Annotated in this window: 51 protein-coding genes and 8 pseudogenes (1 of these 59 running past the window's edge); 29 read left to right on the forward strand and 30 right to left on the reverse strand. The window is 67.1% G+C overall.

Translation table 11 applies throughout. The features are described from left to right. Positions 1–444: the start of an SGNH/GDSL hydrolase family protein gene (locus ACFYQQ_RS28370; RefSeq protein ID WP_355787391.1), read on the reverse strand. It extends 600 nt beyond the left edge of the window; 444 of the gene's 1044 nt are visible here — the first part of the coding sequence; it begins with the start codon at positions 442–444; its stop codon lies beyond the left edge, outside the window. A gap of 457 nt (positions 445–901) precedes the next feature. On the opposite strand from ACFYQQ_RS28370, the gene ACFYQQ_RS28375 reads away from it, so the two are divergent. Both ACFYQQ_RS28375 and ACFYQQ_RS28380 read left to right on the forward strand, forming a co-directional pair. After that, positions 902–1369: a hypothetical protein gene (locus ACFYQQ_RS28375; protein WP_355787388.1), complete on the forward strand. Its 468-nt coding sequence runs from the start codon at positions 902–904 to the stop codon at positions 1367–1369. Then, positions 1354–1686, forward strand: coding sequence for a hypothetical protein (locus ACFYQQ_RS28380; protein WP_355787385.1), 333 nt, complete (start codon positions 1354–1356; stop codon positions 1684–1686). Before ACFYQQ_RS28375 ends, ACFYQQ_RS28380 begins: the two co-directional genes overlap by 16 nt. Positions 1687–1995: 309 nt before the next feature. Here the strand turns inward: ACFYQQ_RS28380 and ACFYQQ_RS28385 are convergent, their stop codons facing one another. After that, entirely contained in the window at positions 1996–2475 is a 480-nt protein-coding gene (locus tag ACFYQQ_RS28385) for an STAS domain-containing protein (RefSeq protein ID WP_388905514.1), read from the reverse strand. Between ACFYQQ_RS28385 and ACFYQQ_RS28390 the strand changes: the two are divergent. After that, positions 2383–2719, forward strand: a pseudogene (locus tag ACFYQQ_RS28390) (transposase); the annotation flags it as partial. The gene ACFYQQ_RS28385 and the pseudogene ACFYQQ_RS28390 overlap by 93 nt on opposite strands. Positions 2720–2816: 97 nt before the next feature. On the opposite strand, the gene ACFYQQ_RS28395 reads toward ACFYQQ_RS28390, so the two are convergent. The 4 genes from ACFYQQ_RS28395 to ctaD all read right to left on the reverse strand — a co-directional run bounded on the left by ACFYQQ_RS28395 (position 2817) and on the right by ctaD (position 5808). After that, the gene (locus ACFYQQ_RS28395) at positions 2817–3125 is read right to left on the reverse strand and encodes a hypothetical protein (RefSeq protein ID WP_355779082.1); all 309 of its coding nucleotides are present in this window, start codon (positions 3123–3125) and stop codon (positions 2817–2819) included. After that, positions 3122–3637, reverse strand: a complete 516-nt coding sequence (locus tag ACFYQQ_RS28400; RefSeq protein ID WP_355779079.1) for a hypothetical protein — start codon at positions 3635–3637, stop codon at positions 3122–3124. The genes ACFYQQ_RS28395 and ACFYQQ_RS28400 overlap by 4 nt, the downstream gene beginning before the upstream one ends. A gap of 107 nt (positions 3638–3744) precedes the next feature. Continuing rightward, a complete protein-coding gene (locus tag ACFYQQ_RS28405) occupies positions 3745–4104 on the reverse strand; it encodes a hypothetical protein (protein ID WP_355779076.1) in 360 nt (119 codons plus the stop codon). A gap of 6 nt (positions 4105–4110) precedes the next feature. Next, positions 4111–5808, reverse strand: coding sequence for a cytochrome c oxidase subunit I (gene ctaD / locus ACFYQQ_RS28410; RefSeq protein WP_355779073.1), 1698 nt, complete (start codon positions 5806–5808; stop codon positions 4111–4113). Positions 5809–6076: 268 nt separating this feature from the next. Here ctaD and ACFYQQ_RS28415 point away from each other — a divergent pair, with 268 nt between their 5' ends. Further along, complete coding sequence (locus ACFYQQ_RS28415) at positions 6077–6400, forward strand: hypothetical protein (RefSeq protein WP_355779070.1); 324 nt, start codon at positions 6077–6079, stop codon at positions 6398–6400. A gap of 441 nt (positions 6401–6841) precedes the next feature. Here ACFYQQ_RS28415 and ACFYQQ_RS28420 read toward each other — a convergent pair whose 3' ends face one another. Together ACFYQQ_RS28420 and ACFYQQ_RS28425 are read right to left on the reverse strand one after the other, a co-directional pair. After that, positions 6842–7681, reverse strand: a complete 840-nt coding sequence (locus ACFYQQ_RS28420; protein ID WP_355779067.1) for an IS5 family transposase — start codon at positions 7679–7681, stop codon at positions 6842–6844. Between the two features lie 262 nt (positions 7682–7943). Next, positions 7944–8783 carry an IS5 family transposase gene (locus ACFYQQ_RS28425; RefSeq protein WP_355779067.1) on the reverse strand — a complete coding sequence of 280 codons (840 nt, stop codon included), beginning with the start codon at positions 8781–8783 and terminating at the stop codon, positions 7944–7946. A gap of 355 nt (positions 8784–9138) precedes the next feature. Here ACFYQQ_RS28425 and ACFYQQ_RS28430 point away from each other — a divergent pair, with 355 nt between their 5' ends. The 3 genes and pseudogenes from ACFYQQ_RS28430 (at position 9139) to ACFYQQ_RS28440 (ending at position 9850) form a co-directional block, all read left to right on the forward strand. Continuing rightward, on the forward strand, positions 9139–9351 hold the full coding sequence (locus ACFYQQ_RS28430) for a transposase (RefSeq protein WP_355779064.1): 213 nt from the start codon (positions 9139–9141) through the stop codon (positions 9349–9351). Then, positions 9348–9440 (forward strand): annotated as a pseudogene (locus ACFYQQ_RS28435) (IS5/IS1182 family transposase); the annotation flags it as partial. The gene ACFYQQ_RS28430 and the pseudogene ACFYQQ_RS28435, both read left to right, overlap by 4 nt. 98 nt (positions 9441–9538) lie before the next feature. Beyond that, positions 9539–9850, forward strand: coding sequence for a transposase (locus tag ACFYQQ_RS28440; protein WP_355779061.1), 312 nt, complete (start codon positions 9539–9541; stop codon positions 9848–9850). A 19-nt stretch (positions 9851–9869) separates the two neighbouring features. Here ACFYQQ_RS28440 and ACFYQQ_RS28445 read toward each other — a convergent pair whose 3' ends face one another. Beyond that, positions 9870–10031 (reverse strand): hypothetical protein, encoded by a 162-nt coding sequence (locus tag ACFYQQ_RS28445; RefSeq protein WP_356240109.1) that lies wholly within the window; start codon positions 10029–10031, stop codon positions 9870–9872. 828 nt (positions 10032–10859) lie between these two features. On the opposite strand from ACFYQQ_RS28445, the gene ACFYQQ_RS28450 reads away from it, so the two are divergent. After that, positions 10860–11198 (forward strand): STAS domain-containing protein, encoded by a 339-nt coding sequence (locus ACFYQQ_RS28450; protein ID WP_355779056.1) that lies wholly within the window; start codon positions 10860–10862, stop codon positions 11196–11198. 324 nt (positions 11199–11522) lie between these two features. Here ACFYQQ_RS28450 and ACFYQQ_RS28455 read toward each other — a convergent pair whose 3' ends face one another. Then, the gene (locus ACFYQQ_RS28455; protein ID WP_355779053.1) at positions 11523–11702 is read right to left on the reverse strand and encodes a hypothetical protein; all 180 of its coding nucleotides are present in this window, start codon (positions 11700–11702) and stop codon (positions 11523–11525) included. Between the two features lie 362 nt (positions 11703–12064). On the opposite strand from ACFYQQ_RS28455, the gene ACFYQQ_RS28460 reads away from it, so the two are divergent. Beyond that, on the forward strand, positions 12065–13300 hold the full coding sequence (locus tag ACFYQQ_RS28460) for a SpoIIE family protein phosphatase (RefSeq protein WP_355779050.1): 1236 nt from the start codon (positions 12065–12067) through the stop codon (positions 13298–13300). 429 nt (positions 13301–13729) lie between these two features. Here the strand turns inward: ACFYQQ_RS28460 and ACFYQQ_RS28465 are convergent, their stop codons facing one another. After that, positions 13730–14104 (reverse strand): PIN domain-containing protein, encoded by a 375-nt coding sequence (locus ACFYQQ_RS28465; protein ID WP_355779047.1) that lies wholly within the window; start codon positions 14102–14104, stop codon positions 13730–13732. After that, positions 14101–14352: a hypothetical protein gene (locus tag ACFYQQ_RS28470; protein ID WP_355779044.1), complete on the reverse strand. Its 252-nt coding sequence runs from the start codon at positions 14350–14352 to the stop codon at positions 14101–14103. The genes ACFYQQ_RS28465 and ACFYQQ_RS28470 overlap by 4 nt, the downstream gene beginning before the upstream one ends. 97 nt (positions 14353–14449) lie before the next feature. Here ACFYQQ_RS28470 and ACFYQQ_RS28475 point away from each other — a divergent pair, with 97 nt between their 5' ends. Then, positions 14450–14836, forward strand: a complete 387-nt coding sequence (locus tag ACFYQQ_RS28475) for a hypothetical protein (RefSeq protein WP_355779098.1) — start codon at positions 14450–14452, stop codon at positions 14834–14836. Positions 14837–14905: 69 nt separating this feature from the next. Here ACFYQQ_RS28475 and ACFYQQ_RS28480 read toward each other — a convergent pair. Beyond that, a pseudogene (locus ACFYQQ_RS28480) lies at positions 14906–15049 on the reverse strand (XRE family transcriptional regulator); the annotation flags it as partial. Between the two features lie 72 nt (positions 15050–15121). Beyond that, a pseudogene (locus ACFYQQ_RS28485) lies at positions 15122–15251 on the reverse strand (IS701 family transposase); the annotation flags it as partial. Positions 15252–15602: 351 nt separating this feature from the next. Between ACFYQQ_RS28485 and ACFYQQ_RS28490 the strand changes: the two are divergent. Beyond that, positions 15603–16037, forward strand: a pseudogene (locus tag ACFYQQ_RS28490) (hypothetical protein); the annotation flags it as partial. A gap of 31 nt (positions 16038–16068) precedes the next feature. Here ACFYQQ_RS28490 and ACFYQQ_RS28495 read toward each other — a convergent pair. Further along, the gene (locus tag ACFYQQ_RS28495) at positions 16069–17025 is read right to left on the reverse strand and encodes a helix-turn-helix domain-containing protein (protein WP_355779042.1); all 957 of its coding nucleotides are present in this window, start codon (positions 17023–17025) and stop codon (positions 16069–16071) included. Between the two features lie 251 nt (positions 17026–17276). Here ACFYQQ_RS28495 and ACFYQQ_RS28500 point away from each other — a divergent pair, with 251 nt between their 5' ends. From ACFYQQ_RS28500 to ACFYQQ_RS28520, 5 genes are all read left to right on the forward strand, one after another. Further along, positions 17277–21020 carry a S8 family serine peptidase gene (locus ACFYQQ_RS28500; RefSeq protein ID WP_355779040.1) on the forward strand — a complete coding sequence of 1248 codons (3744 nt, stop codon included), beginning with the start codon at positions 17277–17279 and terminating at the stop codon, positions 21018–21020. A gap of 169 nt (positions 21021–21189) precedes the next feature. Further along, the gene (locus ACFYQQ_RS28505) at positions 21190–21327 is read left to right on the forward strand and encodes a hypothetical protein (protein ID WP_355779038.1); all 138 of its coding nucleotides are present in this window, start codon (positions 21190–21192) and stop codon (positions 21325–21327) included. A 611-nt stretch (positions 21328–21938) separates the two neighbouring features. Further along, positions 21939–23072: a tyrosine-type recombinase/integrase gene (locus ACFYQQ_RS28510; protein ID WP_388905730.1), complete on the forward strand. Its 1134-nt coding sequence runs from the start codon at positions 21939–21941 to the stop codon at positions 23070–23072. After that, positions 23069–23404: a helix-turn-helix transcriptional regulator gene (locus tag ACFYQQ_RS28515; protein WP_355779035.1), complete on the forward strand. Its 336-nt coding sequence runs from the start codon at positions 23069–23071 to the stop codon at positions 23402–23404. Before ACFYQQ_RS28510 ends, ACFYQQ_RS28515 begins: the two co-directional genes overlap by 4 nt. A gap of 182 nt (positions 23405–23586) precedes the next feature. After that, positions 23587–25710, forward strand: coding sequence for a hypothetical protein (locus ACFYQQ_RS28520; protein WP_356240113.1), 2124 nt, complete (start codon positions 23587–23589; stop codon positions 25708–25710). Between the two features lie 300 nt (positions 25711–26010). Here ACFYQQ_RS28520 and ACFYQQ_RS28525 read toward each other — a convergent pair whose 3' ends face one another. Further along, positions 26011–27204: an acyltransferase gene (locus tag ACFYQQ_RS28525; RefSeq protein WP_355779029.1), complete on the reverse strand. Its 1194-nt coding sequence runs from the start codon at positions 27202–27204 to the stop codon at positions 26011–26013. 408 nt (positions 27205–27612) lie between these two features. On the opposite strand from ACFYQQ_RS28525, the gene ACFYQQ_RS28530 reads away from it, so the two are divergent. The 3 genes from ACFYQQ_RS28530 (at position 27613) to ACFYQQ_RS28540 (ending at position 34957) form a co-directional block, all read left to right on the forward strand. Further along, on the forward strand, positions 27613–31320 hold the full coding sequence (locus tag ACFYQQ_RS28530) for a helix-turn-helix domain-containing protein (RefSeq protein WP_388905529.1): 3708 nt from the start codon (positions 27613–27615) through the stop codon (positions 31318–31320). A gap of 1093 nt (positions 31321–32413) precedes the next feature. Beyond that, the gene (locus tag ACFYQQ_RS28535; RefSeq protein WP_355780619.1) at positions 32414–32776 is read left to right on the forward strand and encodes a hypothetical protein; all 363 of its coding nucleotides are present in this window, start codon (positions 32414–32416) and stop codon (positions 32774–32776) included. A 1146-nt stretch (positions 32777–33922) separates the two neighbouring features. Beyond that, a complete protein-coding gene (locus tag ACFYQQ_RS28540) occupies positions 33923–34957 on the forward strand; it encodes a hypothetical protein (RefSeq protein ID WP_355780616.1) in 1035 nt (344 codons plus the stop codon). Here the strand turns inward: ACFYQQ_RS28540 and ACFYQQ_RS28545 are convergent, their stop codons facing one another. The 4 genes and pseudogenes from ACFYQQ_RS28545 to ACFYQQ_RS28560 form a co-directional block, all read right to left on the reverse strand. Continuing rightward, a complete protein-coding gene (locus ACFYQQ_RS28545; protein WP_355780615.1) occupies positions 34958–35245 on the reverse strand; it encodes a hypothetical protein in 288 nt (95 codons plus the stop codon). It lies immediately after the preceding gene. 616 nt (positions 35246–35861) lie between these two features. Next, the gene (locus tag ACFYQQ_RS28550; RefSeq protein ID WP_355780612.1) at positions 35862–36365 is read right to left on the reverse strand and encodes a hypothetical protein; all 504 of its coding nucleotides are present in this window, start codon (positions 36363–36365) and stop codon (positions 35862–35864) included. Next, positions 36365–37435, reverse strand: coding sequence for a cupin domain-containing protein (locus ACFYQQ_RS28555; RefSeq protein ID WP_388905534.1), 1071 nt, complete (start codon positions 37433–37435; stop codon positions 36365–36367). The genes ACFYQQ_RS28550 and ACFYQQ_RS28555 overlap by 1 nt, the downstream gene beginning before the upstream one ends. A 589-nt stretch (positions 37436–38024) precedes the next feature. Beyond that, positions 38025–38381, reverse strand: a pseudogene (locus ACFYQQ_RS28560) (transcriptional regulator); the annotation flags it as partial. Positions 38382–38825: 444 nt separating this feature from the next. On the opposite strand from ACFYQQ_RS28560, the gene ACFYQQ_RS28565 reads away from it, so the two are divergent. Then, positions 38826–39422: a hypothetical protein gene (locus ACFYQQ_RS28565; RefSeq protein ID WP_355780607.1), complete on the forward strand. Its 597-nt coding sequence runs from the start codon at positions 38826–38828 to the stop codon at positions 39420–39422. Between the two features lie 105 nt (positions 39423–39527). Next, positions 39528–40202: a class F sortase gene (locus ACFYQQ_RS28570; protein ID WP_356240131.1), complete on the forward strand. Its 675-nt coding sequence runs from the start codon at positions 39528–39530 to the stop codon at positions 40200–40202. 293 nt (positions 40203–40495) lie between these two features. On the opposite strand, the gene ACFYQQ_RS28575 is transcribed toward ACFYQQ_RS28570, so the two are convergent. After that, the gene (locus tag ACFYQQ_RS28575; protein ID WP_355780602.1) at positions 40496–40840 is read right to left on the reverse strand and encodes an ANTAR domain-containing protein; all 345 of its coding nucleotides are present in this window, start codon (positions 40838–40840) and stop codon (positions 40496–40498) included. Positions 40841–41086: 246 nt separating this feature from the next. Next, positions 41087–41215 (reverse strand): annotated as a pseudogene (locus ACFYQQ_RS28580) (phosphatase); the annotation flags it as partial. 179 nt (positions 41216–41394) lie between these two features. On the opposite strand from ACFYQQ_RS28580, the gene ACFYQQ_RS28585 reads away from it, so the two are divergent. Continuing rightward, the gene (locus tag ACFYQQ_RS28585) at positions 41395–41589 is read left to right on the forward strand and encodes a hypothetical protein (RefSeq protein ID WP_355780599.1); all 195 of its coding nucleotides are present in this window, start codon (positions 41395–41397) and stop codon (positions 41587–41589) included. A gap of 180 nt (positions 41590–41769) precedes the next feature. Continuing rightward, positions 41770–42063: a hypothetical protein gene (locus ACFYQQ_RS28590; protein ID WP_355780597.1), complete on the forward strand. Its 294-nt coding sequence runs from the start codon at positions 41770–41772 to the stop codon at positions 42061–42063. Between the two features lie 283 nt (positions 42064–42346). On the opposite strand, the gene ACFYQQ_RS28595 is transcribed toward ACFYQQ_RS28590, so the two are convergent. Next, entirely contained in the window at positions 42347–43210 is an 864-nt protein-coding gene (locus ACFYQQ_RS28595) for a universal stress protein (protein WP_388905539.1), read from the reverse strand. Positions 43211–43923: 713 nt separating this feature from the next. Between ACFYQQ_RS28595 and ACFYQQ_RS28600 the strand changes: the two genes are divergently transcribed. From ACFYQQ_RS28600 to ACFYQQ_RS28610, 3 genes are all read left to right on the forward strand, one after another. Beyond that, positions 43924–44316 (forward strand): VOC family protein, encoded by a 393-nt coding sequence (locus tag ACFYQQ_RS28600; RefSeq protein ID WP_355780591.1) that lies wholly within the window; start codon positions 43924–43926, stop codon positions 44314–44316. Positions 44317–44349: 33 nt separating this feature from the next. After that, positions 44350–44478 carry a hypothetical protein gene (locus tag ACFYQQ_RS28605; RefSeq protein WP_355780588.1) on the forward strand — a complete coding sequence of 43 codons (129 nt, stop codon included), beginning with the start codon at positions 44350–44352 and terminating at the stop codon, positions 44476–44478. A 183-nt stretch (positions 44479–44661) separates the two neighbouring features. Continuing rightward, the gene (locus ACFYQQ_RS28610; RefSeq protein WP_388905543.1) at positions 44662–45345 is read left to right on the forward strand and encodes an adenosylcobinamide amidohydrolase; all 684 of its coding nucleotides are present in this window, start codon (positions 44662–44664) and stop codon (positions 45343–45345) included. Positions 45346–46097: 752 nt separating this feature from the next. On the opposite strand, the gene ACFYQQ_RS28615 is transcribed toward ACFYQQ_RS28610, so the two are convergent. Further along, on the reverse strand, positions 46098–46316 hold the full coding sequence (locus ACFYQQ_RS28615; protein WP_355795461.1) for a helix-turn-helix transcriptional regulator: 219 nt from the start codon (positions 46314–46316) through the stop codon (positions 46098–46100). 9 nt (positions 46317–46325) lie between these two features. After that, positions 46326–46733 (reverse strand): hypothetical protein, encoded by a 408-nt coding sequence (locus ACFYQQ_RS28620; RefSeq protein WP_356240142.1) that lies wholly within the window; start codon positions 46731–46733, stop codon positions 46326–46328. Between the two features lie 346 nt (positions 46734–47079). Between ACFYQQ_RS28620 and ACFYQQ_RS28625 the strand changes: the two genes are divergently transcribed. Continuing rightward, the gene (locus ACFYQQ_RS28625) at positions 47080–48054 is read left to right on the forward strand and encodes a lipase (protein WP_356240145.1); all 975 of its coding nucleotides are present in this window, start codon (positions 47080–47082) and stop codon (positions 48052–48054) included. Positions 48055–48412: 358 nt separating this feature from the next. Here the strand turns inward: ACFYQQ_RS28625 and ACFYQQ_RS28630 are convergent, their stop codons facing one another. Beyond that, positions 48413–48598 carry a hypothetical protein gene (locus ACFYQQ_RS28630; RefSeq protein ID WP_355791461.1) on the reverse strand — a complete coding sequence of 62 codons (186 nt, stop codon included), beginning with the start codon at positions 48596–48598 and terminating at the stop codon, positions 48413–48415. A gap of 301 nt (positions 48599–48899) precedes the next feature. On the opposite strand from ACFYQQ_RS28630, the gene ACFYQQ_RS28635 reads away from it, so the two are divergent. Then, positions 48900–49907 (forward strand): terpene cyclase, encoded by a 1008-nt coding sequence (locus ACFYQQ_RS28635; protein ID WP_355791459.1) that lies wholly within the window; start codon positions 48900–48902, stop codon positions 49905–49907. A gap of 300 nt (positions 49908–50207) precedes the next feature. On the opposite strand, the gene ACFYQQ_RS28640 is transcribed toward ACFYQQ_RS28635, so the two are convergent. After that, positions 50208–50873: a DUF2637 domain-containing protein gene (locus tag ACFYQQ_RS28640; protein ID WP_355791456.1), complete on the reverse strand. Its 666-nt coding sequence runs from the start codon at positions 50871–50873 to the stop codon at positions 50208–50210. A 929-nt stretch (positions 50874–51802) separates the two neighbouring features. On the opposite strand from ACFYQQ_RS28640, the pseudogene ACFYQQ_RS28645 reads away from it, so the two are divergent. Further along, positions 51803–52021: pseudogene (locus tag ACFYQQ_RS28645) on the forward strand (PepSY domain-containing protein); the annotation flags it as partial. 308 nt (positions 52022–52329) lie between these two features. Here the strand turns inward: ACFYQQ_RS28645 and uppS are convergent. From uppS to ACFYQQ_RS28660, 3 genes are all read right to left on the reverse strand, one after another. Continuing rightward, positions 52330–54000 carry a polyprenyl diphosphate synthase gene (uppS, locus tag ACFYQQ_RS28650; protein WP_388905549.1) on the reverse strand — a complete coding sequence of 557 codons (1671 nt, stop codon included), beginning with the start codon at positions 53998–54000 and terminating at the stop codon, positions 52330–52332. 190 nt (positions 54001–54190) lie between these two features. Beyond that, positions 54191–55057 (reverse strand): ABC transporter permease, encoded by an 867-nt coding sequence (locus tag ACFYQQ_RS28655; protein ID WP_355779182.1) that lies wholly within the window; start codon positions 55055–55057, stop codon positions 54191–54193. After that, complete coding sequence (locus ACFYQQ_RS28660; RefSeq protein ID WP_355779179.1) at positions 55054–55662, reverse strand: ABC transporter ATP-binding protein; 609 nt, start codon at positions 55660–55662, stop codon at positions 55054–55056. The genes ACFYQQ_RS28655 and ACFYQQ_RS28660 overlap by 4 nt, the downstream gene beginning before the upstream one ends. Between the last annotated feature and the right edge of the window lie 1147 nt (positions 55663–56809).

Raw genomic sequence — 56809 nt, forward strand, 5'->3', positions numbered from 1 at the left:
GCCGCCGACGCCGATGGTGAGGACGTCCGTCTGGTCGTTGAGCTTCGCCCGCTGGATCTGCGTGTCCACCGCAGGCCAGCCGGCGGCGGGGGGCTGGACCGGGCTGATCGGCGTCTGCTTGGCGTCGGCGATGTCGGCGATGGTGGCGTTGCCGCAGCTGACGTTGGTTAGGTGGACGTACTTGCCTGGCGGGAACTCGTCGAGTTCCCGTTCGACAACGCCGGGGTAGGCGTCGCTGGTGCGGTCACATCCGTCCCGCGACGCATCACCCAGAGCGGGCTGCGGATCACCGACGAAGCCGCCGGCGGTGTATGAGTCGCCGAGAGCGGCCCACTCGTACTGATCGGCCGCACCGGCGGGCAGCGAGGGCACGAGCGCGGACACCGCCAACGCGAGCCCGACGGCCAGGGCTTTCGTGCGCAGGCGGGAGACCGGGTGTCGCATGAATCCTCCAGGGCTAGCGACCAACGGGAGTTGTCGAGGTGAAGGCCGCCATCGGCGTGTACGTGTCGAACGCACCCCTAGCCCCACCTCGCTCTGAGTAGTCGTTTGACTACGCTCCGAAAATAGGGGAGGGCACAGGGCCTCCTGCCTCGCGTGCTGGGTAAACCACCCGCCCGTATTGCGCTGAGGCCCGGCCTCCACGGTGAATGCGCGGGGCGGCCACCTCGGCCTTCATAGGGCCTCTTGGCGGTGCGCGGCCGGCACCTCGGTACTCGAAGACCGCCGTCACCACGGGCACTGCCAGCAGCAAGTCCGGCACGTCGACCACCACCGCCGCTTCTCGCCCGGCGGCTCAATCTCACACGAGCGGCCGTGGAGACGAGCAGCCGGCACCCAGTCTCGTTTTGTCCGATAGGTGCCTGTTGGGTATCCGGCTCGCGATGATGCGATCACTTCCATGAAGAAGATCGCGACACTGGCTGCCGCAACGGTGGGCGCCGCTTCCTTGATGTCGGGAACTGCCGGTGCAGTTCCGATGCCCGAGGTACCGCATCCGTGGGACAAGCGGGTCAAGTGCCAGACCAACGATCCGGAAGGCAGGCACATCGTCACCCGCTACGGGAACTCGGACCTGGGCTGGTACCACTTCACCCGCCGCCACAACATCAAAAAGTTCTCCTCTCTGGCAGCGGCCCTTCACGGACGTGTGGACCGCAACGACCATCACGGTCACCCGGAATACGACGGGGTAGTCATCGAGACAGGCCCAAGACCGCGGCAGGTGAAGTACAACGTCGTCGCGCAGTACACGCGCAAGACGACGGATGGCCACTACGATGCCGGGCGAGGTCAGAAGATCGGCGTCATTACGGCCTACTGCCACAACCAACCGAGGAACACGTGTCCCGCATGGGCTCGCATGTGAATTCAGCCGAACCCGAACCTGGCACGGAGGAGACGGCCACCGGCCATCTCTTCGATCTCGTGCGATTCTTCATCACCACGCACGTGCCCTGGAAGCCGCTGCTCATCGGCGCGATCATCACCGGCGGCGACCGCATGCGCCTCTATTTCCGTTCGCCCGAGTGGGACCGCACATACGGCGTGGACGTCCTGGTCAGCAATACAGGCCCTGGCCTGCTCGCCTCCCTGGTATCTCCGGCGTTTCTGGCCAACGAGCGCCTGCATCAGCCCTCCGCCGACCCACACTGCGACGTGATCGTGGACCTCACCGACTACTGAGGCACAAGTAGAGGTGCAGCTGGGTCAGTTCAGGCCCGGTGCTCAGGCCATCAGCGAGGCGAAGCCGACCTTGGCATACCCCGTCGGCGTCAATTGGCTGACGCAGGCGCCGTCTTCACAGCATTCGCGGCCAGCGCCCGCGCAGTTGCTGCGCTGGTGAGTAGACAGCTGGAAACACAGCGCAGGCGTACGCGCCCTTACTCTTCTCGCTGCTCTCGTACGCACTATGAGGGCCCGGAGCCGCTCCAGGCTCCGGGCCCTCACGCTGTCCGCTGCCCGCGGGGCCTGCCGGCGCCTGCGGTCCTCGGTTCAGGCCGACAATGCGACGTTGATTGTGGGGTAAAGAGGCAGGACGTCGTCCAGGCCGACGATGTGCAAGACCTCGTGGACATCTGCGGGCACGCCTGCCAGCCGGATCCAGCCGCCGCCCACCGGCGCGGCACGCTTCATGCCCACCAGCACGTTGGCGCTGCTGGAATCCATGAAGGTCACACCACTGAAGTCCACTACTGTCCGATGGCCCGAAGCGGCGTTGCAGTCGGCGAAGGCCTCGCGGAGACGGCAGACGGTATTGAAGTCGATCTCCCCGGCCAGCTCGATCACGCAGTCCCGTCGGCGGCAGTGTGGCAGTAAATGTCCAGGCGGGAGGCATTCACGCCATCCCCTCTTCCTGTCAGGCGGCAGCAGCGCACCGGCTGGCACCCGCACGCCGACGTAATCCGCAGTCTGCCCGGCATGGGCGCCATGCTCGGAGTTACCTTCATCGCCACCACCGGCGGTGACATGCATGCCTTCGGCACGGCAGACTGCCTGGCCGCGTTCGCCAGCCTGTCACCGGTGCCACGCGACTCCGGTCGCGTCAGCGGCAACATGCGTTGGCCTCCCCGCTTCCACCGCGCGGCCTCCTGCGGGCCTTCTACCTGTCTTCCATGGCCAGCCTCCGGTCGGGTCCCGACTCACGGGCGTACTACGAACGAAAGCGCGCCGAGGGAAAGGACACAAGCAGGCCGTACTGTCCCTCGCCCGTCGAAGGGCCTGAACCATGATCCGCCACGGACGTGTTATCAAGCAGCACCACCAGTGACGAGAGCTGCTTACATCTTCATTGGGAAGTCATTTAAGGTCCGAATTCAGGGGCGCGGGTTGGTGCGGTGCCAGCGGGGGCGTGCGTCGGTGCCACGGCGGCCGGCGACGGAGGCACAGCGTGGGCACTGGCGCTGTACGCGATCTGCGGCGCCACCGGACTCCGGGAAGGTGTCCACCCAGGCGACATGCGCAAAGCGAAAGAGCTGGGAACGGCTCAGAGAAAGCCCACAGACGGTCTGGTTCATGCCTTGCTCCCAGGCATGAACCTCTCCGGCGGGCAGCCGGCGCCGGCCCACTTCCTCATCGGTCCACTGCCCGGAGGCGGCGACCGCGTACTGCTTGACGCGACTCATGACCGGCCGGCCACAGGACCGACTCCGGTGTGCCGTCCAGGCTTGATGGCAGCATGACGCTGACCCGGTCCCGGGCCGGACCGGGCGGCAAGGGCATCGGCGACGGCGCCGGTGGCGAACCCGTAGACGGTTTTGTGCAGGACATCAATGAGAAGTTCTGCGCGTGGCCAGGTCTGCGGCGGTGCCCCGACACCGGTGGCGTTCTCCAGGATCTGGTCAGTGGTCAGGCGCACGACCGTGAACTTGCCCGAGGACAGCGCTCCGCGCAGACCTGCGTGGGCCATGACCGATCGCAGGATGCCCATTGCTGCGGCTTGGCCGACGTGCATGGCCCAGTTCGAAGCCACTGGTGCTGCCTTTTCGGGCAAGCCGGTCAACCGTTTCATGGTCCGGCCCGGAACATAGGAGTCGGGGCGCCCGGTCAGACGCTGCTCCGCCTTCTCTGCGAGTGTCATTGCTGCCGCGCCGACCGCTCCCGCGATCAGTCCCTGCCACACCGCTTGCTTCACCATGCGGCGCCGGGTACCCGGCGCCGGCCGGTCATCACCAGGCCACCTGGTGAAAGGCACGCCACGCGCCCCAGGGTCCGGGCATGCCGTTTCTTTGAGCTGCTTGTAGATCAGTACATCCATGTGGTGAGGCCGGATGTCCATAGCAGCGCCGCACATAGGGCTGCGGCGCTCAGCTTCAACGTTCTCGCCTGCAGGAGTGCGTATCGGGCCTCGTAATCGTCCCGCAGCTGGCGGGTACGTCGCACGATGGTGCTGAGCGTCTGCTCGGTTAGCCGGGTGCGTTCGGCCAGATACTGACGGGCGACGTCCTCTGCCTGGGCGGTGGTGAGCCAGGGCATGCGCTCGGTGAAGTACTGGGCGTCACGCTGGGCGACGTCGTACTCGGCCTGCAGCAGCAGGAAGCCTTCAATCTCGTTGACGCCCGCCGCCGCGGACTGCGGCAACGGCTCCGGCGCGTGCTCAGTCATCAGCAGTCAGCTCTGCGCGTCAGGGTCGATGGCGTCACGCTGTCCGGTGTACTCCTTCTGGTCCAGTGACGCCATGGGGGGATGGTGCAGGTCGAATGCCGGAGAGTCGGAGCGAATCTTGGGCAGGGTGACGAAGTTGTGGCGGGGCGGCGGGCAGGAGGTGGCCCATTCCAGCGAACGGCCGTAGCCCCACGGGTCGTCGACGTCGATCCGCTTGCCGTACTTGGCGGTCTTCCACACGTTGTACAGGAACGGCAGGGTGGACAGGCCCAGCAGGAAGGAGCCGATGGACGAGATCGTGTTCAGGGTGGTGAAACCGTCGGCGGCCAGGTAGTCGGCGTACCGGCGGGGCATGCCCTCCGCGCCGAGCCAGTGCTGCACCAGGAACGTCGTGTGGAACCCGACGAACAGCGTCCAGAAGTGGATCTTCCCCAGGCGTTCGTCGAGCATGGTTCCGGTCATCTTCGGCCACCAGAAGTGGAATCCGGCGAACATGGCGAAGACGATCGTCCCGAACAGCACGTAGTGGAAATGCGCGACGACGAAATAACTGTCGGTGACGTGCCAGTCGATGGGGGGCGAGCCAAGCAGGACACCTGTCAGCCCGCCGAACAGGAACGTGACCAAAAAGCCCGTCGCCCACAGCATGGGCGTCTCGAAACTGAGCGAGCCCTTCCAGATCGTGCCGATCCAGTTGAAGAACTTCACTCCCGTGGGCACCGCGATCAGGTACGTCATGAAGGAGAAGAACGGCAGCAGCACCGCTCCCGTGGCGAACATGTGGTGTGCCCACACGACCACTGACAGACCCGTGATCGCCATGGTCGCGCCGACGAGACCCACGTAGCCGAAGATCGGCTTGCGGGAGAATACGGGGAAGATCTCGGTGACGACGCCGAAGAACGGCAGGGCCAGGATGTAGACCTCGGGGTGGCCGAAGAACCAGAACAGGTGCTGCCACAGGATCGCTCCGCCGTTCTCGGGGTTGAAGACCTGCGCCCCGAAACGGCGATCAGCCTCCAGTACGAGCAGCGCGGCCGCGAGTACGGGGAACGCCAGTAGGACGAGGACGGAGGTCAAGAGCACGTTCCAGGTGAAGATCGGCATCCTGAACATCGTCATACCGGGCGCGCGCATGCAGATGATCGTGGTGATGAAGTTGACCGCGCCCAGGATCGTGCCGAACCCCGAGAACGCCAACCCCATGATCCACATGTCACCGCCGACATAGGGAGTGCGCTCCCCTCCGCTGAGCGGGGTGTAGGCCGTCCACCCGAAGTCGGCCGTGCCCTGGGTAGTCAGCAGACTCCCGAGGACAATGAGCCCGCCGAACAGGAACAACCAGTACGCCAGCATGTTCAGCCGCGGGAAGGCCACATCGGGCGCACCGATCTGCAACGGCATGATCGCGTTGGCGAAACCGGCGAAGGTCGGAGTCGCGAACAGCAGCAGCATCATCGTGCCGTGCAGCGTGAACGTCTGGTTGTACTGCTCAGAGGAAAGGATCTGCAGGCCCGGCCGGGCCAGTTCGGCCCGCAGCAGCAGCGCCAGCACGCCCGCGAACAGGAAGAACGCGAACGATGTGATCAGGTACAGATGCCCGATCTTCTTGTGATCCGTGGTGGTCAGCCACGACACGACCACCTGACCTCTGCCCCGCCCCGCCACAGGCACCGGGGCCGTCGATTCCGTCACTGCGGCCATTGCATCCCCTAGTTGGACAATAGAGAACTATCTACTCGCAACCGACCACAATGTCGCACCAGGTAGACCGGCGCACGCATGCCACGCGACAACAGCAAGCTGCGTATCCCCACCCGCCCTCTCCCCCTCCCCCAACAACCGCTGATCAGCCCCTCCTGGTTCTTCACCGCAACACCGTTACGGCGATGTGTGTCGAAAGCGATGCTGAAGTGACAGCTGTGACCAAGCAGCCCGCATGATTCTTCCAAGACTGGGAAGGCGCGCAGCCGTGCCGCCCTCCCTCGAATTCGCCGCGCAGATCCGCCGTGCCCTGGAAACTGCCGGCTTCACCGTCGTCAACGACGCCGAGTCAGGACGCCCCGGCTTGCGGGTACAGGAAGACGCAGCAGGCGTCATGGTGAGCTGGACCGCCTCGCACGGGTTCGAGGCACTGGCCGACCAGTCCCGCAGCTCCGCCAACGAACCCGCGGCGGGCGACAGCATGCGCGACGTCATTGAAGCCGCATTGATTGGGCTGCTCACCCAGCTTGGCCACACCGTCGAACCGGCACCCGAAAATAACGGCCTCAGAGTCCGACCCGCCCCGCACTGACTGGGCGGCCCAGTGGTTGAGGGCAGAGGCCGCGGCCGTGCAGTGCGACTACAGCCGTGGCCTCCAACGCGCTGTTGCGGTCAACCCGAGGCTGCCCCTTGGCCCGATCCCCCGCCGGCTCCCAAGGTGCGGCGAGGCCCTGAGGGGACTACGGCGTGCTTTCCCAGGACACCGCGGGCTCGCATCTCTTCGATGTTGGTGAGACGGGCTCCGGGCAGAGACGTATGCAGATCGGCCTGAGCGGCGCGAATCGCGGACGCTTCAGGACCGGCGCCAAGCGGTCGACGGGCAGTCACATGATCATCGTACGGTCCGTGAGCATGACAGGGGTGGAGGCCGTGCCCCACCGGGTTCCGGTCCCCAAGGCCGAAGTCGCTGTGACAGCCGTCAGTAGCCCGTGCCTTAGAGGGCGTTTGAAGTGGGCAGATTGCCATTTACGTCCTAGTACGTTCCTCGCCACGTGGGTGTCGTCTCGTCCGTTATGCGCCTGGCGAGGTTGTCGATCGAGGCGATGTGGATCATGGCCTCGGAGCTGGCGGTGAGGGTCTCGTAGTCGCGGGCGAGGCGGCGGTGCATCATGATCCAACCGATACTCCGCTCCACCACCCAGCGCCTTTTCACGACCTGAAAGCCACGGGTCTCCGGATTCCGGTTGACGACTTCGACGTCGATTCCGAGGGTGGCGCCGTGTTCGACGACGGCGTTCTTGAAGCCGGTATCGACCCAGCTCTTGGTGATGGTCGGGTACGTCTCCTTCGCCTGGTCGAGGAGGCGGATTCCCAGGGCATTCTCTGACAGGCCGGCGGCGGTGACGGTCACGGCGAGGAGGAGGCCGATCGTGTCGGTGAGGATGCCGCGCTTCCGGCCGACGATCTTCTTCGCGGCGTCCGTTCCCTGGCTGGTCACGGGCACGTTGGTGGAAGTCTTCACGCTCTGGGTGTCAATCACGGATGCGGTCGGCTCGGGCTTGCGCCCCTCCTTCACGCGCGCCAGTCCGGTCAGGTCATAGTTGAGCTGGGCGAAGATTCCCTCGTCGCGCCAGGCGGCGTAGTAGGCGTAGACGGTGCCGTGGTTCGGGAAGTCGTGCGGGAGGTATTTCCAGGGGATTCCGGTGCGGTTCACGTAGAGGATCGCGTTGAAGACGTCCCGTAAATCGACCTTGGCCGGCTGTCCGGTTGGTCTGCGGTCGAGTCGGGCCTTTCTCCAGGCCGTCAACGTCGGCTCGATCAGGGCCCATCGGGCGTCGGACAGGTCGCTGGGGTACGGCTTGCGCTCGCTCACGGCGTAGCGTGATCATGGGCAAGGCGGAGGGCTCGGTTCCGCTGTTCACTGGGCGATTCCGCGGCAACTTCAAACCAGACGGACTTCCAGGTACAGAAGCGAACGAGACGGATGGCCGAGCATCCGCCCTGGAGAGCGTCATTCGCTGCCTATGGGATGAAGACCCTCAAAGCAGGGCAGGGGCGAGAGCCGCATATAGGGTTTGACCTGCATAAACGCCCTCTTAGAGGGCGTTTGAAGTGGGCAGATTGCCATTTACGTCCTAGTACGTTCCTCGCCACGTGGGTGTCGTCTCGTCCGTTATGCGCCTGGCGAGGTTGTCGATCGAGGCGATGTGGATCATGGCCTCGGAGCTGGCGGTGAGGGTCTCGTAGTCGCGGGCGAGGCGGCGGTGCATCATGATCCAACCGATACTCCGCTCCACCACCCAGCGCCTTTTCACGACCTGAAAGCCACGGGTCTCCGGATTCCGGTTGACGACTTCGACGTCGATTCCGAGGGTGGCGCCGTGTTCGACGACGGCGTTCTTGAAGCCGGTATCGACCCAGCTCTTGGTGATGGTCGGGTACGTCTCCTTCGCCTGGTCGAGGAGGCGGATTCCCAGGGCATTCTCTGACAGGCCGGCGGCGGTGACGGTCACGGCGAGGAGGAGGCCGATCGTGTCGGTGAGGATGCCGCGCTTCCGGCCGACGATCTTCTTCGCGGCGTCCGTTCCCTGGCTGGTCACGGGCACGTTGGTGGAAGTCTTCACGCTCTGGGTGTCAATCACGGATGCGGTCGGCTCGGGCTTGCGCCCCTCCTTCACGCGCGCCAGTCCGGTCAGGTCATAGTTGAGCTGGGCGAAGATTCCCTCGTCGCGCCAGGCGGCGTAGTAGGCGTAGACGGTGCCGTGGTTCGGGAAGTCGTGCGGGAGGTATTTCCAGGGGATTCCGGTGCGGTTCACGTAGAGGATCGCGTTGAAGACGTCCCGTAAATCGACCTTGGCCGGCTGTCCGGTTGGTCTGCGGTCGAGTCGGGCCTTTCTCCAGGCCGTCAACGTCGGCTCGATCAGGGCCCATCGGGCGTCGGACAGGTCGCTGGGGTACGGCTTGCGCTCGCTCACGGCGTAGCGTGATCATGGGCAAGGCGGAGGGCTCGGTTCCGCTGTTCACTGGGCGATTCCGCGGCAACTTCAAACCAGACGGACTTCCAGGTACAGAAGCGAACGAGACGGATGGCCGAGCATCCGCCCTGGAGAGCGTCATTCGCTGCCTATGGGATGAAGACCCTCAAAGCAGGGCAGGGGCGAGAGCCGCATATAGGGTTTGACCTGCATAAACGCCCTCTTAGAGAGCATCTGATCTAGGTAGTTGGTGTTCTGGGATGGTTTTGTGACTGGCGTCGTTTGCGGTCGTTGGATCAGGCGTGATTGCTCGTCGTCCGTACCGCAGTGACGTGTCCGACGCCCGCTAGAGATCGTGAACGCGATCCTCTACGTGAACCGCACCGGCATCCCGTGGGAGTACCTGCCGCACGACTTCCCGCCACACAAGACCGTCTATGACTACTACGCGAAGTGGGAAGCCGACGGCACCACCCAGCAGGTCCACGACCTGTTACGCGACAAGACCCGCCGATTCCATGGCCGCCTTGCGGAGCCGACCGCGGCCAGGTGGACGCGCAGAGCGTGAGGACCTCGGCAAATGTCGCCGAGACCAGCCAGGGCATTGAGGCCGGCAAGAAGATCAAAGGTCGCAAACGGCACCTGATCACCGACACGCTGGGTCTTGTATTGGTTGTCCTGGTTACCGCCGCGAATGGCCACGACACCACCGGCGGCAGCTCCTGCTCGGCGACCTGGCCGGGGCGCATCCCAGCGTGTCAAAGGTCTGGGCCGACGGCGGTTACCAGAACAACGTCCTCAACCGTGGCGCCGGTCTGGGCATCGATGTCGAGGTGGTGCAGCGACCGCGGGCGAAGGGGTTCAAACCGCTGCCGAAACGGTGGGTGATCGAGCGGACCTTCGGCTGGCTGGTGCAGCACCGCCGCCTAACCCGAGACTACGAGGCCCTCCCGCAGAGATCGAGAGCGATGATCCACTGGGCCATGGCTAACAAAATGTCCCGCGAACTGACCGGAGAATCCACACCAACCTGGCGAATCGAAACGGACATCCCACTGTCAGCGTGAAGTCTGATCAGATGCTCTCTTAGCTGTCGGTGTCGCACCCAGGCCGAGGAGAGCTGGAGTGCTCGGCCCGGCCGGTGAGCGGGCCCAGGATCGGCAGGCGGGTGAGGGCGTCGTCGAGCAGCTTCCGCAGCGCGAGACGGGCTTGCTCGTTGTTGTAGGGCGATGGGGGCTCTGCTGCCACGGTGTTCATGCCAGCGCCGAGGGGTACGGCCGGTCCTTCCTGCGTCGTCATGCCGGGGCAACGAGTCGCAGCGCGAAGTCCGCGTGCGCCGAACGAGTACCACTCCACGGCCCCCTGGTCACAGCGCCCTCAGATGATCAGGCCTCATCCTTACGGCGGCGTCTCGGCAAGGTGGTGGGAGCTTGAGCGGCCCGACGGCTTCCTTGTGCGGAGCGCTCTGATGCCTCGCCTCGCCCCCCGTGAATGAGGCTCCAGGCGGCCGGTCCGGCGGAGAGCAGCCGTGTGCCGGGTTAGGCCAGGCCGCGTTCGTACCTGCGCGAGAGCCTGCCCGAGTCCGAATCAGGTGGCGGGCCACGTAGCGACGAAGATGCCCCACCGGTCGGCCCGTTCGATGCCCGCCGGCTCGACCTCAAGCGAGGTCACCCACGACGCGACGGACAAACCGATCGTTAGACACGCAGTCGAGTTCGCGTGCTGACTGCGCAGACCCTTGTCATACAGAAACTTGATGTCAAGGCTCTCCCGTAACGTGGACGGTATCCCCTCCACCGTCACCCAGGAACACGGACCCGCATGCGCTGCAGCTGTCTGCCCAGGAAGGAGCACTCCAAGCACCCCACCTCGTCCACCGGCTCGTATTCGCCGGCAAGGGCCCCCAGAGCGGTAGACACATGCACGGCTGAAGCAGCCAAGCCCGTGCCCACGCGATGCAGGACGTAGCAGCCCGCAAGGCTCACCAGTTAGGGTTCTCGGCCGTAGCCCGGTCTCGACAGCGCTCTGGACGGGACCGGGCTACTGCGGTCGGCGTTTATGGAGTCGGGAGCGTTCATGCCAGTGGGTCTGTCCGTCCAGCGTGACCTGCATGACGGCGTTGCCGTGGTGAGCGTTCGCGGTGAAATCGATCAGAGCAGCATCGAGCCGCTGCGTGAGGCTCTGGTGGGCGGCTCTGCGCCCGCCCGGCGCACGGTCATCGACCTGGGAGAGGTCAGTTTCATGGATTCCACCGGCCTCAACCTCCTGCTCGATGTCCACCTCGCCGCGAGTAATGACGGGGGCTGGGTTCGCCTGGCCAACGTGTCCGAGCGGGTCTCACGCATTCTGGAGATCGTCGGCGTCAACCAAGTGATCCCCGTCTACGCCACCCTTCGGCTCGCCTTGACCGCCTGACACTTCGTTCCAGGACCGCGCTTCGGTGGCCGCCCTCGCCCAAGCATCCTCGAGAACGATGAGCCGGGCGTGCCGGGGCTGCGCGTCGTCAATGACGGGCCCAAAGTCCTGGTGAGCTGGACGGCCTACACGGCCTCGAAGCCCCCGCTGACCAGTCACGCAGTTACGACACCGAACCCGCCGCGGACCACGGCGACAGCATGCGAGCGATCGCAGAAGCAGCCGTCACCGGCCTGTTCCTCCAGCTCGGCCACTCCGTCGAACCGCCCCCGGCCACAACGGTCTGAGCGTCCGGCCCGGATCACGGTAACGACCCGGCTCAGGTCAGGGCTGATGGCCGGCGACGTCACCGCCCGGATCGTCCGCCAGCATCACCGCGGCAACGGGGGCCACCGCGAGGCCGGGATCGGCAGCGCGAACCGCTTCCCAGCCCGCTGCGGTGATGTCCTGGCCCTCGCAGTCAGCAGTATCCGCATGGTTCGTCGCGCAGCGAAGCCACAGCACCGCGGCTCCATCTGGTCCCGCCAGCGGCGCTTCGCCCAGGCAACGCCCATTCGTCAGGCTCAGCGGCTCTCGCTAATTGCGCTGTGTAACTTCATCCGCCGGAAGGACGCCGCTCAGCCGTGTCCATCCCGCCCTTGCCGCAGGAGCGGCGATGACGGAGTCCCGCGCCTTTTCGGCTGCCCTGACCCTCTCATCGGGTGCTGCCACGGCCTTCCTGGGACAATTGAGCGTGGGGAGTCAACGTCCGACTTCTCCTCGCTCCGTATTGATCGTCGGCGCCTCACCATCCCGCCCTCCTGGTAGGTCCCCTGACTGGATCTGTGCCGGTGCCGTCGAGCAGCGGAAGGGACTGAGCAGAGCCTGTGGAACCGAGCATTGACTACACGGCGTTGTTCATCGCCATGCCCAGTCCGTATCTGGTGCTGGATCCAGATCTGGTCATCGTCGACGTCAACGAGGCATACCTGCAGGCCACCGGCCGGAGCCGCCAAGAACTGGTCGGCCTGTACGTGTTCGATGCCTTCCCGGACAACCCAGCCGATGCGAGCGCGGACGGGGTGCGGAACCTGAACGCCTCCCTACACCGCGTCATGCAGTCGAGGCAGCCGGACACCATGGCGGTGCAGAAGTACGACATCCCTCTCCCGTCCCGGGCCGGGACGTTCGAGGAGCGGTGGTGGTCACCGATCAACACGCCCGTCCTCGGCGCGGACGGGCAGGTGGCATGGATCATCCACCGCGTGGAGGACGTTACCGAGTTCGTCCGCTCCCGCCCGCCCGGCCCCGCAAAGGGACCTCTGGGCCGGCGAGAGGCGATCGAGGCCGAGCTGTATGCGCGTGCGCGAGAGTTGCAGAGACTGAACGAAGAACTCCGGCAGGCCCATGCCCGCGAACGCCAGGTCGCCCTCACCCTGCAGGAAGCCATGCTGCACTCGCCCGACCTGGAACGGCATTCGGACATCGCGGTGCGCTACGTGCCTGCGGTCGGCTCGCTGAACGTGTGCGGTGACTGGTACGACGTGGTTGACCTGCCCGACGGCGCCTTCGCGGTCGCCGTCGGAGACGTTGTGGGCCACGGCCTGGAAGCCGCCACCGTCATGGGCATGCTCCGCAGCGCGCTGAGTGCCGCCGTCAGAGCCCTGCCTGCACCGGCCAGGTCGCTGGAGGTGCTCGGTCTGTACTCCCGGTCCGTCGAAGGGGCACTCGCCACCACCGCCGTGCAAGCCGTCATCGACACCAGCCGCCGGCAGATCGCGTACAGCAGCGCCGGCCACCCGCCGCCGGTCCTGCTTCACCCCGACGGCACCTGCGAGCTGCTGGACCAGGCCACCGACCCGCCTCTCGGCGCGCGCCCCCACCACGTCCAGCGCCCGCAAGCCGCGGTGCCCTATACCCCGGGCGACCAGCTCGTGCTGTACACGGACGGGCTCATCGAGCGCCGCGACCAGGACATCGACGCCGGCCTGCGACAGCTCACCGACGCCCTCGCCGGCTATGCCAGCATGAGCCCCGACCGCCTTGCGGACGCTGTCCTGGCCCGCCTCGGCGTCGCCGGCGGAGCCCGCGACGACGTCGCCCTCATCGCGGTCCGCCTGTGACGGAGATCAGTCCATCGCGTCCTGGCGCAAGCGTGACCGAAGCAGGAAAGCCGCCGGGGATCGTGCCATACGGGCGAAGCGTTGAACCGTCTTAAGCCCTGAAGGTGGCGCGGCTGGTTGCTCCTGCTGCGGGCCAGCGAGTGGACCGGCCCGCCCTGCGTGTCCCGCTGATCGCCCGCACGACCGGTTCAGCTTTGACGCGGACTCGGTGCACTATGCCGTCGAGCTACGGGGCCCGGGGCCTGACCGCTCGATATCAACGAGGTCGTCGCCTGGATCTGGGACAGCGAGCTCGCCACGTTCCTGGTGAGGTTGCCGGCCAGGTGCGCGGCGCAGAGCGGCCGTTTGCCCGGCTCTTCACCCTCTGGCGTGGCCAAGTCATCGCCCGCCAGGTGCACCTGCATGCCGCACGCTGACCGAGGGCACGGGTCACGTGGGGTTCAGCGGAGTGATGCCGGTACCCGCGTAAAGCTCGGGTTCGAGCGACAGAACCGTGAGTTGCTCCCCCGCTTTCATCGCGTGCCAGGCGATCGCAGCGGCGTGAGCCACCGGCCAGTCCACACCTTTCCAGTCCATTGCATCGACAGCATGAGCCGTGGTGAACGCGACGTTCTCGGCGAACCGCAGGGACGCCGCGTGCCTACCGGCGCCCGGGACCTTCCGTTCAGCTGCAACTACGGAAAGCGACGGGATGATGACACGGCCAGCACCTCGCGAGGCCTCGATGTAGAGGCCTGTGAAGAAGGAGTCTGCACGGTACAAAGCGGCCAGAGCTGTGTGGTCCAAAACGGCCGTCAGGTTCATGCGGCGCCGCCCTGATGCGCACGGATCTTCGCCCAGGCGTCCCGGCCGACCTGCTGAACCTGCTCCGTGTACTCCACGCCGAGCTCCCGGGCAGCCTCAACAGCACGCTGCTCCCGCTCGGCTTCCGTGAGCTCACGGGAGGCGAGCTCTGCGAGCAACTCGGTGATGGTGGTACCGCGCTCCTCGGCAAGGACACGCAGCCGGTCGCGTACTTCCTCGCTGGTCTTGATGCTCGTCGGCTTACTCATGCCACCGATTCTACCGCCGGTAGAACCGCCGTGCAGCGCCTTCAAGAAGCTACAGCGCCCCGGCTGAGTGCGTTGTCAGTCCATGTATGCCAGAGCGGTGAGTACCGGACGTGAGGGCAGGCCCACCCCGCCTCTCCCCCCACGCATCAACCGCTCCAACGCGGGCCAGGTCCTGCTCCTGAAGGGCTGCTCGGCCGGTCTCACCGGCAGTGGCGCGCTCACCTACTCGCAGGACTCCAGCGGCGTCCCCGGCTCCACGGAGACCGACGACAAGCTGGGCTCCGCAGTGACGCTGACCGACCTCTCCGGCTACGGCCGCGCCGACCTCACCATCGGCGCCGAAGGCGAGGACGTCGGCAACGGCACCCTGCTCCACCTGCCCAGTGGCAGCACCGGACTCTCCCTCTCCGACGCCCTTTACCTCGGCACGAGCCAGCTGAGTATCCCGGCAGCGGCCCGCCTCGGGCAGGTAGTCACTCCATAGGCGGCGCGCCAGAAGCGGCAAGGGCCCGAACCCACAAGGCGGTTCGGGCCCTTGCCGCTCGGACATCTGCAGGTCGATCTCGAGGCGTTCGACGTCGGTGAACCGGACTCTTTCCAGGCTTCCGGCGCGGCGACCGCCGTCCTGGAAGTAGACCTCCTTGAGCGCTTCGGCCGCGATTTCCTGGGGGCGGGCGTCGTCGGCGCCCTGCTCCTGATGGCCGGCGATCGGCAAGGAGATCCTGGTAATGGATTGGTGAAGCAGCGATGGCGGCGGCATCATCTGTTCGCTGTACTGCCGCTGCACGCCCGCCGAGGCCCAGTCCTTCGAAGTTGATCTCGTCCACGATCAGCACCGCGTCGTCGGCGCCGAGGTGTTTGACGGCGTAGTCGCGGACGGCGTCGGCGTCCCAGCGTGCGGCTGCGGCGGCCTTCTCCGAGAAACGGCAGCCGCCCGCTGCCCGGAGGCCGAACTTGCGTGTGCTCCGAATTCGCCGACCGAGGTGCGCTACGCCACGAGGTCTTCGACACCTGTCCCGGGGCCCTGGGGGCGGGCCCGTGTGCAGCGCAACCTCCTCCCAATCGTGCTTCACGCCGCTGGCCCCGACTCTGGTCCCGCTCGGCGGGACCAGCTCGACAGATGCGCCTGCTCTGCCCGCCCCAGCGCGTGTGGGGAACCAGCACGCGACGCCCGCACCCACGGCATCAGCAGACCCGATCAGATCGCCTCCTACCTCGCCTACGCGCCGACAGGAACCGACGCCGGCCAGCTCGTGCGTGTTGCCGGGCGTCGGTGGGCGATTGAGGAGTGCTTCCAGGCTGCCAAGAACGAGTGCGGCCTGGACCACTACGAGGTACGCCGCTACGCCGGCTGGATGAGGCACATCACTCTGGCCATGCGCGCGCATGCCTTTCTCACGGCCATGGCGGCACAAGCAGCGGCAAGGGGGACGCAGAAACGGTTCCACCCTGGTCCCGCTCACCGTGGCATAAGTCCGCCGGCTGCTGGCAACAGGGCCCGCACACCGGCCCCGCCCGGCCCTTCGCATCCATGCGCTGAGTTGGCCGCAATGGCGGCGAAGGCGTCAGACCGTGGCCTGGTTACTGTCACTAGCGGCGACGATGTCCTTCGCTGGAGGGGCGGTCCGGCAAGACTGCCCCTGCCCTGGAGGCAGCCAACTACACTCCCCCGAGCACGCCTCTGACTAGGCCAGATAGCAAAACGCTGCTGGAGTACTAGATCCAGCCCCTCTTGGCGGCCTCGGCCCCCACCTGGAAGCGCGTGTTGAGGCCGAGCCTGGACGCGATCGCCGCGATGCGACGCGTCACGGTGCGCGGGCTTGTCCCCAACTGCCGTGCGATCGCTTGGTCCTTGTAACCCGCCTGCATCATTTTCAGCAGCAGGAGGTCCTGCGCGCTCGGCCCGTCGGGTGCCGCCGGAGCGGTCGCGACGAGGGAATGCCCACGCTGCCAGTAGGTGTCGAACAACTCGAGGAGTGCGTCGAGCAGGCCCGACTGGTAGACGACAGCGATCTTGTCGTAGCGGCCCGGGACCAGCGCGACCAGCGCGACGCGCCTGTCCATGATGCGCAGTCTGAACGGCAGGGCCGGCAGGATGCGGGCCTGCTCGCCGATCTGGGCAAGGTGGGTGATCAGCTCAAAACGCTCCGGCTGAGCCAGCGCCTCCGGGGTGTAGACCGACCGTATGTCGACGCCGCGGCCCAGCAGGTCCATCGTCAGTTCCTCCTCCAACTCGGTGCTGTAGGAACCGAGATAAGGGGGGCGATCCAGCACCCAGAAGTGGGTGCGGACCGACTGCAGCAGTTCGGCGACGCGCAGGGTGATCTCCGCTTCGCCGGTGATCACCTCCACCAGCCCGGTCGGATCCTCCTGCAGCCGACGGGTGCGGTATTCGTCCGCCAGATCGTCGACGGTGCCCCACACCGAGGTGAACGCCGCCTCGGTCTCGGCTCGGCGTCTGGCAAGCAGTGCCCTGAGCGCGGTGTGCGGGCTGACCGGCCGGTACTGGCCGGGCCCTTCCCTTCTCAGCATGCCCAGTTCCACCAACCGGGAGACCGCGCGTCTGGTCCGGCTCGCCGTGGTGCCCAAACTCTCGGCGATCTCGGCAACCGTCCGGTCCGACTTGGTCAGATAGATCCGGTAGACCCGTTCGTCGAACTCGCTGATCCCCAAGGTGCTTAGCACCGGATGCCCTCCCAGCGATCACCGCCGCAGTCGGGACGGTCGTGACGCGAATCGCCAACCGGCGATGTTCGACACGAGTTTGATCTAGACATTCCTCATTCACAAGCTTTCACTCTGAACGTTCACGCCACCTGTCGAAGGGCTCCGAGCGTCCTCGATGCCGACGAGCGATTAGGGGGCGCCACTTTGACGGCAGAGGACGACCTTGGTCTGTCCGACGCAGAGCCGGGAGAGACCTTGTGAAAACACACCACCGCAGACGCTGGAGCGTCCCGGTTGCCGCCGGTGCCCTGGCACTCGCGCTGGCCAGCCCCCACGACGCGACGGCCTCGGCGCCCTCGGTGGCCCGATCCAACGGCGCCGACTCCCCGACCGTCGCATCCACGTCCGACCGGGTGCCCGCCGGCGACCACTCCGTCACACTGATCACCGGTGACGTGGTCACCACCCGTCAGAGCTCCGGCACGCATGGCAGGACCGGAGGCATCGTCAGCGTGCGCGGTGCCGACGGACGCCCGGTACAGACCCACATCCTGACGTCGGATGACGACCTCTACGTGTTCCCAGAGTCCGTGCTGCCCTTCGTGGCCAAGGGCACCCTGGACCGGCAGCTGTTCAACATCACGGACATGATCGCCGACGGGTACGACGACGCGCACCTTGACCGGCTGCCACTCATCGTCTCCTACACTCACTCCGCCGACTCGCGTCGCAAGGCCGCCGCTCGGCCCGACGGGGCGACCCGGGTCCGTACCCTCGATGGCATCAACGGCGCCGCTCTCACCGCGGACCGCTCCGAAGACTTCTGGAAGTCCGTGGCCGGGCAGACGCCGAGCGACGCGGCACGCAAGCAGGCCGCCGCACCGGCCTTCGCCGGCGGGATCGCGCACATCTGGCTGGACGGCCTCGTCCACGCCGACCTCGCCGACAGCACCACGCAGATCGGTGCCCCCCAGGCGTGGGCGGACGGCAACACCGGTAAAGGCGTGGACGTGGCCGTCCTCGACACCGGCATCGACGCAGGGCACCCCGACCTCGCGGACCGCGTCGCGAACCGGCAGAGCTTCGTACCGGACGAGAACACGGATGACCACTTCGGTCACGGCACACACGTCGCGTCCATCATCGCCGGTACCGGCGCTGCCTCCGGCGGCAAGGAGAAGGGCGTCGCCCCCGACGCCCGCCTCGACATCGGCAAGGTGCTGGACAACAGCGGATCCGGACAGACCTCCTGGGTCCTGGCCGGCATGGAATGGGCCGCGGTCGACCAGCACGCCAAGGTCATCAACATGAGCCTCGGCGACGGTCAGGCGTCCGACGGTACCGACCCTCTCAGCCAGGCCGTGGACACGCTGAGCGCCCGGACCGGCGCGCTGTTCGTCGTCGCTGCCGGCAACGCGGGAGCACCCGACACCATCAGCGCACCGGGCGCCGCGAACCAGGCCCTGACCGTGGGAGCCGTCGACTCTCACGATTCGCTGGCCGAGTTCTCCAGCCAGGGCCCACGCGTCGACGGCGCCCTGAAGCCCGAGATCACCGCCCCCGGCGTCGACATCCTCGCAGCCAACTCCCAGTTCGACGGCAACGGCGAGGGTGCCTACCAGACCATGAGCGGCACCTCCATGGCCACACCCCATGTGGCGGGCACCGCCGCACTGCTGGCCGCCGCCCATCCGGAGCTCACCGGCAGCCAGTTGAAGGATCTGCTGACCAGCAGCTCCCACCAGACCCCGCAGTACGACGCCTTCCAGGCGGGCAGCGGCCGCCTGGATGTCGCCGCCGCCGCGCACGCCGGAGTCTTCGCCACGGCCACCGCGTACGCCGCGCAGATCCCGCAGAACCCCAGCGGCGGCGTGCAGCGCCCGGTGACTTACACCAACACCACGGACAAGCCCGTCACACTCGCGCTGAGCGTCGAGGCGGCACACGCCCCCGCCGGAGTGTTCCGACTCTCCGCCTCCCAGGTGGTCGTGCCCGCCAACGGCAGCGCAGCTGCCACCGTGACGATCGACGGCTCGGGCGTCACCAACGACGGCCGGTACACCGGTCAGATCCTCGCGCGGACCACGGCCGGGAAACTCGCCGCGCACACCGCGGTCTCCCTCGGTGACGTCGAGCACCGACTGACCATGAAGTTCAAGGACGCCCAGGGCAGGCCGATGTCCGGCGTGGTCGAACTCCTCAGGTCCGGTGACGACGTCCCGCAGTTCATCGTGATCGACGACTCCGGTACGGGGCAGATATTCCTGCCGAACGACGTCTACTCGGTGCTGTCCTTCAAAACGGTCCAGGGCGTCCACGGTCCCCACTCGTGGGGCATGGCGTTGCTGGGCGACCCCGAAGTGCGCCTGGACCGCGACACCACCGTCTCGCTCGACGCGTCCAAGATCGACCGCATCGACATCACGACCCCGCAGCCGACCGAGACGACCTACCAGCGCCTGGACTACACCCGCCTGATGGGCAATCAGATCTGGCGCGACTACATGGAGGCCCAGACCAACTACGACAGTCTCTGGGCCCAGCCGACCACCCACAAGGTCACCCACGGCGACTTCTACCTGACGGCCCGCTGGCGCAAGGAGCAGCCCGCACTGTCCGTCTCCACCAAGACCACCGACTTCACCGATGTGCTGCGCCAGGACGGCGTCACCCCCCTGCCCAAGGGCAGCGCCAAGCTGCCCTTGGTCTTCGCCGGCCAGGGCGCGAGCACCGACTACGCCGACCTCGACGCCCGCGGCAAGGCCGTCGTCGTACGCCGCAACGACGACGTGTCGGACATGGAGCAGGCGACTGCCGCGATCGGCGCGGGCGCCAAGCTCATGCTGGTCGTCAACAACGTGGACGGCCGCGGCTTCCGCTCCTACAACGCGCCGTTCAGCTCGACGCCCGTCCGCCTCGACGTGGGCCTGCTCAGCACCGACGAGGGCGAGAAGCTCGTCCGGCAGGCCCAGACCCGAGGCGCCTCGGTCACGGCCGGCTCGGCGCCTGTAAGCCCATACGTCTACGACCTCGACCAAACCTGGCACAACGAGATCCCCAGCCGCATGGTGGTGCAGGGCAACTCCAAGAACCTCGCCCGGATCGACGAGACCTTCGACAGCCCGGCCCCGGGAAGTACGGGCGGCGAGTTCCGGTACGACTGGCCCGTCTACAACGACTGGGCCATCGGCGGAATGATGCCGGAACCCGTGCGGGGCAAGCGCACCGACTGGGTCTCCACCGGTCCCCTGAACAGCTGGAGCCAGAGCGCCTACGCGGACGGTCTGGTCTTCGAAGCCGGCCCCAAGACCTCCTACCGCGCGGGCAGCACCCAGTCCGAGGAGTGGTTCAAGCCGATCGAACGGCCCTACCTGAACGACGTGTACAGCATGCCCACGCGCAAGGGCGACCACCTGTACATCGACGTCCCGGCCTGGGGCAGTCACGATCACGTCGGCATGAACCAGATGGATGGCGAAGCCATGCAGCGACAGACCCTCTACCAGGGCACGACGCAGCTGGGGTCGGGAACCTTCACGAACGTCTCGGGCGATGCACCCGGTGCCGGAAAGCTGCCTTACCGGCTGGTCGTCACCAGCAAGCGCGACGTGGCGTTCACCCCGTACTCCTCCAGCACGCGCACCGAGTGGGACTTCACCTCGAAGGCGACGGCGGACGGCTCCGACGCGGTGCTGCCGCTGGTGCAGATCGACTACGAGGTCGGCACCGACTCGGCCGGGCGCGCAGGGCGTCACGACACGCTGTCCGCCGTCGCCGCTCAGCTACCTGAAGCCGTTGGCGCCGGCAGGATCGGAGCGGTCGCTCTGGAGATGTCCTACGACGGCGGCACCACATGGCACCGGGCCACGCGTAACCACGACGGGCGGTACCGCCTGAACGCGCCGAAGAAGGCGTCCTACGTGTCGCTCAGGGCGAGCGCCAAGGACTCGGCGGGCAACGCGGTGCGTCAAACGGTGATCCGGGCGTTCGGCCTGCGCTGACGTTCAGCCGCAGATCGTGCGCGTGAACAGTGGTCCGTCCGGGGGCGCACAACCCCGGCCGGATCACTGTCGGACCACCAGGCGCAGCGCGAGGCGTGGCTGGCGGCGATGAGCCCGGCCGAACGCGCCGCTTGGCCAGGCGGAGGCCGGCGCGGCGTACTGGGCCGAGATGGCAGACAAGGCCCGCGAACCGTACGACCCGCGCGAGGACAAGTACCAGAAGATGTGGTGGGACGCGCTGGAGGAGGAGCGCTGGGCGGACGAGCCCGACGGCTACGAGCACTCCGGTGCCACCGCCGGTGGGTAGGACACTGCGCGAGCGACCGACCGGGCTATCGCTAGCTGGGACGGCACACGGCCGACCTCCCGTCGAGGTCAGTGTCATCCCCTGCTACCCCACCCTCCAGGACGCGCTCCACCCCTGACCCCACATCGCTACTCCTGGTGCGTACCGCGTGATGCGTCCTGCGCAGCCACCACGCCAGCGGGTTAGATGGACGTCATGGTCTGGACGCTTCCTGAGCCGATGCTCACCACACCCGTACCGGGCTCAGACCTCCCACCCGGACACGCCGCAGAGCCCAAGTGGGACGGCGACAGAGCGCAACTCGCCCGCTGCGCCAACGGACGCGTACTACTGCGCTCGCGCCGCGGCACCGGCAGCAGCTCAACAGACGGCTGATACGCCGCGGCGCCGGGCCGCTCAGCCCGCCGATGAGTGGCCGACGCACTTCGTAACTGGAGTACGCACGGGTTCGTAGATGATCTCTGCGTGCGATCTGTTGCATGTCAGCAGGTCCGAGACCTGTGTTCGACGTATCCCTGAATCGGTGGAGTTTCCGCAGAAACTCGCAGAATCTGCGAGCGTGGTTCGTAATCTGCGTGTTCGTGGATGAATCCGGAACTCGTCGCAGCGTGGTGGAGCCAAGGTCGGCGGAGGAGCTTGGTGCCGCCGGGCTGGCTGAGGTCTTCCAGTTGCACCGTCGCCGCGGCGAGCGGGGCGGCCTGTCGGAGCGTGACTACTTCTTCGACACCCTCGCCGAGTACCAGTGGGCACGCGACGCGGCGGGCCTGATGCCGGAAACGGTCGACAAGCTCGTAAAGCCTGTGATCGAGATCTGTGAGTACCTGGATCTGGCGCCGTGGCGCCTGCAGCCGCGAGACCTCGACCGCTACTTCGCCGGACCGGGCAAGCGGGCCCGCTCCACCGTTCGCACCAAGATCAACCTTATTGACGGGTACTTCGCGTTCCTCGAACAGCGGTACGCGGGTGAGATCAGCCGTCGTTTCGGTGTGGTCGTGGAGTCCCCGATCGATCCGTTCAACCGGCCACGCCACCGGGGTGACTTCGGTCTGCGGGTGCCGCCGTCGCAGCAGGCCATGCGGGAGTTCTTCGCTGCGTGGCGGCGTGCTCTGCCGCTGGCACGCAAGGAGGCGGTCGCGTGCCGCGACTACGTCATGGCGAAGATCGCCTACTTGTCGGGCGTGCGAGCGGCCGAACTGTGCGGCGTGTGTATGCGCGATGTGCACTGGGAGTCGGGCCAGTGGGGCCGGTTCCTCGTCCACGGCAAGGGAGCTCGTGGGTCGGGGCCACGGCAGCGCGAGGCGTTCTTGTTCGAGCAGGGACGGGAGCTGCTGTGGTGGTACGTGGAGGAGATGCGCGGGTTGTTCCGGGACGATCCTGAGCATCCGTCTGCGCCGTTGTTTCCGTCCGAGCGCTTGCCCGTGGCGGTCGCGGCGCTGAACATGCCAGTCGCGCCGAAGATGGTGCCCTCGACGTTCAGGCGGGCGCTGCGGGCTGCCTCGGTGGCGCATCTCCCGGGTCCGGTAGAGGAGTTGTTTCCTCATCTGCTGCGTCACGCGTGCGCGACGCACAACTATGAGCGGGGGATGTCCCTGTGGGAGGTGCAGCGGTTGCTGGGCCACTGGTGGAGTACGACCACGGTCCGGTACCTCCTGACCGCGCAGGGGGATCCGGAGCAGGCGGCGCGGCGGGCTTCGGCCGAGCGGGCCGGGCAGCGGCTGGTGGCGGACACAGGGAGCCTTCGGTGAAGTGGAATCTGCGCTGGGTGGCGGCGCGGCAGGACATCTGGCGGCCGACGGACTTGCTGGCGGCGTTCCGGCGGGTGGGCTTCAATCCGTCGTTGAGCAAGGTGTCCGCTTTGTGGGGCGGCACACCGGTGACTGTGCGGCTGGAGGACCTGGACCTGATCTGCCAGGCGCTGGGATGCACCGTGGCCGATCTCCTGGAAGCCGAACCGGCCGCGACCGCAGCTGATGAAGAAGGTGAGACCCAGGCGGTCGCAAGTGGCGAAAGGGTCCCTGGCCCGGTGCGGCCGGTGCCGCGACACGACGGCCCGCGACGCCTGCAGCCCCCGAACTAAGCCGCGCGATGGAGCGGATGAGGCAGTGCGAGGACTGCCTGGCGGTGGCTCCGGGACAGCCCCGACGCAGCTGGCGGTGCAGCGGGTGCCAGCTGTGGGACCGCCAGTACGCGCAGCGCGGGATGTGCCCCCGGTGCCGGTACCCGCAGCACCTGGGCGAGGACGGGGTGTGCCGCGGGTGCGTGCTGGCGGTGCGCACCGAACGGGCGACGGACACCGTGCTCAGCTTTCCGGCTCCGACGCAGCTCCGGCTGCTATTTCCCGGTGTGGCGGATCAGGCCCGGCGCCTTGGCCGGCCGTTCACTGCTCGGCCCGCAGAGTCCCGACGATGTGTGCTGCCTGCGGCGATGCCCGGCCAACAGGTCCTGTTCCCGGTGCTCCGCCAGCTCGGAGCGCCGGACCTGGTCGACATCGCCGAGAGGCGTTGGCCAGAGGAGGAGGCGTTGAAGCAGTACACGTTGCTGCTGGCGCGGCAGCGCGGACTGGGCCGGGAGTGGTGCAGTCAGGTGAGGCGGCGGCTGCGTCTTGCCCTGGCCGTGCGGGATACCGAGGGTGAGAGGAAGGTCTCGCGCGAGATCCTCGACCAGGGCCGCGGGATGCAGTTCGGTGCGGCTGCCGCACAGGAGGTCTTGGAGCGCGCGGACCTGTGGCGGGGGCCGACGCAGGTGACCGACCAGATGCGTCCGCACCGGCGCGGAGTGCCCGCCGGCATCGTGACAGGCTGCGCGCACTGCGGCAGCTGGGGCATCACCACCCGCCTGTGCAACGCTTGCTCAGGCTGGCACTACGGTGGACACCGCCCGAGGGGCCGGTGCGCACGCTGCGCACGCGACGATCTTCCCGTACATGCAAAGTCGAGCCTGTGCCGGGGATGTCTGGCGTTCGTGCGGAACGAGCGTCAGCCGTCCGCGGCCTTCACTCAGCTCACCTTCGCCGGACCTCTTGCCCACCAACTGGTGGGCAAAGGAGCACAGCCGCACGCGTCGCCTGCCGAGGTACACGACGACGACCTCGCCTCACTGTCCGCCTGTGATCCCGCCATCCCCGGGCAGAGCACCCTGCTGACAGTTCCGCGTGACTGGAGGGCCGTCCACGCTGTGCCACACCGCCTGCTGCCCCCACTCAGCGCCGAGGCAAGGGCACTGCTGGAACAGTTCGCTGTCTGCCTTCCCGCCACAGCAGGCGGGCAGCCGAACCACGCCCATTCCATCCAGCTGCTGCACCGCCTCCTGGCCTACACGGGCGTGGAGGAGCCTGTCTCCGAGCGAGACGTGCGCGCACTCGCGGCGCTGGAGCCAAGCGTCTCTCTGCACCGGATCGTGTTCTTCCTGCATGAGCGCGGACTGCTCACACCCGACCACCAGCGCACGACAGCCGCCAGCCCGTCACTGGCCCGCCTGGACACCGGCCGCGCAGACGCCTGGCACCGTCAGGCCATCGAAGCCAAGCTCCGACAGCTCCCCGACGCCATGGCCGACCAGATGCGAACCTGGGTAGCTGTCCGTCGCGGAGAGGGCCGCCGCCCCCACCCGCCCGCCGACTACACACGCATCCGCCGCGACCTGAACGTCGTTCTTCCTGTCCTGACCCTCTGGAGCCAGGACGGGCTGGACCTGCGGGAGGTCACCACCGCGCACGTGACCTCCGCCCTCAGCGACCGGCAGGGGCACCAGGCCCGCGGCGTCCACCACGTCCTGCTCAGTGTCTTCCGGGCCCTCAAACAGGAACGCACTGTCTTCACCAACCCGCTCGCCGGGCTCTCCCTCACCACACCCGTACGACTTCCCGAACCACTGCCCAGCGACCGGCTCCGCGGCCTGCTGGACCGGGTAGACAGCGCGATGGGACGTCTGGCCGTCGGCCTGGTCGCCGTCCACGCCATCAAGGTCACCGACATCGCTCAACTGCCCATGAACGCGCCCGACCTTGCCCACGCAACCCTCACGGTCGACTTGCGCGGCCAGTTGCACACGGTCTATCTCGACACGCTGACCCACCGCCTCCTGGACGAGTGGCTTCAGGAACGACATGACCAGTGGCCCGCATCGCCCAACCCGCACCTGCTGGTGACGACGCACTCGGCGCACCACCCCGCCCTACCGCCCGTCAGCTACTGCGCACTGCGCCGCGCGTTCGATCGCACCGGAATCACCCCGCGCCAGATGTGGAGCGACCGCGTACTGGACGAGGCCCGGCAGACCGCCGACCCGGTACATCTGGTGCACCTGTTCGGCATCCATCCCGGCACCGCCGTCCGCTACGTCCACACCGCGCACCCCGACAAGGCGCTGCCCCGGATCCGCTAAGCCGGGCGGCGCTGTCCAGCCCGTCTGCAACCCCACGCCCTGACCGCCTCGCACATGGCCGGGTGGGCGCAGGCCGGCTGCCTCGGGGAGCCAGCGACAACGGGCTGATCGTTCTCCGCCGGATGGGGCTCCCGACAGTAGCTCCAGGTTCACCTGGTCGAACCAGTCCTCGTCGCCGAAATCGCCGTCGACGTGTCCTTGGACGTGGCCGGACGATGGAGGCACCCAGTCCGGCTGCTGCGGGTACGCACCGACCTGGCACCAGCGGGCGTCCCGCTGTTCGACGAGCGGGCGTAGGTGTCACGGTGGCTGCATGTGGCGGGCCAACCTGCGGCCCCAGGTCTGGCTCGGCGCTTCAATGCAACGGTAGGTCAGCAGACACAGGGGCAGCAGCACGATGAAGAACGCCACTTCGAGCGCAGGACTGTCCTGCCGCCGTCGGCCGATCGTGCTGTCGATCACCGCCAGCAGCACGGGATGCACCAGATAGACCGAGTAGCTGAACATTCCCAATCCGGTCAGCACCCGCGGTATGCGCTGGCGACGCGACGCCAGCCCGGCGCCGAACGTGAGCACAGCCAGCAGGAACGCGACGATCCAGCCGCGCCGTGTGAAGTGGCCACCGTCGCCGTACCGGTACGCACTCCCCACGCCACAGGCGACCACCAGGACGGCAGTGCCAGCGGCGTAGCGCCAGGTGGTCTGTCCGTTCTCGGCACGGTAGACGGCGGTGCCGAGGAACATCACGGCGAGGATCACCAGGCCCTCCCACACCGGAACCGTGCCGTTCAACGCGATCAGGACCAGCGCCAGCACCCCGCCCAACACACCCCCGAACACCCGGAGCACGGGTGACCTGGCGCTCGCACAGCAGATGGCGATCACCATGGCGATCGAGGCACACGCGATCAGCGAGCCGGTGCCGACCAAGCTGGACAGGGCAGAGGCTGGCAGCACTACCCCTGCCGTCACGCTCACAGCGGCAAGCACGGCCAAGATGACCGCGACCGCCGCAGACTGCCGGTGAAGGCGCACCGTGAAAAGAGCGACGACCAGCAGGTAGAAGGACATCTCGTAGGAGAGGGTCCACAGGATGAGCAGGAGATTGGGTGTCCCCAGTAACTCCTGGAGCATCATGGCGTGGGCGACAGCCACAGTGACAGCGCTCTGCTGACCGAACTCACGCATGTCCGCAATGCCCAAGAGGTTGGCGGCAAGGAACACAGTGACGACAGCTGCCCACAGCGGGTACACCCGGAAGATCCGTCCGATCCAGAACGTCCGGACGCAGCCCCGGCGTTCCAGCGACGCGGGGATGATGTAGCCGCTCACCAGGAAGAACACCATGATGCCGTAGCGGCTGGTGTTGAACTGCGGCATCAACTCCCGCCGGAAGTCCGCCATGAACGTGTACGACGAGTGGTCGAACACTACGACGAGCGCGGCGATGCCGCGCAATGCGTCCAGCCAGCCCAACCGCGACGAACCGGCCATCGTGAGGGCCGTCAGTAATCGCGATTTGAGTGAGAGTGAAGGTGTCGGTGAAGGAGGGAGGAGGGGTGGGGATTGCATGCGCAGACAGACTCCTCTTTGGTGAGATCTTGGTTGGGCCGGTCGTGGCGCGGGTGTCGACGTGGCCCGCATCGGGTGGGGGAGATCGCTAAGCCTTCGATCCTGCTGGCGCGCTTGCAGGTCGCCCTGCTGGCCGCAGACGACCAGCAGGGTTTCCCGCAGCGCTGTCCCCCGCGCCGCTCGCATCAACGAGTCCAGCGGCTATGGCGTTGTTCGGCAGTACCGTTCTGGGGGCCGAACAATGACGGGGTGCGCGAACCGTTCGGGTGTCATAGAGGTGCATGGGTTGGCTGCCCGCTCTGATGCAGGGGCAGCTGGAGGGGTGAGGGTGTGACGGGTCGTCGTGAGGTGCCGGTGGATCCGGCGGCGGGTCCGGTGCAGCGGTTTGCGTTCGAGTTACGCAAGCTGCGGGCGGAGGCTGACGGGATCACTTACCGGGCTCTGGCCCAGCGGGCGGGCTACTCGGTGACCACGCTGTCGCAGGCGGCAGCGGGCGAGCAGTTGCCGACGCTGCCGGTGGCCCTGGCCTATGCGGGGGCGTGCGGTGGAGACCTGGCGGAATGGGAGGCCCGGTGGGAGGAGGCGGTGGAGGAGTCCGCCGATGACGGCTCTCAGGACTGCGACGGATCACTCGCGCCGTACCGGGGCCTGGCACGGTTCGAGACCGGGGACAGCGCCTTGTTCTTCGGCCGGGAGCAACTCACCGCCGACCTGGTCGACCTGCTGCGGCGTCGCCGTTTCGCGGCGGTCTTCGGCCCCTCCGGCAGCGGCAAGTCCTCCCTGCTGCGGGCCGGCCTGATACCCGTCCTCCGGCAGGCTCAGGAGCCGGACCTGCGTCCGGCCGCGATCCGGATCCTCACCCCGGGCGAACGTCCCGCCCGAACCCATGCACCCCTCCTCACCCCCGCCATGCCCCGTGACGACAGCGCAGGGACGGACACGTTCGTGATCGTCGACCAGTTCGAGGAGGTCTTCACCCTCTGCCACGACGCGGCCGAGCGCACTCGTTTCATCGATCTGCTGCTGACAGCCCGGCAGGCAGACAGCCGCCTGCGGGTGCTGTTGGCGGTGCGCGGCGACTTCTACGGCCGCTGCGCCGAGCACCGCGGCCTCGCCGACGCACTGCGCGATGCCAATCTGCTGGCGGGATCGATGAGCCCGGCGGAACTGCGCGACGCCGTCGTCAAGCCGGCCACGGCCGCCGGACTGACCGTGGAACGCGCTCTGACCGCCCGGCTGGTCAAGGAGGTCACCGACGCACCGGGCGGACTGCCGCTGCTGTCCCACGCGTTGCTGGAGACCTGGCGCCGCCGCCGAGGCAAGACGCTGACCCTGGCCGGATACGAGGCGGCCGGATGTCTGGACGGCGCGATCGCCGAGACCGCCGAGATGGTCTACGGCCGGTTCACCGAACACCAGGCCGCTGCCGCCCGCCGGGTGTTGCTGCGCCTGGTCGCCCCCGGTGACGGCACCCCCGACACCCGCCGTCCCCTTGAGCACGCGGAACTGCCCACCACCGGCCGGGATGACTCCGCCCAGGTGGTGGAGGCACTCGCCGCGGCGCGGCTGCTCACCCTGGACGGCGACACGGTCGAGATGGCCCACGAGGCCCTGATCACGTCCTGGCCCCGGCTGCGCGAGTGGATCGAGGAAGACCGCGAACGCCTGCGTATGCACCGAAACCTGACCGAGGCGGCCCACGCCTGGCAGGAACTGGGCCGTGAAAAGGGCGCCATGTACCGGGGGAGCCGGCTCACCGCCGCCCAGGAACACTTCGGCGGCGCACCGCGCGAAGACCTGAACGACCTGGAGTACGCCTTCCTCCACGCGAGCCGCGACCACGAACAGAAGGGCCGCCGCCGCTACCGGCTGGTGCTCACCGCGGTCACCGCCGCCCTGTGCCTCGCCCTCATCGCCGCCGGCCTCGCCGCGGGACAGTGGCAGAGCGCGGTCACCGCCCAGCACCTTGCCCAGTCCCGGCAACTGGCCGCCCAGTCCACTGCACTGCTGGCCTCCGAACCCGACCTCGCCTCACTGCTCGCTGTCCACGCCTACCGAACCAGCCCGACCCGCGAAGCCACCGCCGCACTGTACGCGGCCGCGGCCCTACCGCTGCGCGAGCGCCTGACCGGCGGTACCAAACCCGTGGATTCCATCGCCGTGAGCCCGGACGGACGCACCGTCGCGGCCAACAGCCGAGACGGCAAGGTGCGGATCTGGAGTCTGCCCGGAGGCCGGCTCCGACACACGTTCGCCGGCTACGACAGCGGCGAAGTCGCAGCGTTCAGTCCCGACGGACGCACCCTCGCAGTCGCTGCCGTCCGTGGAGCCGACGGGATGATCGGGCTACTGGATCCCGTCGCCGGCAGGAAACTCAGAACCCTCACCGTCCCCGACGGTTCGGTACGCGGGATGGCCTTCAGCCCTGACGGTCGTACCGTGGCCGCCTCCTCCCCGAGGGCTGTACGGGTGTGGGACGTGGCCACCGGCCACAAGCGGCGCAGTTTCACCAGCCGGCTCGACGCGCAGGCCGTCGCCTTCGGCCCTGACGGACGTACCGTCACCGCCGTGAGCAATGGACGAGTGCGGGTGTGGGACGTGGCCACCGGCCGCACCCGAACCGCCCATGACAGCCAGGGCGAGGCGGTGGTCTTCAGCCCTGACGGCCGGACTTACACGAATGTCCGAACCGATGGTTCGGTGCAACTGCGGGAGACGGCCACTGGCATCGTCCGGCGCACGATCAGGGATGGTCCCATCGGGTGGAACAAGGTGGCCTTCGCCCCGGACGGGCGGACCCTCGCCATCCCGGTTCGTGAGGGCACGGTCCGACTGTGGGACACCGCCTCCGGCACGGCGCAGGCCACCGTGATCGCCGGTCACCGCGGACGCGGGGCCGTGAAATTGGCCCTCAGCGCGGACAGCCGCACCCTGGTTACCAGCAGCAACGCGGACCCCACCGTCCGCGTTCACAGCCTTGCCGCCGATCAACCGCAGACCACTCTGCGAGGCCGTGCCGGCACGTCCGTTGACGACATGGCATTCAGTTCGGACGGGCGCACGGTCGCCACGGTTCACCAAGGCCCGCCCGGCAGTGGGTCGGTACAGCTCTGGGATGTCAGAACCGGTAATCATGAAGCCACACTGGCGCTCGACACCGACCTGGCACTCCGGGGACAGCAGCTGCGTTTCCCGGTTTGGCGCCTCGGAGCTGTGGGATTCAGCCCGACAGGGCGCGCCCTGGCCGTTAGGGCCACAAAGAACGGTGTGGTGATCGAGGTCCGGGACGTCGCCACGGGCCGTCTTCTCAAAAGCCGTGCCCTGGGCGCCAGCAGGGCAGCCTTCAGTCCTGACGGGACGCGGTTCGCCATCGCCGGTGGGAAGGGATCGGTCAAAATCTGGCACCTTTCAACCGGTGCACTGCACACCGTCCACACCGGCCACGACCGATCCGTCAGACCCTTGGAGTTCACCCCGGACAGCCGCACACTTGCCGTCGTAGATATCGGGGCCAGCGGCGACGCACAGGTCACGCTGCTCGATTCCGCAACCGGCCGCACACAGCGCACCATCAAGCCGAACGGGACCCCGGTGTCCCTGGCGTTCAGCCCAGACGGGCACACCCTGGCCACCGCAGGCAGCAGCGGATTTGTGGAGACATGGGACAGACGCACCGGTCAGCCCAAAGACCGCTTCAGCGTCAACAGTGAGGTGGTGTCACTGACTTTCAGCGCCGATGGACGCACCCTGGCCACCAGCAGCACAAGAGGAGTCCAGCTGTGGGACCTCGCCACCAGCCAGACCAGAATCACCCTGCCGACCCGCCCGCTCCCAGCCGTGGCGTTCAGCCCGGACGGACAAACCCTGGCCATCGGCGCGGGCAGCTCCGTCGGGCTGTGGAAAGTCGACCTGCCCGACCCGGCCCACGCAATCCGCAACATCTGCCAGGCCATCGACACCACCCTCACGCCTCTGGAACAGTCCCGCTACCTGCACGACCAGTCCGCTGAATCCGGCTGCCGGCCAGCCGCGCGATAGGACCTCACTGCGCGGCGGGCAATGAGCCGACTGCAGACAAGGCCGGAACGGTGCGGTGGAAGCAGGTAGATGCCCCCGCTCCGGATGCCACATCGGCGCGCCGTCCGCAGGGCAGATCATCGCGCCGTCCGCAGACTTCACCTACCTCACCAGCTCGATGGCCCTCGCCCTCATTGGAATCCTGGACGTGGCCTATTGCCCTGTCCGCGAACTCGCCGCTCAACCCAGGCCAATGGCAACAGCAACGCACGGGTTCGCCTCCAGGCCCATCCGAGAACCTGCGAACCTGCGCGCTTCTGCGTTCGACGTGCTGCGCCTACGCGACACCGATCTCACCGGCCGGCAGTACCGGCGGCGCCGGGCCGCACTCGAGGGACTTTTCGCCGAACAGGAGCTGAGCGTGCCGTGGGCGCTGTGCCCGTCGACCACCGACCGGACACCGCCCGCGAATGGCTGGACTGGGCCGTCGCGGGGCTTGAGGGCCTCGTCTTCAAGAACCTCAACGGGGCCTACCGGCCCACGCGAGGTGGCAGAAGCACAAGGTCCGCCAGACCACCGAAGCCATCATCGGCGCGGTCACCGGATCACTCGCCGCGCCGGGGACCCTGCTGCTGGGACGGTACGACTACACCGGACGGCTGAATCTTGGCATAAACGGACAAACTGATCTTGTCACGAACTGTGAGGCAAAATGGAAATGTTGCCACCTATTGGACCACGGGATGAATATATATACCCTCAACTTTAAAAGGAGGTTTTTTGAGCGCAAAGCAAGTCGAGACAGAGGGCTGTTCATGTGGAGGTGGGGAAGTGTTCAGTTCTCAAGAAAGGCGAACCTTGACGAGGCGCACAATTTAATGATCTACTTGACGCGGCAACCGGTTCAATAGATTTGGGGGTCATTTTCGAAAGCTCGAATAATGGCCCTACTTCCTCTCAGACGGCGGCGTCAAATTACTCTTTGCGGGCTGTTCCGGTTGCAGCTGGAGGCACAAGCTGCAGCCCCTCCGGAAGCTTTTCGCAAAATCCCCTACGCGGGGCGGAAACTCGTCATCATTATTTCTGAAAGGTTATCATGAGGAACCTTGTTCGAGTGGCTGCCGCTCTCGCGGTCACTGCATTGGGCGTAATTATTCCGCAGCAGGCTTCGGCGAGCGAAGTTGGCGTGCAGTACGCTCTCAGAACTGAATACTCGGGTATGCAGGTACAGGCCGATAATGAGCCCGGAAATGGATCTGCCTCCTGGATCTGGGCTTATAACGGAACTGGCACGGATGACGCCTGGGCGGAGTACCAGTACTACGACGGGCGGACCGGAAAATTGTGGCCCGCACAGTGGACCTCATATTCTGCCAACTTGTCGGCGGACATCTGGAGGTTCCATGCCTGCGTCGAGCGCGACAATCACAACGGCGGCACCATCGTCTACTGCGGCGGCTGGGTCTACTTCGGGTAACGTCAATTTGCTTGCCAGCACCCCTTAAGAGAATTGACGTTCAGCAATACAGGAATGCGCAGGGTTCAGATATTGGGGATACTTTTTCCTCCGGAACTCGGCGTGACATCGTATATGAGAGAGTGTAGGGGAATGAGATCAAAGAAATCCGCCAGCGTGTTCGCCGCTATTGCGGGAATTCTGGCATTCTGTAGTGTCGCGCTTGCGCCGTCCGCTTCTGCAGCGCCGACTCTCGACTCACCGCCCTCGACCATGGCGACGGCCGGAATTTGGTGGCAAGGTTCCAAGGCCGAGGTGGACAACAACCCCGGAAACGGTGCTGCGGCATGGATATGGCTCTACTCGGCCGGAGGGGAAGGGAGCACCGTGCAGTATCGGACCTATGACGGGGCATGGGGGATCAATCTGTATACCCGAGCCGGAACTTCCACCAGTTGGAACCTTGGCCGTGATGTCTGGGCCTTCCGGCTCTGCAACCACCCTGACGCCGCTCACCAGGTTTACGACTGCAGCGGCTGGGTCTATTTCTAGGCCCGAATACATCCGACGGTCCCAGTCGTTCATTCCGTCCGGTTTCTATCGGTCGTAGCCACTCATGGACGCGTGATCAGCCCGCTGTGATTCAGACAGGCTCTCGGCTGGGGTGCCCAGCCGAGGCCCTGGAGTGGCTGCTGAGTTCGAGTCTCCCGCACTGCTGACCGAGAGGTCGCTCATCGCGGGCCAGGCGACGGTCGTACATGATCCCATCCACAATGTGCACGTCGATGCCGGGGGTGGCGGCGTCTTGGACGAGATGTTGGTGGCAGCCGCCGTAGATATTCCTGCGCTACCGGTCCGCGGATCCTTCATGCTGACCGGCATGCACCCTCGCGACAGAGAGATATGGCAGGCGATCGATCAAGGCCCCCGCACGATCGACTGGCAGGCATGGTTCGGTGCGCCCGAGGGCGCAGACTATCTATCCAGCGCAGGTCACGAAGTGACCGAACGTGCCGTGGCCGGCCTCACCGCATTCTTCGACAGCCGCTGGCTGCCCAAGGCCGTCACCCCTCCCCCTCCTCGGACCGCGCCAGCGACACGTTCGTCGGTCTGGGCCGAGCCGCGCCGGTACTACAGACCTTCACCGGAACCGAGCAGGGAGCCTGGGTGGAGGCGATCCGCTGGTGGGCCGCATACGCCTATCTGGAGAACGCCAAAGTGTCCGGCCTCACCACCGTCAAGCGCGATGCCCGCCGCGATGTCACCCTGTCCCGGTTCCTCCATACGCAGACGCAGACCCGGCTCGCGCTCCTGGGGGCGGCGCGCGGACACCAGGTAGAGCTGGAGCCGGCGAAAGCCAGCGGCGGCCCCGGCGACGTCCGCATCGGTCCCGTCTTCATCGAGGTGGTCACCTTTGCCGAGGACCAAAAGTTCCAGGACTACGAGGCGTTCCGTCAACGGTGCAGAGTGCACCTCCTCACCCTGGACAGGGACCGGGAGATCTACTGGGAAGGCGACTTCCCCGAATACCTCAACGGCCACGACTTCCAGACGTGGAAAGCGCGGACCGAGGAAGCAGCCCGGCAGTGCGCGGCCTTGGGCACGGCAGTCGACGTCCTGAGCAGGGGCGGGAGCCGACTGACGATACGCCCCGGCAAAGCTCCCCGCGGCACCACCCTGACGGGACAGACCGTGGAGAGCGACCAGGGCCAGCGCCTCTTGAGCAAGGTCCGGGGCAAGTGCGCCAAGACCGCGGGCGCTGGCACCGCCTGGATCTGGGTGGAGGACCACAGCGGCCTGTTGAACTTCCCAATGCCCTTCACCGACTTGACGCTCGCTGCCAAGACCGACGCACTGGCAGACCTGCTCGGGCCGCTCCTCGCGGACTACGTCCATGTCGCCGGGATCGTCGTGTCGAACGCTGCCCGTCGACAGTTGCCCTTGCCCAAGGACGAGGACGCCGTGCAGGCATCCGCGAGGGGGTTCCTGCGGGGGCTCCCCCTCGACCGGGTCCGCGAGACGATCGTGATCCCACGCCGGATCCTTCTGCCCGAGCAGACGAGCGTGATCGCCAGAATGTGCGATACCGAAGGTGCCTCGCTCGACTGGGTGTTGGCGAAACTCGGCATCCCCGGTGGCGTGATGTCGTTGCTGGCCGACTCTTCGCCACGGCCCGGGACGTCTCCGATGTGGACGCCGTAATCACGATGCGCATCCTGACGAACTGAGGACGATCATCCGCGCGTCCCTGCTCCATTCGGTGAGCAGATCCGCCTCCGGTCGGACTGTCAGCTCGGTCACCACGTCGATGTCGCCGTAGTGCTGCCGCACCGACGCCTGCGCGTCGGCGAGTAACTCGTAGCCGCGCAGCAGTACCAGCGGAACCCCGAGATGGCGTGCCTCGCTAGCCGCCCATCCAGCCGCGAGCAGGCTGGCGGGAGTTCCGTCGACTGTCGAGGTGACAGGACAGCGCCCAATGAAGCTCGTCACCGAGGCGGACGGTCTACCGTTCGTTAGCGGCGTGAAGAGGCGGGAAGTCGCCGCCCACATCCGCATGCTGCGGACTCGACCGTCCCGCAACTACCGAGGCCGCGCAGGACGCTCATTGACAACTATGTCCGCCTGCCAGTCCTCCACCGAGGCATCCGGGTCCAACGCAGCCCTGTTTACCTGTATGGCGGCTCGGACCTCAGGCCCGGAGGGGCGTCGGCAAGGCCGCCCGGCAGCGTGGGAAGCGCGGCCAGGAACCGCTGCGGCCCGGTGAGTGCGCGCAGGTCGGCGCCACCAGGGGTCGCGGTTTGGCCCGCGATCTCTTGATCCGTCCGTCGAGCTCTTTTTTTCTGCGACACGGTGGCTTTTCTGTCTGCCCGTGCCAATGAGAGGCGGCGCAAGCGGCGCGTTTGGCGGACGAGTCGGGGGCGGGGGCCGGGCAGCATGGCGGGGTGGCTGATCCGCTCGCGGTGAATAGGGTCTCGGCGGCCGTGGATGTACAGGACCACCACCAGCCTGGGCTGTACGTGGCCAGCGCAGGGGCCGCAACTCATGCTTCCGCAGGCAAGCACCGCCCGTTCGCGACGCGGCTTTCTGCCTGGGAGGTGACACCAGGCTAGTGCCCGTCTTTTTTGTGATCTCCCCTGTCAATGGTGCCAAAATCGTCCCACGCGTCTCCGTGGTTCCTGAAGTCGTCGCGGCCGAAGCCGCTTCCCTCTCCCTTTATGGTTTCTGAACGCAGAGCCTCGCGGAGCGGCGCGGAGCGCTTGCTTGCCTCCCCTGGGCGGGGAGGCAAGACGACATGAAGTGTGTCAGGGGTGTTGTCCCAGAACCGCAAGGTCGTTCCCTCGGGGAGATCCAGCTTCGAGCGGAATTCACTCAGAATGCTTTCGGTGTCGTTGACAAGTCGCCATCGGATCTCATCGTTTCCCATCGCCAAAGCTGCCAGTTTGAAGATTGCCTTGTTTTTGTAACGCTGGTCCTGGAATACGAGATTCTGGCACCACTGACGCAGCACAAGCTCATCATCCTTGTTCATAGCGTTTCCCGCAGAGCTGCTGCTGTTCACCTGACGGGAGTTGATTTCGAAAGAATCCGTGGTTTCTCGACTGTCGGGCATCACGAGCCTCCTGATGGGTTACTCATTCGGAGAAATCCTTCACTGATGAGCCTACGCACTAGGTCCAGTTTGTCCTCACTCGTCATCTCGCCGGGCAGTTCGCGCACCGCGAACCGTTCATGGTCGGCCACAAAGCGGAGAGCAGGTTCTAGCAGCAGAGGTCCCGCAACGAAATTGTTGGAGAACGCGATCGACGCCTCTGTCGGACCCAATCGGACCTTGCAGAGGAGGCCTGGCGATCGGAAAACAGTGGAATCTCCCGTCAGGTCCTGGATGGCATCAAGTGATCGAAAATGTCCAGGCTCGGCGACCTTGGCCTCGGTGACGAGCTTCGCACCGAGCCGCTCTTTTGCCCGCTCAGGAAGTTCATGACCGGCAAAGGCGTCCGCGAAGATTTTGAACAGCTCTGAGGTGTGCGCCGCGCCAAGGGGGTTGCTAAGGAATTTTGGTGGCAGCGCACTTCGGAACTGAACGTTATCGTCGGCCAGCACGCTGAGCGTCTCAATCATCAGGTCGAGCCAACGGTAGGCATAGACGCCTACGGTCAAATAGAGTGAGGAAGATGCGGACGTAAGAGCCTCATGCGGAAAGCCGCGCGGTAGGTAGAGGACGTCTCCAGGAGTCAATGTAAATTTGCGGAAATCGAGAAGCTCCACTTCCCCTTGCTCGTCAAGAGGAAGTGGAAGATGCCTTAGGGGATTCCCTACGTGCCATTCCTTAGTTCCGTGCAACTGCAGGATGAATACGTCATGCGTATCCATATGAGGGGCGAAGCCCTGACCGTTGCGAGGGGTCAGATAAAGGTTCGCCCCCACTGGATGGTGAAGGGCATTCTCTAGGGCGCGACACAATCCCGCCACCGCGGATTCTCGGCAATGAACTTTGTTGATGACGACCGTATATCCACTGTCATACGCTCGGTAGATATCATGGATATTGGGCATACCCTTCGCATTGAGCCGAAAATCCCTCTCTGCGAACCCCACCACCAGCTCGCCATCAGGGAACCGAACCCTCCGGGCGTGACCGTCGGTGCGATCAGAAGTCAGAAATCCGCGAGTCGTCCGCATTCGACGCCGGCCCCTGTGGACCAGGCCGGGCGGGTGGAGCCGGCCGCAAGCGCTGTGCGCGGACGCGGCGCGCATACTCCACCGTCACCGCTGCCGGGACACCCGCCAGCAGGTGAGAGCCCCACCGGGAGCACCCCCGCCCACAGCGTCGGTGAGACATACGCAGTGCCGGACGTGCCGTCCACCAACCACGCACGGACCGGTTGCGAGCGGATGTCACCCTCGACCGAGACGTCGCAGGACGTCAACGTTCCCGCGTTGACGACGGTTGTCGTAGGTACGGCAGCGGGCTTGGGTCACGGTTCCGGGTTCGCCCCACAACGCCGCCTGTATCTCTGCGGTGAAGTTCGTCAGCACGAGGTAGGCCGGAAGCAGCCCTACCAGGCAGGCCAGCGCCAGCCACCACGCGGGTCCGTCCTGCTCCGGTGCCCATCCCGAACGCCCCAACCCTCGCTCATCCCCACCCCCGGGTCGCCGACGGATCTCCATGGTGACCGCTCCGGAGCACCCGCGGAAGCATTCTGAACTTGGCGTCACATGAGGCGTCCTGGTGGGCTGCCTACAGAGGGCGCCGCCGCCGGGAGCACGGTCACTGCAGGTCGTCGACGGCTCTGACGACAAGTGCGCGAGCCTTGGTTCCGTATACCGCCATGCTGCGTAGTTCCTCGAATGCCCCCAGGTACAGGGCGATTTCGATGGGCTGGATGACACGGACCCACGCCGACAGGAGTTCGACGGAGACAAGGGTGTCGTCGTACATGTGGAACAGTTCCTGCGGCAACAGCTGCCGTTATCTTGGTCGTGCTGAGATGGAGCCCGGGGACACCGAGGGCAGGGCGCCGGCGGTCGGCAAGTAACCGAGTCGGGCGCCCATCGCGTCAAGGGCGCCGAGTTGGCGGTGAAAGACGCCCACTTCGATCAGCAGGACGCATCGGTGCCCTGGCTCGTCATCCCTTCCTCGCCAGGCCTCGGCCCGCCTCACGGTGGCGATGCGGAGCAGCGTTGCGCAGGCGCAGGAGGGCGAGGGTTCGTGCCTCAGCCTGCTGCCCTCGTCCTACGCACCCGATCTGCCGCTGTCCCGGACAAATCGAGGGCCGGCCCGTACGTCGGATGGGCCGTACGAGAAACCGGCCCTTACGAGGACGGCTGTCGACGGCATCGAGGTGGGACGCGCCAGGCGGTGCAATGCGCGCGAGACACGCACCGGGGGCACCAGCCCGCAGGGCACGGTCGCTGGCACCCATTCGGATCACATGATGCTGGGGCTTTTCCCGTATGCACTACCGCAAATGGCACGCGGCCGTGGGACGGCTGACGGTAAGCCATGTCGCTACGCGTGAAAAGCCGACGAAAAGAGTTGGCTGGCGTAGGGGACGGAAGGAAGCCATCGATGCGCTCTGCCCGCATTCTTTTTGCCGCCACCGCGACTGCTGCCGCCCTGGCGATCACCGCACCCGGTGCCCATGCCCTCTCCGCAGGTGACTGGGACAAGGACGACTCCTCGCACAGTAAGGAATGGGACCACGACAAGCCGCACGGTGGCATGCACACCGGATCCGGCGCCCTGTCCCTGAGCGACGGTGACGGATGGGCCAAGGAGCACGACAAGGAGCACGACTGGGACGGCGGTAAGCCGCACGGCGGCGTGCACACCGGAGGCGGTGCGCTGTCCCTGGTCAACGGTGACGAGTGGTCCAAGGAGCACGACAAGGAGCACGACTGGGACGGCGGTAAGCCGCACGGCGGCGTGCACACCGGAGGCGGTGCGCTGTCCCTGGTCAACGACAACGGCTGGAGCAAGGACGAGCAGAAGGAGGAGGGCTACACGCACCAGAAGCCCGAGCACCAGAAGCCGACGGGCGGGATGCACACAGGCGGAGGCGGTCTCGCGAGCAGCGGCACGAACGTGACCGGCGGGGTCATGCTGGTCGGTGCGGCGGCCGCGTTCGTTCTCTATCGACGCAAGAAGGCCGGCACGCCGGCCTAGGACGAGCCGGACGTGAGGGCCGTCCCTTCTGGATGGCGGCCCTCACGTCCGGGCACCCCTCGCCCGGCCTCCAAACCCGTCTCGCGAATTCGAAAGGTGTTCCTGGTGAAGCTCCGACCAGATCTCACCGGAACGGGTGTGTCCCGGCGTAGAGCGCGATGGGTCGCAACCATCGTCTTCTGGACATTGGTCCTGCTCGTGCTCGTGTTCGTGGTGGGCCCGGACACCTTCACCCACGATGCGACCGGTTCGTCCGCGTCTCGAAGGCCCACCCCCGCGTCCGCCACGAAGTCATCGCGCCCGACGGTCGGCGTGACGATGCCGAGATCGGCCCCCACGCGGCTGAAGATCTCGAAGATCGGGGTGAACGCGCCCTTCACTCCCTTGGCGATCGGGCCTTCCGGCGCACTCGGCGCCCCACCGGCGAACGACACCAACCTGGTGGGCTGGCATGCCGCGGGGATTTCGCCGGGCGAGCGGGGAACCGCGCTTATCGCTGGACACCTTGACACCGTCACAGCCCCTGCGGTGTTCGCCCGGCTCAATGAACTCACCGCCGGAGACAGCTTCGAGGTCATGCGTGCGGACGGCACCACTGCCGTCTTTGTTGTCGACTCCGTCGAAAGCTTCAGCAAGGACGACTTTCCGAATCGCCGCGTCTACGACGACACCCCTAAGGCACTCGCACGACTCATCACCTGCTCCGGCGCATACGACGGCGCCGCGAAGGACTACACCGAGAACCTCGTCGTCTTCGCTCACCTCGCCAAGAAGGCCTAGGCCGAGCCGTCGGCAACTGCTCTTCCCCGCGCTGCCGGCCGCCGGTGCCCTCTCGCGCCCCCGGCGGTCGCCGCTCAGTACGTTTCGCGGCTGTGGTGCAGGACCGTGGGTACACCGGCGGATTAGCTGCCTTCATCACCGAGGCTGATGGTGTCGGCGTCGGTTTCGCCGGCGGCCGCCTCGGCACCGGGCGGCCCTCTCCTCGGCTTCGGCACCGTCTCCGGCGTACCACCACTTCGTAGCGCGGAGTCAGCAGCGTGGTTGGAGACGTGGCGGTGGCTGTGCGGCGGTGACTACCCGGTGGCTGTCGCTGTGAGACGGGTCAGGGCTGATCGCAGTTCACGCAGGAAGGGCTCGCTCAGCTCCCCGCCACGGGCCAGGTCCAGGACGCGTTCGGCGACGGCGTGCAGTTTGGTGTTGGTGCGCTGGGAGACGTCCCGCAGCACGCCCAGTCCGTCGCCGGCGCCGATCTGCCCAAGGACTACGAGGGCTCCGATGGCCTGGTCGATCACGGCATGGGACGCCATGGCCTGCCGCAGCTGCTCGTTCTCCGCTCGCAGGCGTACCACCTCGCCCGCCAACTCCGTCCCGGACGCCAGGTGCAAGGGGTCCGGCCCGAGTACCGAGAAGAACGCCATGTCACCTTCAATGAGTCAGAAGCCGGGAGCCTTGCGCAGGCGCCTGGCCGGCCGTGGTGCCGGCATGTCCTTCGCGGTCGGCTTCGCGAGAGCGCCGAGTCCGCTGACAGCGTCCTGGCACTACCCTTCAGACCTGACACGTCATGCGCCCGGCCCTCATTCGAAAACTGTTGTCGTGCGGCAACAGTATCCGTGCCGGGACGGCTCGGACAACGGATACCGGGTGCAGGCTTCGTGAAGTCTGTCTCAGCCGCGCCCCAGCCAGTCCAGGCAGACGACCAGCGCGTCGTCCTGCGCGGCTCCCTGGCCGCGGTGACCGGTCAGCTCGCGCAAGACGGCACGCGGGACCTCGGCGGCGGACAGCAGGCGTGTGGCGGCGCAGAGTGGGGAACGTGCACGGCACACCACCGCGGGGACCGTGTTCGCCACGCGGCTCCGCCCTGGCAACCACCCCCGTCGCACCGCGTCGGCAGTGAGGTCCGGTGAGCGGGCCGCCCTCATCAGGTTGCGGCTCGTACTCACCCACGTCATCACGCCTCACAGGGCCTACGGAAGTGGTCGAGGTTCTGGCCGCCGAGCTGCCTACGGCGCAGCGCACCGAGCGCCTGGCGGCCGACCGCGAGGTGGTGCGACGCGTCATCGGGATCGATCTCAGTGACGAGGAGTTCGACCAGGCTCCGGACGTCCGCGGCAACATCTACAAGATCGCCGCCGAGAAGGCGCGCGCAGCGCGGGGCAATGTCGCGTGATCATTCTCGACACCAGCGCCGTTCATGCTCTGGCGCTCGGTCACAAGGCGTTGAACCTACTCGCCGGCAATATGGCTCACACGCCCACCGATCAGCTTCGCATTCCCGCTCCGTGCCTCATGCAGGCCGAGGCGGACGAGGAACACCTGCACCGCCGTAGTCGTCGATCCGCTCGACACCATGGCAGCCGCCACGGTCGGCACCTTGATTCGTGATGGTTATGGCGGCCCCGACACCTGCCACGCCTTCTACTGCGCCCTGCCACGCGCCGAGTTCACCGGTATGTGCATCCTGCTCACCGAGCACGAAGACCACTACCCGTCCGGCGTGATCACCGTCGACATCAACTCCCCGGCATGCTCGGCTTCCACTGAAGTCGATCCTCACCCACCAAGAGCGGCTCCGACCCCGATAACAACGGCTACATCGGCTGATCACAGCTGCCCGACGCTTTGTGCCTCCTGCCCCGCCTAACCGACCGTTCCCTACACACCGCGGTGCGCCGTCGGCCCCAGGGTGTCGGCACTCGTCAGGCAGGCAGGGCGTAGCCGGTAGGCTCGCCGGTCGACGTACCTATGGTGCTAAAGACGTCGACTGCGGCTGTCACGCCCCGTACGACATCGCCCCTCTCTCGCCCCGCGAGGGTGCTCACAACTGCTGTCGTCAGCACCGCGGTCGTGCCCCAGCGCCGCCAACCTGCGGCCCCGGCCGGCTCAGGCGCTTTGACCAGTGCCACGGTGGTTCGGCGCTCAGGCCGTCACCGGGTGGGCACGAGGGCGATGGGGGCATCTGCGAAGTGGAGCGTCGCGTGGGCGACGTGACCGACATAGCGTCTGCCGGGTTTGCTGCTGCGGCCGACCACCAGAAGCTGCGCTGAAGCGGCCAAGGCCACCAACACCTCCGCCGCCGGCCCTACTTCCACGTGCTCGATCACTTCCACCTCGGGATGGCGCTTGCGCCACGGCTGCAGAACCGCGGCCAGTTCCCGACGATGGGCCTGCTCCAGTTCGTTGTTCTCGGCCGCGTGCTGCGCCAGGCCTGGTTCATAGGTGAACAGGGCGGGCAGCTTCCAGGCCCGTACGGCGCGCAGGGCGACGCCGCGCGTGGCCGCGGCCTGGAAGGCGAAGGCCAGCAGTGTCTGCGCCTGGTCCTCCTCTTCAGGAACGCCTGCCACCACCTCCTGTTCCTGCGGGCGGGCGGCGCTGTCACTACGGATCAGCACGACGGGGCACTCGGCGCGGCTCAAGACGCGCAGCCCGATCGACCCAAGGAAGAAACCGCTCACTGGCCCCGGCCTGCGTGAGCCGAGGACGATCATCTGCGCGTCCCGGCTCCATTCGGTGAGCAGATCCGCCTCCGGTCGGACTGCCAGCTCGGTCACCACGTCGATGTCGTCGTAGTGCTGCCGCACCCACGCCTGCGCGTCGGTGAGCAACCGCATGGCCGCACGATGTTCCAGCCCGGGGTCACCCAGAAGCAGCCGCGGCGTTCCGGCCAGTGCCTCGTAGCCGTGCAGCAGTACCAGCGGAGCCCTGAGGCGGCGTGCCTCGCCGGCCGCCCACCCGGCCGCCAGCAGGCTGGCAGGCGTTCCGTCGACTCCAGCAAGGACGGGCGGTTGCATGGCATCTCCCGGCGCAGTTTCGGTAGGGGCTGAAGGTTGCACGGACGTCTCCAGAGACCGGCGAAGCGGCATCGTCACGGAGACCGGAACCTAGTAGCGCAGCATCGCCGCGACTTTGTCGGCGCACTGGGTGGGCGGGAGGATCTCGGTGAATTCCGCGCCGCCCGAGACAGCCGAGCGCAGCAGTAGTGGAGCCGCCGGAGCGCTGAGGACCGTGGGATCCCCGTCGAACGTGGAGGGGCCGGTGCCCAGCAGCAATGGGGTCCTGGTGCGAGGCGTACGGCTGGGGATCCCCGGTGCGGTCGGCGGCCAGCAGCATCTTCACTCGCCCTTCCGAAAGTTGTAGCTCACTCCGCCTGATAAGCGGGTTGTGTCCCAGCCGGCCCAGGATCGCCTGCACCTTCGACGCGGGCAGGCCGTTTCCGTGTCGAACTGCTCGCGGTTGCATAGTGCAGACAGCAACTCGGCGTGCCATCCGTCGGCCTGAGCCTCATTCTTGTAGCTCTTGGAGAAAGGGCCGGAACTGACACGCCACAGGAGCTGATAGGCCGCCGCACTGTTGGACCGCTTGCCGATGGCCCCAGATCCAAGCGGTCGACGGGCAGTCACATGATCAACGTAAGTGAGCTGGCCGGACTCCATAGAGGCACGTCGAAATGCGAGCCCCTGTTCGGACCCCAGTCGGTGACGGTCCAGCCGTAGGCTCCACTGTCATGGGATCAGCGATGTCTTTCATCCATCACCTTGGTGTGTTCGCCTCCGACTTCGAGGCAAGTGAAAGGTTCTACACCGCGGCGCTCGAGCCGCTCGGGATCTCTGCCGGCTACCGGGCAGATGGTGTCGCCGAGTACTGGCATCCGGATCGGGATACGCCCTCGGTCTCGTTGGAACGCGCGGACCAGCCGGCTACGGCGACCCGGGGGATGCACCTCGCGTTCGACGCGGGGAGTCGAGCAGCGGTGGACACGTTCCACTCGGCTGCGGTGGCGGCCGGGGGCGTCTCGCGGCACACTCCGCGGCTGTGGAGCGAGTACCGCGCCTACTGCGCGTTCGTCAGCGACCCCGATGGGAACAACATCGAGGCCGTTCACAAGGAGATCCAGTAGCAGCTCAGCCCTGGCCAGGCTAGATCACCCGGCATGACCGATTGGCCCACCGCGTCGGAGATCACCGCGGCGAGCAGGGGCACCGGCGGACAGGGCCGTTCGCCGTCGATCCAGCGCCGGACGCAGGTGGCGCCGGGGGCGAAGATTGTCAGCTCTGCGTGACGGTGAGGGTGTTGCCGCCGCTGGGGAGTGCCGAGCGTAGAGCCTCGCAGTGGACGTACTTACGGCGGGCCCGGAAAGAGGATCGCAGCGCGCCAATCCGTGGGCCTGCCGAGGCCGGGGCCTCCAGCTCCGGGTCCGCCGCGTAGGATCGACCGGTTCCCGCCCCGTAAGGAGTACTGCCCGGTGACCGCCGTCGTCCCGCCGCCCTCGTGCACCACCACCGGTCTGCTGGCGGTGGAGCACCTCACGCGCGTCGAGGACGGCGAGCGCTTGCACGCCCTGCTGTGGCGCGCTGGAGCCGGCTGGCGGATGATCGGCAGCTCCGTGCTCGGCGGAGGCATCGGGGAACGGTCCTGGGTCCTCAACGCCCAGGTCGCGCACGGCTACCGACGCGTCGACCCGGACCGGCACCTCGCCGCTCTGGCCCGTGACGCCGGAGCGGACGGGCCGGGCGTGGGACTGATGACGGCAGCGGACGTCCAGGCGTACGGGCATGCTCAAAACGGCGGGGTGGACGCGCTCGCCACCGTGGGGCTCGGGGTGCGGGGGTGGGCCGCTTCCCCTGACCACGGCAGCGCGGCGCCCGCCGCGCCCGGCACGATCAACATCGTGGTCGCACTGCCCGTGGCACTGAGCGACGCGGCCCTCGTCAACGCCGTGGCCACCGCCACCGAGGCCAAGGTGCAGGCCCTGCTCGACGCCGGTCACGACTGCTCGGGCACCCCCACCGATGCCATCTGTATCGCGGCCCGGGCCCCGCATCCCACCGCCGAGGTCCACGGCTTCGCCGGCCCCCGTTCCACCTGGGGCGCCCGCCTGGCACGCGCCGTACACCAGGCCGTGCTCGCCGGCGCCTGCCGTCCCTGACGCACGTCCCCCGCAGCTGCACCCCGCCCGCTGAGCCTCCCGTCGCGCCTCACACCTGCAGGCGCACGGTTCGCGCACTGCTTCGGGGCCGCACCGCCGCAACTCCCGCCGTCAGGGAGCCGGGCTCCTTCCGCGAGCGAGGCCCCCTGCGCAGCCGCCTGCACCCGGGTGCGCAGCCCGCCCGTAAGGGCGCCGGCCAGCCGCATTTTTGACGGGTGTGGCCGCGGCCAGGCATCTGGCCGCTGCCCTCTCTGTACAGGCCACGCGTCGCCCGGTGATGCTCTCGGCCCGCTGCTTCGCTTCGTTGCGGCTGGCTGTTGCGGCGGTGCTCCTTCTGACCGGGGGTGGTGACACGCCGCCTGGGACGCCGCGGCCTGGCCGTGCACATGGGCCGGGTCACCTCCCGTCGGCATTTCTCCAACGGCTGATCAACGCACGACATCCACTGGCCGCCCCGCTCAGGACCCGCGCGAGGCCCTGCCTCTTTCCCGGCCTCCATCCCGACCAGCCCACGACCTCCAACACTCTGCGGAGGCGACTGACCTGCCTGGGCATCACCAGCGCCAGCAGGGCCCGCAGCGGGGGCATGGCTGGCCGCGGTGGCGCCGTTCACTGGAAGACGCTCGTCGATCTCCTCGGCCTCGCCGACGACACGGCCCGCAACTGGCACAAGCTCGACGTGGAAAACCCCGCCAGCTACGTCGGCCTCCGACTCAAAGCCTCTCAAGCACCCTTGGGGCCCGAATTACCTGTCAGGCCGGGTTGTCCGTCGTTTCCGTCCGTTCGGGATGGAAGATTTCCTCGATGGTCAGGCCGAAGACGTCGGCGATGGTGAACGCCAGAGGCAGGCTGGGGTCGTACCGCTCGGTTTCGATGGCGTTGATGGCCTGCCGGGACACTTGACAGCGGTCGGCCAGGTCGGCCTGGCTCCACCGGCGGGCTGCACGCAGTTCGCGTAGTCGGTTCTTCACAGTGCTTCGTCACCGGTTCAGGCGGGTACGCAGGTCGGCGATCGTCATCCAGATGCCGACGCCGCCGAGGAGGATCAACTGTGCGAGCTGATGGAGCTGGATGATGCCTGCGGCATCGAGCAGGGTAGCCACTTGCAGCCCCACGAGGACTGCGGCGAAGGCGATGGCCATGCTCTCCAACTGAATCCTGCGCAGGTATTCATCCGCGCGGCGGAACGCCCGCCACAGCACCCAGGCGATCGCGAGGGTGAAGACGGCGGTGGCCGCAATCCACCAGGTCTTCTGAGCGGTGCTCGGATTGGGGTTGCTGCCCAAAGCCAGGGCTACCAGACCCAACGTGGACACGGGTATGCCGTCGATGAATACAGCGCGGCGGGCCGCGCGCGTCACCTGATCCTGCTTTACCTGCTCTGCCATACGGCGACTGTAAGGTGACCTTTCCATAGAGTCAAGCAACCTTGACTCTATGGAAAGGTCACCTTACATTTTGGCGATGCTGAACGACAGGCAGCTCCTGACCCGCCGGGCGCTGCTCGGCACCGCCGTAGCGTCAGCCATCGCTTCCCTCCCAACGGCCACCGCGGCATCCGCCCAGTCGCGACCCGCCGCTGGCTCTCCGGCCGCCGCCAACCCCACGCCGACTCCGGTGCGGCTCACCCTGCCCGCACCAACCGGTCCACATCCCCTGGGCACGATCGCGGTGCACCTGATCGACCGAGCGCGCGTCGATCCCTGGCAGGATTCCCGACCGGCTCGGGAACTCATGATCCAGCTCTGGTACCCGGCACGCGCCACACATGAGCACCCGCCCGTGCCGTGGATGTCACCCGGCGCCGTCCCCTTCTTCGAACGGGGACAGGGCATCCCGTCCGGCACGCTGCTGCTGCCGACCACGCACGCCCACCTGGCCGCCCCGGTGGACCACGGCCGGTGCGGGAGACCGGTCGTCCTGTACTCACCGGGCCTGCACAGCGACCGCAACCTCGGCACTGTTCTGATCGAGGAACTAGCCAGCCACGGCTACCTCGTCGTGGCCATCGACCACACCTACGACGCCGACCAAGTCGAGTTTCCCGGCGGCCGAGTGGAAACCTTCGCCCTCACCGGCGACATCGACGACACCCTGATCGCCAAGGCCCTCACTGTCCGCACCGCGGACACCCGGTTCGTGCTGGACCAGCTCACCGCGCTCAACGCCGGACACAACACCGATGCCGGACGGCGCCCCCTACCATCCTCCCTCGCCGGCGCGTTCGACCTCTCCCGCGTCGGCATGCTCGGCCACTCCCTCGGCGGCGCCACAGCCGCCGCAGCCATCCGCGCCGACCGGCGCCTGCGAGCCGGCGCCAACCTGGACGGCAGCCTCCTGCCACCCGTCACCACCGGCACCGACCGCCCCTTCCTTCTCTTCGGCAGCGACCCCGGCCCAGGCCCAGAAGATCCCAGCTGGGATCAGTTCTGGACCAGCCAGTACGGCTGGAAACGCGAACTGGCCCTCATCGGCTCCACCCACACCTCATTCACCGACCTGGAAACACTGCTCCCCCAAGCCGCGCCAGCCCTCGGGATGACACCCAGCCAGGTAACGCAAGCAATCGGCACTCTCGGCCCGCACCAGGCCATCCACGCCCAACGCGACTACGTACGAGCCTTCTTCGACCTTCACCTACGCCACCTCGACAACCACCTGCTCCAGCACCCCTCACCCCGCCACCCGCAGATCCGGCTGCTCCGATGAGTCACCCGCCATACCCGCACCGCGGTCACACCGTCAGATTCACGCGAGCGCGAGCCTGGTTTGACGACACCTCAGGCGCCCCCGCACCCGCCACCGAGGCCGGCGGCTCGGCACCCCGGCCGGCAGCCGTGGTGGCCTGCGCTGACCACATCCGTGACCGCGAGCTAGACGCAGCATGATCCGAGCCTGTCGAATTGCCGCACCAGAAACCCCGCCCGCATCGATGCTCGGGCTGCACCGTTAGGCGTGGAGACCGAGCGAGCCGCCCCGGACAGGCCGGAACTTCCGGCTTGCCCAGGGCGGTTCAGTCAGCGGTCGGTCCTAGCAGACTGCGGAGGTTCGCTGATGGAGAACGCTGTCAGCGGCGGAGCCTCTTACGCGCCCAGAGAAACCCGATCGCTCCGCCCACGACGACCAGGTACAGGGTCAGCGGTCCGTCATTCAGGATGAGTCCGGGCATGGCGATGACGGCCACGATCAGGAGCCATCCGCATCCGGCCATCCCGATGTCCGCTGCATCAGGACGACGCCCTTCGTTGTCCACCCGTTCCCCCTTCGCTGGCTGATACCTGATCGGCACATTGTTGTCGCACCTCACGATGCCCCGGCCGCATCTCGTGCTGGTGATCCATCGAACGAGGACGCGGCCTACCGTGCACCACCAGACCGCCCCACCGGACCGGCCGACACCGGGCGGCAATTGACGCCATCAGGCTTCCGGTGAGACCGGCAACTTTCTGGCCGAAAGGCAGCTTCGTCACGCCTCTAGACCGAGAGATCGTGAACCTCATCGGACGCTGGCGGAGATTCAACCCGGCTGTGACCAGCTCGTGCACGGAGGACCCATGCCGCAGGACATCGCGTTCCACCTACCCTTCCCCACCGCAATGAGCCCGGACCTGGAGGGTGCGCGCGAGCGGAATCTGGCATGGGTGCAGCAAATGGGCCTGGTCGGAAAAGGCCGCTCACTGGAGTGGTACACCTCCTGGGACATGCCGCATCTGGCCGCCCTCGGCTTCCCCTACGCCACGGGCGCGGCGCTGGACCTGTGCGCGGACGCGATGTCGTTGTTCTTCGTCTTCGACGACCAGTTCGACGGCGCGCTGGGACAGGATCCGGCCCGGGCCGCGGCCGTGTGTCAGGCAATGATCGACATCGTCCACGGCACTGTGCCCGGCCTCTATGCGGATGCGTGCTCGCGGGCATTCGCCGACGTCTGGGCGCGCAGCGCCGATGGGGCGCATCCCGGGTGGGTGGCGCGGTGTGCGCACGAGTGGGAGTACTACTTCGCCACCCAGGCCCATGAGGCGATAGGCCGGCTGCGCGGCACGCCTTCGGACATGGAGACCTACCTCCAGGTGCGGCGCGGGACCGCGGGCACCGACCTGCCGCTGTCCCTCGGGGAGAGGGCCGCGCTCATCCACGTGCCGGCGGCGGCGTTTCACAGCCCGCAGCTGCGCATCATGCGCCAGGCCGCCATCGACGTCACGCTCATGTGCAACGACGTCTACTCCCTGGAGAAGGAGGAGGCACGCGGTGACATGGACAACCTCGTCCTGGTCCTCGAGCACGGCCGGGGATGCACCCGCCAGGAAGCCATCGCCGAAGCCCGCCGGGAGGTCCGCCGGCGGGTGGAGCGGTACCAGGAACTCGCCCTGCAGGTACCTGGACTGTGTGCACAGCTGGGACTGACCGAGCGGGAGAATGCCAGCGTAGACACCTACGTCGAACTCATGGGCACCTGGATGGGCGGCTACCACGCCTGGCAGACCCACACCCGCCGCTACACCGCGGCACCGCACATCCTGCCCCACACCGGTCCCGGCTACTTCGACCAAGTCCTCGGCGCCTGACACGGCCGCATCGAAGTCGGCTCCCGATGCTGCGCTCGCAGGCGTCCTCGACTCCGGCTGCCGACACACGTGCGCGGCCGCGGCCGTCCCACGGGCGGAACCCCGAACCACCCTTGCCCGCCGGTCAGCTCGGCTGGTCTCCGGTGTAGCGGTAGATGACGCCACCCGCGTTGACGTGCCACACCTTGCCGTCCGCGGCCACCCCGATGTCCACCACCGGCCCGGAATGCCCACCCACGGGTTCGCGTCATGCCCGGTGTAGCGGTAGATCTGACCCGTCTTTGGTCCCTTGTACGGCCTTCAGGAACGGGCCCGGTGGGGCCGGCGGCGGGGCGGGCGCCGATGGGGTCGGGTGAGCGTGATCTGACGGACGAGTTGGTGAAAGCACGTCAGTGCAGTGATCGGTGGCAGGCCGGCCACCGCCACGCCGGGGAGGGTCTTGTCCGCCTGATTGATACACAGGGTGACCGCCAGAGCAGAGAACAGCACAACCACGAACCAGGAGTGCGCCGCCCGGCGCCGGTGCAGAGCCGCGCGCAGGACAGACAGCGAGGCCACCAGCCACGGCCCGAAGACCAGGAGAGGCCAGCACCGGGTGAGGCTCTCCGGCACGCTCGACGTGGCCAGATTGCGCAGCGGGTCATAGGAGACGGCCGCGCCGAATGCGCTGACCATGGCGACGATGAGTGCCGTGAGTGCTGCGAGGCTGATGCTGGCCACCTTCAGCCATGACCATCCTTGTGGAGGGCGAACCCGGCGTAGGCGCGGTCTGCGGTGGTCGTGTGCTCCCGACCGGGGGCGCGGCACAGCAGCATGAATGGTCTGCGGCTGCTCAACGGTGGTGTGCAGTACCTCTGCCAGTTCGTCATCCAGGCCCTGGGCGTGGTCGAAGACGAACGGGTCCAGCGGGTCGCTCGGGCCGCGCTGCGGGAAGATTCCCTGTTGCGGGCTGAAGAGCTCCTGCATGTTCACCAGATTCTCTGGGTGCGCTGCAGGAGGCCCCGGGTCGACGGGGTACAGATGCTCGTAAGACGGTTCAGGGTAGGGATCGTAAGTTACGCGCCGGTCATACATGGCGTTTTTGCTCCCCCCGGACGCCCTGTGCTTGAACTGAGTTGAGCCGCTTAACTGCTTGGCGGTCCACCGGATTTGATGCGGTGCTACCAAAGGATTGCGTCGTCGCTGTGCTGGCGTCTGGCGGGGTGGCGGAAGTCGCCCGGTTTTGAAACTCGGTCTGCAAATGGTCGAGGTTGTGCAAAAATTCTTCCAGGACGTCTGTGAAGTACGTGTCGCCATGCGACGCCCGTGGCTCTGCGAGCCCAGGAGTTGAGGGTTCCGCAGCGCTTTCTTCCCACGGCGCTGGTGGGACCGCGTCCCATGGCGAACGGATCTGACCGGCAGGGTGGGTGTCCGCTCTTCTGCGGAAGTGCCTGGGGGTTGTCACATGCGATCAACGACCGTCGTATCCACGCAGATGCCCGGCAGTTGGGTGAGTTGGGGTAGAGGAGAGTGGATCACGAATGTGCTTCGTTGACTGTGACCGTTAAAATTCCCCTCGGCATATACATCTGGCGAATTTCCGATAGTCCGATTTGCTGATTCCCGCCGACCGGTCCTGGTTCCGAAGGACAGGTGATGACCGGAAAGATCGGTTGCTTCCCTATCAGGCGTGGGGTGCAGACGCCAGCCAGGCAGCGGAAGCGTCTAACGCGCCATGTACGGTCGGTAGAGCCGGCCCTGAGTTCACTGGGTGACAGGTAGGGACATGCAGGCTCGAATCCTTTTGCCTTCTGGGGTGGCAGTGGAGGGAAGTGTCCGCAGAGGCTTTGACGATTTCCAGACCATGCCCGCCCCATGCGGGCCGGGTCCAGTTCGGCCGGGATCACCGGATGTGATGGCAGCGCCGCCCCGTCCGCGCGGACCGCACGGCCCTCTTCGGCAAGGCCCCCGCGCGCGGCATCTGGCCCACCCTGCCCCTGCCCGTCCTGATCCTGGGCGTACCCGCCGTCGCCGCTCTCGGCTGGGCACTGCCCGTCCTGGGCATCACCCTCCTCGCGTTCCTGGTCCTGGATGTCCTGACCGGACTCGTCCGCAAGGCCCTTGCCACGGCGTGACACCGCCCGGCCGGAACCCGGCTGGAGCATGAGACGAGCGAAGGCCCGGGCCGCGGAGGACATCTCCCGGCCCGGGCCTTCGGCACGCTGGGACGCCGCCCCTCCCTCGGCACGGGCAGACAGAAAGCGCCCCTGTCGCAGGAAGAGGTCAACGGACGAATCAAAGGATCGCGGCGCAACCGGCCGAACAATCCAAGCCGCGCTCTGCTGGGCGCCCTCGCCCAGGGCACTGGTGCGCTCCACCGGTCCAGATTCTGCGCTGACGGCATCACAGCGTGAGTGACGGCAGCACCGCGGTCGACTGTGACTCAAGATCTTCGATGAGTGGGACATTCTTCCGGCAAGGTGTCGACGCTTGCGATGCTGCCATGGCGTCGTTGGCGTCGGCTGTATTCGGTGATGGCCTGCCACAGGTCACGCCGGTCGGCGTCGGGCCAGTAGCCCGGGGTGAAGTACAGCTCAGCGTAGGTGGTGTGCCAGGGGAGGAAGTTGGAGGTGCGCTGCTCGTTGCCAGTGCGCCACAGCAGGTCGACGTCCGGCATATCGGGGTGGGGCAGGTGGCGGGCGAAGTCGTCTTCACCGATGAGGTGGGGGTCGATGTCGCCTGCGCGGGCTGCCTGGGCGAGGGCTGCGGCTGTCCGTCTGATCTCGTCGCGGCCGCCGTAGTTGATGCAGACGGTGAGGGTCAGGCCGGTGCGGTTGCGGGTGCGGTGCTCCTCGCGCAGGAGGGCCTGGACGAGTTCGGCAGGCAGGTTTTCGGGGTGGCCCAACCAGCGTTGACGTACGTCGAGGTCGCGGATGGGTCCCTCGTCGAGGTCGCGTCGGATCGCTTCCAGGATCGTAGTGATCTCCTCGGTGTCGCGTTTCCAGTTCTCGGTGGAGAACGCGTAAAGGGTCAGGTGCCGCAGGCCGATCTCCAGGGCGCCGTAGACCATCTCGTGGGCGGCGGCGGTGCCGGCGCGGTGGCCTTCCGGGCGGGGCAGGCCGCGCTGCTCGGCCCAGCGGCCGTTGCCGTCCATGATGACCGCCACGTGGGTGGGCATCCGGTCGGCCGCGATCTGCGGGGGCCGGGCATCGTCGGGGTGCGGTGGCGGGGGCCGAAGGATGGTGCTTTCGGCTTCGAGGCTCGGACCGCTCATGGTCACCGCCGGCTGTCGGTGTCCGGGCACGGTCAGGGGCGTCAGGCTCCAGGCCAGTTTCGCGCGAATCCGGGCGGGGGCGAGGATGCGGGTGCGGGTCGCAAGAGACGGGCGCGGGGCGCGCTTGAGCAGGGCGTGGCCGGCCGCGTCGACGGCATCGAGCTGGGCGCGCATCAGGCAGGCGGCCGTGTTGAGCAGGGTGGCAGCGCCTAGGTGCATGCCTGTGGTCATTGCGGGCCTGGTCACCCATTGACGGGCCAGAGCCGTCAGCTCCCGGACCAACGCCGCTGTGGCCTGGCTCCAGCTTCCTTGCTGCAGGTCGCCCTCGGCGCCGGGGAAGGCGTCCAGGGCCTCCTGCGGCAGAAGCAGGTCGCCTTGGGCCAGGTCGGCGCTCAGGTCGGTGAGGATGTCGGTGAGCTGGGCGCCGTCGATGAACCGCTGGTAGTCCTGCTGCCCGCCCAGCCGGAGGGTCATCGGGGCTCCGGCCTGTTCGAACAGGTGCCGTACCTGGTCGACCCAGGGCATAAGTCCCTCGCTGCACCAGGACCGCCACGCGGCCCAGTCGGCGAAGTGCCGGCTGCGGGTGTCATCGCGTGTGCTGTCCATGGCGCCTCGCAGGCTGGACAGGTCCAGGCGCCATCGCAGGGCGGTGTCCACCAGGGCGTACCGGACCGGATCCCTGCTCGTGCCGGCCGCCAGGTCGAATTGCAGGGCTTGGGTCCACACTTCGACGCGGGCCGCACGTTCGGCCCGCTGCGCATCCCGCTGGTCGGCCAAGTCGTCCAGGACAGTCGCTGCCGCCCACAAGGCCCACCCGGCCGGGCGCAGCACGGCGGGCATCAGCTGGATGAGGGCGTAGACCCCGGGGTCGTTCACTCGTGTGATGCGCCGGCACAGCCTGTACGCCGCTTGCAGAGACGAGTCTTCGCCGGTGGGCGGGCGGTGGGTGGGTCGCCCTTGTGTCGGCAGAGCGGCGTCGAGGTCTGCCGTAGTGGAGTGTGTGGTGGTTCGCATGTCGGGAGCCGGGACCTCAGTGTGCTTTCGTGTCGGACGCCGTGGCCGATGGCCTGGCAGTGTGGCGCAGTGCGGGAATGTCGGCCTTGCTGCTTGCCGGCCCAGGCGGCCAAGGAGAGACGGCCGACAAGCAGTTGCGGGTGCTGCGCTGGAAGCCCAGCAGAGCAACAAGGGCGGCCAGCCCGAACCAGGTGAGCTGGATGGCCAGATGCCCGGGGACCGGCCTGGTGGAGAAGCCGGCCGCCGTACTGGCCTGCATGGCCCCATACGAGGGCAGGTAGCGCATGACGGGGTTGTCGGCTCCGGAACTCGTAATGGGGTTCTGCAGGGCGAGGTCGATGATGCTGGTCATCACGATGGCGAACATCCCCTCGACTTCCCGGCGCAGCAGGGATCCGAAGCCGACACCGAGCGCGCCGTAGGTCAGTCCGGCGCAGAACAGGGAGGCGGCGAGCAGGAGAGGCTGGCGGGGGGTCCATGCCAGGCAGGTGATGGCGGTGGCGTAGGCGGCGACCGCGGCCGAGACCAGAGCCAGGGCGGTGACCTTGGCCAGGACCAGATGAGCGCGCGGGTAGCCGGCCATGGCCAGTCGGCGGTCGAAGCCGCTGCCGGAGAATGTAGCGGCGAACATCATGAAACCGGTGATAAGGGTGACGGCGTTGAGCGCGCCGCTGATCGCGGTCAGCTCATTGCCGTGCGGGGTCAGCGCTTCCCCGGTGGCACGCAGCCGCATCCGGGCCGGGGTGTCGGGCATCGCCAGGTACGCCAGGATCGTCCACACCGGGACGAAAAGGATCACCAGGACCATCGCGAAGCGATTGCGACCGTGTTCGAGGAGCGTGAACCGGGTGGCGACAGCGAAGCGGGTCAAGTGAAACCTCACGCGGCCGCCCCCGCCTTGTCCGCGCGCAGCGTTCCGCTGTCCAGACGCCACAGCTCGTCCAGGCGCTCGGTGTCGTACGCCAGGTGAGAGACGACCAGGACAGAGCGTCCCGCATCCCGCAGTCGCGCGGCAAGATCCCAGAACCGCTGGTAGGTGTCCCAGTCGAAACCCTGATACGGCTCGTCCAGCAACAGGACCTGCGGATCGTGTATGAGCGCCAGCGTCACGTTCAACTTCTGCCGGGTGCCGCCGCTGAGAACCCCGGCCTGCTCATCGGCGTACCCGGTGAAGCCCAGCACGTCCATGATCTCTTCGGCGTACCGCACATCCGTGAGCCGGTAGGCCCTCTGGAAGAACGTCAGGTGCTGCCGGACGGTCAGCGCGTCGTTGAGGACCACATGCTGCGGGCAGTAGCCGAACCGGCCGCTATGACGGACCGATCCAGCCGTGGGCGCCAGTTCGCCGGACAAGATTTTCAGCAGCGTGGACTTGCCGGCGCCGTTCTCCCCGACAATCCCGCACAGGGTTCCGGCCCGAAGCCGCAAGTCAACGCCCCGCAGGACCACACGCCGACGGTAGGCATGATGCACATCCCTGATCTCCATGCCGTTCCCTCCCCCTCACCATCTGGACGGACCACGACCGGGTGGCCGAACGCTCGCGATGCGTCGCAGACACGCCGCCCATGCCGCTGGGCCTCGGGGCTGGAGGCGTACAAGCACTTCGAACAGCCAAGCCCGGCTCGCTTGTGGGCGAACCCGTCCGCGCCGCTTGCTTAACCGGCGACCGGAGCACGGGTTACTCACCGTGCTCGTCAAGATTCCGCGAACCCGCGCGCTTCAGCGCAGGCGCGGTCCAAGCTGCTGCGCCAGGAATCGGGGGCGGCCGGCGTAGCGCGGGGCCTTGGGGAGATGGGGGCGCCATCGCCGCCCCGGGGCCCGGCGAGGCGCTCAGGCGGTGGCTGGATCAGGCCCTCGCTCAGATCGGCGCCGGCGCCAGCCGCACTCGGGCAACCACCGTTTCTGCAGACAGTTCTCGCGTGTTGCCGCTCGGCTGACGACGCTAGCAGGGCGACGGGTTCGCGGCTGATAGCTATCGTCGAGGCGCCCGCTGGACGACTTGGCTGGGGTTCCACCGCCTCCGGCTGGTGTCAGCGTTGGAAAGGCCGACGGCGCGTCTCCGTCGAGCACCATCGTGTCCAGAACCGTCCCCGGCTTGTACCGGGGCCTGACTCAAGCGACAACGACGAGAGCAAAGCGCGCCAGCTCCTGGCCCGGACAGTTACGGAAGGAAGGCGCGGAGAGGTCGCTCCGCTTGCGGCCACCGCAGGCGCCTGTCGTCAACGCTGCCCGAGGGATTCCGCCGTTCACCATCCCCGACGTCCGGGTCGCCCTCTCGTCGGACGCCGCTGCAGGGGCCGCAAGCACGGCACGCAGACCGGCCAGAAGCCCAGCCGCTCAAATCCCAGTGCGGATCCGGGACTTGCCGGAATTCACCCCCTTGCACGACAAGGATGCGCCGGTAAATTCAACACGGTTCGTGCCACACGCGCGCGACACGGACCCCATTTCCCGTTCCCACAGCTCAACGCCGCGTGGCACGCAGCTGGCATCGGTTCATATCGAGCCTTCAACACAGGAACCGGTGCTGATCCCGTCACGGGGATACGTTGAGGGTGCCGTGCAGGGCGCGGTGGTCGCCGGACATCGCACAGTGGCGGGCTGCGGGGGCCGTGTTCGAGGGGCTTGCCGG

Origin of the sequence: Streptomyces sp. NPDC005496 (genome assembly GCF_042872045.1) — a bacterium.
Classification (GTDB): Bacteria; Actinomycetota; Actinomycetes; order Streptomycetales; family Streptomycetaceae; genus Streptomyces.

Bases quoted from the DNA above. Each gene is read 5' to 3' on its own strand.
- ACFYQQ_RS28400 (WP_355779079.1), bottom strand. From the start codon at position 3,637: ATGGTGAAGCAAGCGGTGTGGCAGGGACTGATCGCGGGAGCGGTCGGC.
- ACFYQQ_RS28380 (WP_355787385.1), top strand. From the start codon at position 1,354: ATGGGCTCGCATGTGAATTCAGCCGAACCCGAACCTGGCACGGAGGAG.
- ACFYQQ_RS28375 (WP_355787388.1), top strand. From the start codon at position 902: ATGAAGAAGATCGCGACACTGGCTGCCGCAACGGTGGGCGCCGCTTCC.
- ACFYQQ_RS28620 (WP_356240142.1), bottom strand. From the start codon at position 46,733: ATGGCAGAGCAGGTAAAGCAGGATCAGGTGACGCGCGCGGCCCGCCGC.
- ACFYQQ_RS28625 (WP_356240145.1), top strand. From the start codon at position 47,080: ATGATCCAGCTCTGGTACCCGGCACGCGCCACACATGAGCACCCGCCC.
- ACFYQQ_RS28550 (WP_355780612.1), bottom strand. From the start codon at position 36,365: ATGCCCGACAGTCGAGAAACCACGGATTCTTTCGAAATCAACTCCCGT.
- ACFYQQ_RS28405 (WP_355779076.1), bottom strand. From the start codon at position 4,104: ATGACTGAGCACGCGCCGGAGCCGTTGCCGCAGTCCGCGGCGGCGGGC.
- ACFYQQ_RS28660 (WP_355779179.1), bottom strand. From the start codon at position 55,662: ATGGAGATCAGGGATGTGCATCATGCCTACCGTCGGCGTGTGGTCCTG.
- ACFYQQ_RS28605 (WP_355780588.1), top strand. From the start codon at position 44,350: ATGACCGATTGGCCCACCGCGTCGGAGATCACCGCGGCGAGCAGGGGC.
- uppS (WP_388905549.1), bottom strand. From the start codon at position 54,000: ATGCCCGCCGTGCTGCGCCCGGCCGGGTGGGCCTTGTGGGCGGCAGCG.
- ACFYQQ_RS28640 (WP_355791456.1), bottom strand. From the start codon at position 50,873: ATGCAGGAGCTCTTCAGCCCGCAACAGGGAATCTTCCCGCAGCGCGGC.
- ACFYQQ_RS28575 (WP_355780602.1), bottom strand. From the start codon at position 40,840: ATGGCGTTCTTCTCGGTACTCGGGCCGGACCCCTTGCACCTGGCGTCC.
- ACFYQQ_RS28595 (WP_388905539.1), bottom strand. From the start codon at position 43,210: ATGCAACCGCCCGTCCTTGCTGGAGTCGACGGAACGCCTGCCAGCCTG.
- ACFYQQ_RS28600 (WP_355780591.1), top strand. From the start codon at position 43,924: ATGGGATCAGCGATGTCTTTCATCCATCACCTTGGTGTGTTCGCCTCC.
- ACFYQQ_RS28470 (WP_355779044.1), bottom strand. From the start codon at position 14,352: ATGAGTAAGCCGACGAGCATCAAGACCAGCGAGGAAGTACGCGACCGG.
- ACFYQQ_RS28465 (WP_355779047.1), bottom strand. From the start codon at position 14,104: ATGAACCTGACGGCCGTTTTGGACCACACAGCTCTGGCCGCTTTGTAC.
- ACFYQQ_RS28505 (WP_355779038.1), top strand. From the start codon at position 21,190: ATGGCAGACAAGGCCCGCGAACCGTACGACCCGCGCGAGGACAAGTAC.
- ACFYQQ_RS28395 (WP_355779082.1), bottom strand. From the start codon at position 3,125: ATGAGTCGCGTCAAGCAGTACGCGGTCGCCGCCTCCGGGCAGTGGACC.
- ACFYQQ_RS28555 (WP_388905534.1), bottom strand. From the start codon at position 37,435: ATGCGGACGACTCGCGGATTTCTGACTTCTGATCGCACCGACGGTCAC.
- ACFYQQ_RS28450 (WP_355779056.1), top strand. From the start codon at position 10,860: ATGCCAGTGGGTCTGTCCGTCCAGCGTGACCTGCATGACGGCGTTGCC.
- ACFYQQ_RS28525 (WP_355779029.1), bottom strand. From the start codon at position 27,204: ATGGCCGGTTCGTCGCGGTTGGGCTGGCTGGACGCATTGCGCGGCATC.
- ctaD (WP_355779073.1), bottom strand. From the start codon at position 5,808: ATGGCCGCAGTGACGGAATCGACGGCCCCGGTGCCTGTGGCGGGGCGG.
- ACFYQQ_RS28590 (WP_355780597.1), top strand. From the start codon at position 41,770: ATGGCAGCCGCCACGGTCGGCACCTTGATTCGTGATGGTTATGGCGGC.
- ACFYQQ_RS28385 (WP_388905514.1), bottom strand. From the start codon at position 2,475: ATGCATGTCACCGCCGGTGGTGGCGATGAAGGTAACTCCGAGCATGGC.
- ACFYQQ_RS28565 (WP_355780607.1), top strand. From the start codon at position 38,826: ATGCGCTCTGCCCGCATTCTTTTTGCCGCCACCGCGACTGCTGCCGCC.
- ACFYQQ_RS28635 (WP_355791459.1), top strand. From the start codon at position 48,900: ATGCCGCAGGACATCGCGTTCCACCTACCCTTCCCCACCGCAATGAGC.